General features: G+C 45.8%; 44 protein-coding genes. 17 read left to right on the plus strand and 27 right to left on the minus strand.

All coding sequences use genetic code 11. The features are described from left to right. A partial coding sequence (gene grpE / locus RMY16_RS23735) for a nucleotide exchange factor GrpE (protein ID WP_322738413.1) occupies positions 1-616 on the minus strand: 616 nt, incomplete at its 3' end. 628 nt (positions 617-1,244) lie between these two features. Between grpE and RMY16_RS23740 the strand changes: the two genes are divergently transcribed. The 12 genes from RMY16_RS23740 to RMY16_RS23795 all read left to right on the plus strand — a co-directional run bounded on the left by RMY16_RS23740 (position 1,245) and on the right by RMY16_RS23795 (position 15,450). After that, the gene (locus tag RMY16_RS23740) at positions 1,245-3,251 is read left to right on the plus strand and encodes a GspE/PulE family protein (RefSeq protein WP_322738414.1); all 2,007 of its coding nucleotides are present in this window, start codon (positions 1,245-1,247) and stop codon (positions 3,249-3,251) included. A gap of 110 nt (positions 3,252-3,361) precedes the next feature. Continuing rightward, on the plus strand, positions 3,362-4,489 hold the full coding sequence (locus RMY16_RS23745) for a type IV pilus twitching motility protein PilT (RefSeq protein WP_322669086.1): 1,128 nt from the start codon (positions 3,362-3,364) through the stop codon (positions 4,487-4,489). 75 nt (positions 4,490-4,564) lie between these two features. Further along, positions 4,565-5,788, plus strand: coding sequence for a type II secretion system F family protein (locus RMY16_RS23750; protein WP_322738415.1), 1,224 nt, complete (start codon positions 4,565-4,567; stop codon positions 5,786-5,788). Positions 5,789-5,909: 121 nt separating this feature from the next. Beyond that, positions 5,910-6,470, plus strand: coding sequence for a hypothetical protein (locus RMY16_RS23755; RefSeq protein ID WP_322738416.1), 561 nt, complete (start codon positions 5,910-5,912; stop codon positions 6,468-6,470). Positions 6,471-6,934: 464 nt separating this feature from the next. Further along, positions 6,935-8,029, plus strand: a complete 1,095-nt coding sequence (locus RMY16_RS23760) for a serine/threonine-protein kinase (protein ID WP_322738417.1) — start codon at positions 6,935-6,937, stop codon at positions 8,027-8,029. Between the two features lie 562 nt (positions 8,030-8,591). After that, on the plus strand, positions 8,592-10,640 hold the full coding sequence (locus tag RMY16_RS23765; protein ID WP_322738418.1) for a serine/threonine-protein kinase: 2,049 nt from the start codon (positions 8,592-8,594) through the stop codon (positions 10,638-10,640). A gap of 186 nt (positions 10,641-10,826) precedes the next feature. Next, complete coding sequence (locus RMY16_RS23770; RefSeq protein ID WP_322738419.1) at positions 10,827-12,431, plus strand: HAMP domain-containing sensor histidine kinase; 1,605 nt, start codon at positions 10,827-10,829, stop codon at positions 12,429-12,431. A gap of 112 nt (positions 12,432-12,543) precedes the next feature. Next, entirely contained in the window at positions 12,544-13,212 is a 669-nt protein-coding gene (locus tag RMY16_RS23775; RefSeq protein ID WP_322738420.1) for a response regulator transcription factor, read from the plus strand. Positions 13,213-13,246: 34 nt separating this feature from the next. Then, on the plus strand, positions 13,247-13,552 hold the full coding sequence (locus RMY16_RS23780; RefSeq protein WP_094347360.1) for a type II toxin-antitoxin system HicB family antitoxin: 306 nt from the start codon (positions 13,247-13,249) through the stop codon (positions 13,550-13,552). Beyond that, a complete protein-coding gene (locus RMY16_RS23785; RefSeq protein ID WP_322738421.1) occupies positions 13,552-13,968 on the plus strand; it encodes a type II toxin-antitoxin system VapC family toxin in 417 nt (138 codons plus the stop codon). The genes RMY16_RS23780 and RMY16_RS23785 overlap by 1 nt, the downstream gene beginning before the upstream one ends. Before the next feature lie 54 nt (positions 13,969-14,022). Next, positions 14,023-14,151, plus strand: a complete 129-nt coding sequence (locus RMY16_RS23790; RefSeq protein ID WP_322738422.1) for a response regulator — start codon at positions 14,023-14,025, stop codon at positions 14,149-14,151. 192 nt (positions 14,152-14,343) lie between these two features. Then, the gene (locus RMY16_RS23795; RefSeq protein ID WP_322738423.1) at positions 14,344-15,450 is read left to right on the plus strand and encodes a HAMP domain-containing protein; all 1,107 of its coding nucleotides are present in this window, start codon (positions 14,344-14,346) and stop codon (positions 15,448-15,450) included. Positions 15,451-15,708: 258 nt separating this feature from the next. Here RMY16_RS23795 and RMY16_RS23800 read toward each other — a convergent pair whose 3' ends face one another. Continuing rightward, positions 15,709-16,695, minus strand: coding sequence for a methyltransferase domain-containing protein (locus tag RMY16_RS23800; RefSeq protein WP_322738424.1), 987 nt, complete (start codon positions 16,693-16,695; stop codon positions 15,709-15,711). Between the two features lie 196 nt (positions 16,696-16,891). Here RMY16_RS23800 and RMY16_RS23805 point away from each other — a divergent pair, with 196 nt between their 5' ends. The 3 genes from RMY16_RS23805 (at position 16,892) to RMY16_RS23815 (ending at position 20,155) form a co-directional block, all read left to right on the plus strand. Beyond that, positions 16,892-18,085 carry an NAD(P)/FAD-dependent oxidoreductase gene (locus RMY16_RS23805; RefSeq protein WP_322738425.1) on the plus strand — a complete coding sequence of 398 codons (1,194 nt, stop codon included), beginning with the start codon at positions 16,892-16,894 and terminating at the stop codon, positions 18,083-18,085. A gap of 230 nt (positions 18,086-18,315) precedes the next feature. Continuing rightward, on the plus strand, positions 18,316-18,963 hold the full coding sequence (locus RMY16_RS23810; RefSeq protein WP_322738426.1) for an HAD family hydrolase: 648 nt from the start codon (positions 18,316-18,318) through the stop codon (positions 18,961-18,963). A 133-nt stretch (positions 18,964-19,096) separates the two neighbouring features. Then, positions 19,097-20,155 (plus strand): transaldolase family protein, encoded by a 1,059-nt coding sequence (locus RMY16_RS23815; RefSeq protein ID WP_322738427.1) that lies wholly within the window; start codon positions 19,097-19,099, stop codon positions 20,153-20,155. Here RMY16_RS23815 and RMY16_RS23820 read toward each other — a convergent pair. From RMY16_RS23820 to RMY16_RS23915, 22 genes are all read right to left on the minus strand, one after another. After that, positions 20,135-23,764: an NB-ARC domain-containing protein gene (locus RMY16_RS23820; RefSeq protein WP_322738428.1), complete on the minus strand. Its 3,630-nt coding sequence runs from the start codon at positions 23,762-23,764 to the stop codon at positions 20,135-20,137. The genes RMY16_RS23815 and RMY16_RS23820 overlap by 21 nt on opposite strands. A 255-nt stretch (positions 23,765-24,019) precedes the next feature. Further along, complete coding sequence (locus tag RMY16_RS23825; RefSeq protein WP_322738429.1) at positions 24,020-25,060, minus strand: DUF2157 domain-containing protein; 1,041 nt, start codon at positions 25,058-25,060, stop codon at positions 24,020-24,022. A gap of 38 nt (positions 25,061-25,098) precedes the next feature. Next, on the minus strand, positions 25,099-26,475 hold the full coding sequence (locus RMY16_RS23830; protein ID WP_322738430.1) for a dihydrolipoyl dehydrogenase family protein: 1,377 nt from the start codon (positions 26,473-26,475) through the stop codon (positions 25,099-25,101). A 48-nt stretch (positions 26,476-26,523) separates the two neighbouring features. After that, a complete protein-coding gene (locus RMY16_RS23835; protein ID WP_322738431.1) occupies positions 26,524-26,880 on the minus strand; it encodes a GMC family oxidoreductase N-terminal domain-containing protein in 357 nt (118 codons plus the stop codon). Positions 26,881-27,231: 351 nt separating this feature from the next. Next, complete coding sequence (locus RMY16_RS33115) at positions 27,232-27,432, minus strand: epoxide hydrolase N-terminal domain-containing protein (protein WP_416211694.1); 201 nt, start codon at positions 27,430-27,432, stop codon at positions 27,232-27,234. A gap of 279 nt (positions 27,433-27,711) precedes the next feature. Further along, positions 27,712-27,957: an alpha/beta fold hydrolase gene (locus RMY16_RS33120; RefSeq protein WP_416211693.1), complete on the minus strand. Its 246-nt coding sequence runs from the start codon at positions 27,955-27,957 to the stop codon at positions 27,712-27,714. 48 nt (positions 27,958-28,005) lie between these two features. Beyond that, complete coding sequence (locus tag RMY16_RS23840) at positions 28,006-28,146, minus strand: hypothetical protein (protein ID WP_322738432.1); 141 nt, start codon at positions 28,144-28,146, stop codon at positions 28,006-28,008. A gap of 102 nt (positions 28,147-28,248) precedes the next feature. Continuing rightward, positions 28,249-29,187 carry an NmrA family NAD(P)-binding protein gene (locus RMY16_RS23845; protein WP_322738433.1) on the minus strand — a complete coding sequence of 313 codons (939 nt, stop codon included), beginning with the start codon at positions 29,185-29,187 and terminating at the stop codon, positions 28,249-28,251. 60 nt (positions 29,188-29,247) lie between these two features. Then, positions 29,248-29,952, minus strand: coding sequence for a hypothetical protein (locus RMY16_RS23850; RefSeq protein WP_322738434.1), 705 nt, complete (start codon positions 29,950-29,952; stop codon positions 29,248-29,250). Continuing rightward, positions 29,942-30,667, minus strand: coding sequence for a nitrilase-related carbon-nitrogen hydrolase (locus tag RMY16_RS23855; protein WP_322738435.1), 726 nt, complete (start codon positions 30,665-30,667; stop codon positions 29,942-29,944). Before RMY16_RS23855 ends, RMY16_RS23850 begins: the two co-directional genes overlap by 11 nt. Before the next feature lie 190 nt (positions 30,668-30,857). Beyond that, positions 30,858-31,436, minus strand: coding sequence for a DUF6130 family protein (locus tag RMY16_RS23860; RefSeq protein ID WP_322738436.1), 579 nt, complete (start codon positions 31,434-31,436; stop codon positions 30,858-30,860). Positions 31,437-31,692: 256 nt separating this feature from the next. Beyond that, positions 31,693-32,373 carry a VOC family protein gene (locus tag RMY16_RS23865; RefSeq protein WP_322738437.1) on the minus strand — a complete coding sequence of 227 codons (681 nt, stop codon included), beginning with the start codon at positions 32,371-32,373 and terminating at the stop codon, positions 31,693-31,695. 140 nt (positions 32,374-32,513) lie between these two features. Further along, positions 32,514-33,329: a GMC family oxidoreductase gene (locus RMY16_RS23870; protein WP_322738438.1), complete on the minus strand. Its 816-nt coding sequence runs from the start codon at positions 33,327-33,329 to the stop codon at positions 32,514-32,516. A gap of 609 nt (positions 33,330-33,938) precedes the next feature. Next, a complete protein-coding gene (locus RMY16_RS23875) occupies positions 33,939-34,361 on the minus strand; it encodes a cupin domain-containing protein (RefSeq protein ID WP_322738439.1) in 423 nt (140 codons plus the stop codon). Positions 34,362-34,719: 358 nt separating this feature from the next. Continuing rightward, positions 34,720-35,442, minus strand: a complete 723-nt coding sequence (locus RMY16_RS23880; RefSeq protein WP_322738440.1) for an NAD(P)-dependent oxidoreductase — start codon at positions 35,440-35,442, stop codon at positions 34,720-34,722. A gap of 180 nt (positions 35,443-35,622) precedes the next feature. Next, complete coding sequence (locus RMY16_RS23885) at positions 35,623-36,090, minus strand: VOC family protein (RefSeq protein ID WP_322738441.1); 468 nt, start codon at positions 36,088-36,090, stop codon at positions 35,623-35,625. Positions 36,091-36,229: 139 nt separating this feature from the next. Further along, positions 36,230-36,484 (minus strand): hypothetical protein, encoded by a 255-nt coding sequence (locus RMY16_RS23890; protein WP_322738442.1) that lies wholly within the window; start codon positions 36,482-36,484, stop codon positions 36,230-36,232. Positions 36,485-36,496: 12 nt separating this feature from the next. After that, positions 36,497-36,778, minus strand: coding sequence for a hypothetical protein (locus RMY16_RS23895; protein WP_322738443.1), 282 nt, complete (start codon positions 36,776-36,778; stop codon positions 36,497-36,499). A gap of 206 nt (positions 36,779-36,984) precedes the next feature. Beyond that, on the minus strand, positions 36,985-37,614 hold the full coding sequence (locus RMY16_RS23900) for a response regulator transcription factor (RefSeq protein WP_322738444.1): 630 nt from the start codon (positions 37,612-37,614) through the stop codon (positions 36,985-36,987). Then, positions 37,611-37,904 (minus strand): ATP-binding protein, encoded by a 294-nt coding sequence (locus RMY16_RS23905; protein ID WP_322738445.1) that lies wholly within the window; start codon positions 37,902-37,904, stop codon positions 37,611-37,613. The genes RMY16_RS23900 and RMY16_RS23905 overlap by 4 nt, the downstream gene beginning before the upstream one ends. A 1-nt stretch (position 37,905) precedes the next feature. Next, positions 37,906-38,148, minus strand: coding sequence for a hypothetical protein (locus RMY16_RS23910; protein WP_322738446.1), 243 nt, complete (start codon positions 38,146-38,148; stop codon positions 37,906-37,908). Between the two features lie 169 nt (positions 38,149-38,317). Further along, complete coding sequence (locus tag RMY16_RS23915) at positions 38,318-39,595, minus strand: hypothetical protein (RefSeq protein ID WP_322738447.1); 1,278 nt, start codon at positions 39,593-39,595, stop codon at positions 38,318-38,320. Between the two features lie 67 nt (positions 39,596-39,662). Here RMY16_RS23915 and RMY16_RS23920 point away from each other — a divergent pair, with 67 nt between their 5' ends. After that, entirely contained in the window at positions 39,663-39,869 is a 207-nt protein-coding gene (locus RMY16_RS23920) for a hypothetical protein (protein ID WP_322738448.1), read from the plus strand. A 32-nt stretch (positions 39,870-39,901) separates the two neighbouring features. Here the strand turns inward: RMY16_RS23920 and RMY16_RS23925 are convergent, their stop codons facing one another. Beyond that, the gene (locus tag RMY16_RS23925) at positions 39,902-41,080 is read right to left on the minus strand and encodes a pyridoxal phosphate-dependent aminotransferase (protein ID WP_322738449.1); all 1,179 of its coding nucleotides are present in this window, start codon (positions 41,078-41,080) and stop codon (positions 39,902-39,904) included. A 181-nt stretch (positions 41,081-41,261) separates the two neighbouring features. On the opposite strand from RMY16_RS23925, the gene RMY16_RS23930 reads away from it, so the two are divergent. Continuing rightward, positions 41,262-41,861, plus strand: a complete 600-nt coding sequence (locus RMY16_RS23930) for an MBL fold metallo-hydrolase (RefSeq protein ID WP_322666863.1) — start codon at positions 41,262-41,264, stop codon at positions 41,859-41,861. Positions 41,862-42,411: 550 nt separating this feature from the next. On the opposite strand, the gene msrB is transcribed toward RMY16_RS23930, so the two are convergent. Then, a complete protein-coding gene (gene msrB, locus RMY16_RS23935) occupies positions 42,412-42,906 on the minus strand; it encodes a peptide-methionine (R)-S-oxide reductase MsrB (RefSeq protein ID WP_322666861.1) in 495 nt (164 codons plus the stop codon). 346 nt (positions 42,907-43,252) lie between these two features. Beyond that, positions 43,253-43,783: an MgtC/SapB family protein gene (locus RMY16_RS23940; RefSeq protein ID WP_322738450.1), complete on the minus strand. Its 531-nt coding sequence runs from the start codon at positions 43,781-43,783 to the stop codon at positions 43,253-43,255. Positions 43,784-44,137: the final 354 nt, after the last annotated feature.

Consider the following 44,137-nt stretch of genomic DNA (forward strand, 5'->3'; position numbering starts at 1 on the left):
CTGTTCCTTCAGGATGTTCATCCGTAGGTTCCCGCATTACTGCTTCGTGCAGGTTAGGATCGAATTCTTGACCTTCGGGACGCATTGGTGAGACACCCAAGCGCTTCAGGCTATCTACTAATTGTTTGTAAACGCCTTGGTAACTTTTGTGCATGGTCATTTCGCCCTCAGACTGCGGTTTGAGGTGCGATCGCGCCCGCTCAAAATTATCGACTACTGGTAACAATTCCAAAATCGTATTCCGCTTCACCTGCAACTCTAGGTCTTCTTTTTCTTTGCTAGTGCGTTTTCGGTAATTCTCAAAATCAGCGGCAATCCGCATATATTGAGTACTACGCTCTTCTAGTTGCGTTTTGACGGACTCGATTTGTTGAGTCAGTTCTACCAAAGCTGCCCTTTCTACTTCAGTTTTTTCAGTTGCAGCGACGCTATTTTCTGAATTGACAGCAGTATCGCCTGATATATTTGTTTGGGCTGCCACTTGCTCTGTCACCTCGCTGCCAGATTCATTGAAATTAGTTTGGGCTGGGAAGTCACTCTTCATTGCTTGCTTTACCTCTGTTGGTTCACCCAATTGCTGGCTTGTATTGTTTATTTGTTTATTTTCATCGATCATTGTCTATTCATTCCAGATCCTATTTATGGCAGTGTATCTCTATAGCTTGCAACCGTCGTCATCCACGACGTGCCGCTGAGGCTGATTTTATTGCCGACAAGTTCCTGGAAGTGATATAACCGTCTTCTTATTGTGACAAATGGTGAACACGTTAGCCCAGACACCACTAAGGCGGGAACCCGAACGAGTAATTTGCAATAGTAGTGCCAAATGCGACTCGCCCCTTATCTTATTTGAAAATATTTTTAATTTTGAATTTTGAATTCAAAGCAAAGCGACTTCAGGAGTGCTGAGTGCCGTTAGCGGGGCATTGAGCCAGTACAATTATTACTTTTTTGACTCAGCACTCGTTACTCAGCACGGGCTAAACGTCCCACTACCGCTAACAGCACTGTTTAGGTGACTTGCGATTATTACTTTTTTGACTCAGCACTCAGCACTCAGCACTCGTTACTCAGCACTCGTTACTCAGCACTCAGCACTCAGCACTCAGCACTCAGCACTCAGCACTCGTTACTCAGTACTCTGCACTCTTTAGGTGACTCAGGACTTTTTTGGCAAATGAGAATTCTGTCTCACAGGCTGGGAATACTTTAAGCAGAGGTTCCCCCTACTCATTCGCTCATTTATGACTTACTCGTCACCACAACGGCGCAGTACCGCTCTAACTACTAGAACAGAGTTTTCGCCCTTCGGCAACAAGCTAGTGCAATCTGGCTATGTCAATACCGAACAGATGAGGCAGGCATTAATTGAAAGCCGCAAATCTGGCAGACCCTTAACAGAAGTATTAGAGTCAATCACTGGGCAACAACTATCGCCTGAGTTACTCAGGCAATACAAAAAACAGCAGTTATTTGAACTGAAAATATTATACGGAGTTGAATTCCTCGATCCAGAAGTCAATTCCGTTGGCAACACGATGATGGGGAACCTAATTGAAACCCTCATCCCAGTGGATATCTGCCGTCGCCATCGTTTAGTACCGCTCTCGAAACACGAAGACCAAACCCCGCCCTCAGTTTTAGTGGCGATGGTTGCTCCAGATAATCTAGAGGCTTCTGATGACCTGAACCGCATCTTGCGCCCCCAAGGCTTGGCTTTACAGCGCATGGTGATTACCCAGGAAGATTACCAACAGCTAATCAACCAATATCTGGATGAAATGGCTGTTAAGCAAAAGCACCTGGAACGAGAAAACTCTACAGATATTAGTCAGGATTTAGAAAATCTCGGAAATCTCGATATTTCGGATGCTCCTGAAGAAATGGAGGCCGATCTAGGAGCAGCGATGAAGGGTGCGGAGGATGCCCCAGTCATCAACCTAGTCAACAGAATCCTGGCTAAAGCTTTGCATGAGGGCGTTTCTGATATTCATATCGAACCGCAAGAAGAAAACTTACGCATCCGCTTTCGGAAAGATGGCGTACTGCGTGAAGCTTTCCCCCCAATGCCGAAAAAAATCATCCCAGCGGTGACAGCCCGATTTAAAATCATCTCCAATCTAGACATTGCTGAACGCCGTCTACCCCAAGATGGACGCATCCGACGGCTGTTTGAGGGACGTAAGGTGGACTTCCGGGTAAATACCTTGCCCAGTCGCTACGGGGAAAAGGTGGTGCTGCGGATTTTGGATAACTCTTCCACCCAACTGGGATTGGATAAGTTAATTACCGATCCAGAGACTTTGAATATTGTCAAGGATATGGTCAGCCGTCCCTTTGGGCTAATTTTGGTAACTGGGCCAACTGGTTCCGGGAAAACAACTTCGCTGTATTCTGCACTCTCAGAAAAGAACGATCCCGGTATTAATATCAGTACTGTAGAAGACCCCATTGAGTACAGTCTTCCAGGGATTACTCAAGTACAAGTGATTCGAGAAAAAGGATTAGATTTTGCTACCGCTTTGCGGGCTTTCTTGCGACAAGATCCAGATGTGCTACTGGTGGGTGAAACGCGGGATAAGGAAACGGCAAAAACAGCGATTGAAGCTGCCTTGACTGGTCACTTAGTATTAACTACCTTACATACCAATGATGCCCCAGGAGCGATCGCTCGTTTGGGAGAAATGGGGATTGAGCCTTTCATGGTTTCTAGTTCCCTGATTGGCGTTTTAGCTCAACGTTTGGTGCGGCGTGTATGTTCTGAATGTCGTGTTCCCTACACTCCCACAACCGACGAACTAGCTCGTTATGGTCTATCAGCTTCCTCTGATGTGGGAGTCACCTTCTATAAAGCTAACACCTTGACATTAGATGCGATCGCAGATGCCAAAGCCAAAAATCACCTTTGCCCAAAATGTAATGGTGTCGGCTACAAAGGGCGTTGTGGTGTTTATGAAGTCATGCGAGTCACCGAAAACCTACAAACTCTGATCAACGAAGATGCACCCACCGAACGCATCAAAGAAGTGGCAATAGAAGAGGGCATGAAAACCTTGCTGGCTTACAGTTTGGACTTAGTGCGTGAAGGTTCCACCACTTTAGAAGAAGTAGAACGAGTGACGTTTACTGATACTGGTCTGGAAGCAGAGTTAAAAGCCAAACGCAAGACTGGTCTTACCTGCCGGAGTTGCGATGCCACATTGAAACAAGAATGGCTGGATTGTCCTTACTGTATGACACCTCGGTTTTAAGACTAATAGTCATTGGTCATTAGTCATTAGTTGATGCTTAGTAACTTTAAACAAAGGACAAATGACAACGGACAAAAGACAAATAACAAACATTAAAAGGAAGCAGAACTATGGAAATGATGATTGAAGACTTGATGGAGCAGTTGATTGAAATGGGTGGCTCGGATATGCATTTATCCGCAGGTTTGCCTCCCTACTTCCGCATCAGTGGCAAACTTACCCCTATAGGTGAGCATGTATTGACAGCCGATCAATGTCAAAGGCTGATTTTTAGTATGCTCAACAATACCCAGCGTAAAACTTTAGAGCAGACTTGGGAGTTGGATTGTTCTTATGGTGTCAAAGGTTTGGCTCGTTTCCGGGTCAATGTCTATAAAGAGCGTGGTGCTTATGCTGCTTGCTTACGAGCATTAAGTTCTAAGATTCCTAACTTTGAAAAATTAGGTCTGCCAGATATCGTGCGGGAAATGTGCGATAAGCCTAGAGGACTTATCCTGGTGACAGGCCCTACAGGTTCTGGCAAGACAACTACTCTAGCGGCAATGATTGACTTGATTAACCGCACCAAGGCAGAGCATATTTTAACGGTGGAAGACCCGATTGAATTTGTTTATGAACCAATTAAAAGCTTGGTTCACCAGCGGCAACTAGGAGAAGATACTAAAAGCTTTGCTAATGCTTTGAAAGCAGCCTTGCGGGAAGATCCAGATATTATTCTGGTGGGGGAAATGCGCGATTTGGAAACAATTTCTTTGGCGATTTCCGCAGCAGAAACAGGACACTTGGTATTTGGTACGCTACACACTAGTTCCGCCGCCCAAACAGTTGACCGGATTATTGACGTTTTCCCTCATGAAAGACAAACCCAAGTGCGAGTGCAATTGTCTAACTCATTGGTGGGGGTATTTAGCCAAACCTTGGTGTCCAAGAAAAACCCTAAACCCGGTGAATATGGTCGGGTGATGGCTCAAGAAATTCTGATTGTCACTCCTGCTATTTCCAACTTGATTCGAGAAGGCAAAACATCTCAAATTTACTCAGCGATTCAAACTGGCGGCAAATTGGGAATGCAAACTCTGGAGAAGGTTTTAGCCGATTTTTATAAAGCAGGGACGATTTCTTTTGAGGCGGCAATGTCTAAGACTTCTAAGCCAGATGAAATTCAACGTCTCATTGGTAATGCTACACCACAAGCTGCCGCAGGTGCTAAACCCGGTACAGCAGCCAAAGCACATTAAAAGAATTGGAGATAGGGGAAATGAAGAATATTTCATCCCCTTGAGTATTTTGAATTTTGAATTTTGAATTTATTTATGCCAAACTTTGTTGCCCGGGTTCGGGATTCACAAGGAAAATCTCGAACAGAAAAAATTGTTGCTGAATCCTTGGTACAAGCTCGTACTAATCTCAGAGATCAAGGTTTTGTAATCCAAGAACTCAAGCAATCTCAGGGATTTCAGCCAGATGTTGCCTTCAAAAATTTCCAGAATTCCTTAGTTAAGGTTTCTGTAAAAGACAAAGCCGTTTTTTCCCGTCAATTTGCCGTTTTGATGAATGCGGGAGTTGCGATCGTTAGAAGTCTGGGGGTGCTTTCCGAACAGTGTAGTAATACTAAACTGAAACAAGCCCTTATGGAAATTAGTACCGATGTTCAAAGCGGAATGAATCTTTCCGAAGCAATGCGGAAGCATCCTGACTGTTTTGATGGATTATATGTGAGTATGATTCAAGCTGGCGAAGTTGGTGGTGTTCTAGACGAAGTATTGAATCGTTTAGCTAAATTGTTAGAAGATGTTGCCCGTTTACAAAACCAAATTAAATCAGCATTGTCTTATCCAACGGTCGTGGGTTTTATAGCAGTTGCTATCTTTCTCGGTATGACCATTTTTCTTATTCCGATTTTTGCCACGATTTTTACACAACTTGGAATCACATTACCACCTCTAACGCAATTCTTGATGGATGCTAGTAAGTTTTTGAGAAGCCCGGGTGCTTTAGTTCTTCTTGCTGCTCTTATCGGACTGAAATTTGCCTTTACACAATACGGTAAAACTCCTGTTGGTCGCATCACAATCGATCGTTTTTCCCTGAAGATGCCATTGTTTGGTGACTTAATTCAAAAATCTTCAGTTGCCCGCTTTAGCCGGACTTTTGGTTCTTTGACTCGTTCGGGTGTACCAATTTTAACTTGCTTAGAAATTGTCCGAGATACATCAGGAAACCAAGTGATTGCCAATGCCATAGATGCAGCCCGTATGGAGATTCAACAAGGGGGCATGATTAGTATTGCTTTGCAAAAAGATGCCGTTTTTCCGGCTATGGCAATTCAGATGATTAGTATCGGAGAAGAAACTGGAGAATTAGATGCAATGTTGATGAAGGTTGCCGATTTCTATGAAGATGAAGTCGAGCAAGCAGTAAAAGCAATGACTAGTATTTTGGAACCACTGATGATTGTAGTTCTAGGGGGAATGGTGGGAACCATTTTGTTAGCGATGTATCTGCCTATGTTTGCGGTATTTGAAAAGCTGGGATAAAGGATTAATAGTTAAGAGTTAGAAGTTATGAGTTAGGAATAGAAACATTTTATTTCTAACTTTTAACTCCTAACTGATTAATTTTATTCTTAACTCCTAGCTCCTCACTATTTAGTAAACTATGACTGTGCAAAAATCTCAGTACGAAGCGAGTTTGGCAGAGTATAGCAATCATCTAGCTGCGATCGCCTTACTAAAGCAATATCGGCCATACTTGGAGATGATTCCCAGTCTGCGCCGTCCAGATGAAAGTGTTATCACTATACCCTTACCAATTGTCCGGCTTCGCAATACTGCTACAACAGCCCCACAAACGATTTGCTTACCCTGTGATGTGGCAATTTTGATGTGCGATCCAGAGTGGAAAATTAAAACTGGAGCAGAAATTTTAGTCTTCATTCATCGCGCTGACGAAGACTTTTCTGATTTGTTAGGACGTTGGCGACAAACCCAAGTTTATCTAGACAATGATTATGAGTGGTTGATGCCTCTCCGTCACAGTCATATTTTGAGTGAGGGAGCTAATGCTATATATCCTCTGTTTATCGTTTTTAGTGAGACTTTAGAACGCATCCAAAGAGGCCTGGTGGGAGCCGAACTCCCATTTATTATACAAGCTTCAGATTTGCTGGTTGAGGATAATTTCACAGATATTTTCTCTTCACAAACTCCACCAGCTTAGGTACTTACAGCAGAATCCAGAATTCAAAATTCAAGAGTAAAATACGCTTTATACCTGCGTAATAGACAAATCGTTGTGTACCTCACTAGCTTAAAATCTGCTGTATAGTCAAAAAAACATCCCATCTATGCGGGACGCTTTGCGAACGTAGAACGCAAAGACTTGCATCTCTATAAATGTACTAAGCGTGAAACTACATATTTTTCCCCCCTTTTGCTAAACTAGAGGGGTTTTATTATGTGCATCTTCATACAAAATTGTTATAAGTAGCCACACAACAGACTTTCACCTCTACCAAGCTACAAATTAGCTCGTTAGACATCCGTGAAAAGGCTAGTTCTACAAAAATTTATTTTTACTTTTTGAAGAGTAATGAGGATTTGGCAAAGATTCAGTAATCTTACTGTTGCCAATAAAGAATTGTCATAAAATTAGAGACATTTAAAAGCAGATATTCTATACTAATGAATCGTTTTCCTCAAAAAACAACGGATTCTCAAGAGAGCATTTCACAACAAACTCAGTTGAGTCAGATGTGTGGTTCCAAACGGCTATTTCGCGATCGCTATGAAATACTGCAAATTTTAGGTAGGGGTGGTTTTGGTGTGACATTTTTAGCCAAAAATGCCTTATTACCTGGGAATCCACTTTGTGTTATTAAACAGCTTTGTCCAAAAGTTACTAGTCCCCAAAGTTGGCAAAGGGCGTGTATGCGCTTTGAAAAAGAAGCAAGAACTTTAGGCCAACTCGGTAGTCATTCGCAAATTCCCATGCTGTTAGACTACTTTCAGGCGAATGGGGAATTCTTTTTAATTCAAGAATATGTGCCGGGTTTGACTTTGGCGCGAGAAGTACGGCAAACTGGGCCCAAAAGTGAAGCCTCGGTTAAGCAGTTCTTACAGGAATTATTACCTGTATTACAGTATCTTCATAAACATCATGTGATTCATCGGGATATTAAGCCCCAGAATTTATTGCGGTGTGAATATGATGGGCGCATAGTGCTGATTGATTTTGGTGCGGTGAAAGAGAAATTAGTTGATGCTTGTGAAAACTCAATCAATCAAGCTGTAAATACCAACTTTATCGGCACTAGAGGATTTGCACCACCAGAACAGTTTTCTCTACGTCCAGTTTATGCCAGTGATATTTATGCACTGGGTGTAACTTGTATTTATATGTTGACTGCGAAAAGTCCTTTAGAGTTGGACTACGACCCAAAAACTGGTGAAATATCTTGGCAAAAACAGGTAAATATCAGCAATAGTTTCGCCCAGATTTTAGGAAAAATGGTGAAAATCACTTTAGAAGAGCGGTTTAAAACTGCCGATGATGTGATGAAAGCTTTAAGTAGTGAAAGTTATTTGCCTACTTTGGCGAACTGTCTAACTACCCAAAAATTAAATAATAAAAGTATTACACAACACGAAATTACACAAAACAAAATTACACAACATGAAATTATACAACACGAAAATTATGATGTATATATGCCACCTGTAGCCAGAACTGCTAGTGCCATTAGGAAATGGAGAGCAAGATTCAAGGAAACAAGATAGCCCATACAGCAGAATTCAGAATTCAGAATTCAGAATGGGCTACGTCTCGCTGCACTAACAGGAGTAAAACACGCTTTCTACCTGGGTAACAGACTTAGCTTTTGTACCTCAAGAACTTGAAATATGCTCTATCTTGCAGCCTTTTTTAGCTAAAGTATCAAATGAATAATTAATTATGGACAATTTAAAATAGCCAAAACAAATTTAGTAAGAATTTTAACTATATTCAATAATCAGTAATGATTAATTAATCAGGGTTTATCTTCAGTACTTAGTCAATTTTTGCTTGCCAAGATACAAGCAAAATTACTAGGTTTAAAAGTTCAAAAAAATATTTTTATTCAGATTATTATATAATCGATAGAATAATTAATCTTATGGCTCTCGTAGTTTTCCACAGATGAGGAAGACTGAGTACTATTTACAAAAGCTAACTATATAAGTAATTCCCCAATCCCCAGAACAGGGTTTATCTACCACAAGTAAGCGAGAGTCAATTATCTTAAGGGAAAGTTCGGGGCAAACTTAGCCTAAGTTGTCATGCAGTCGCGCCTGTCAGATCATGATCTGCTGCTTAAATCCCGATTGCTCAAATCCCCTGAATCCCAATGGAAAGAAGTTTTGCCAAAGTTGTAGCACCCCGCTGGTGTCACTTTTAAGAAATCGCTTTCGTGTCATCCGAGTCCTTTCAGATGAGGGGGGATTTGGCAGAACCTATCTATCAGAAGACGTAGATAAACTCAGTGAACGTTGTGTTATCAAGCAATTAGCTCCAAAATTCCAAGGAACTTGGTCGCAAAAAAAGGCGATGGAGTTGTTTGCAGAAGAAGCGCAGCGACTACAAGACCTTGGGGAACATCCCCAAATTCCAACTTTGATAGCTTACTTTGAGCAAGACGGCTGTCTATATTTGGTGCAGCAGTTTATCAATGGAGATAATTTGTTAAAGGAGTTGCAACAACGCAAGGCTTATAACGCTAGAGACATTCAATCTATTTTGCTAGATTTACTGCCCATCCTAAAATTTATCCACGATCGCAAAGTTATTCATCGAGACATCAAACCAGAAAATATTATCCGCAATAAGAATGATGGGCGATTATGCCTGATTGATTTTGGCTCCTCAAAGCAATTTACCGCCAAAGTTCAGCAGAAATCTGGGACATCCATTGGTTCACATGGTTATTCTCCCCTAGAACAAATTAGAGATGGCAAAGCTTTTCCCGCCAGCGACTTGTTCGGTGTGGGGGCTACCTGCTTTCATCTGCTAACGGGAAATTCACCGTTTCAGTTGTGGATGGAATCTGGGTATGCCTGGGTAAGTAATTGGCGGGAATATTTGCAAAGTCCGTTAAATCCTGAGTTGGATTTTGTCATCGACAAGCTTTTAAAAAAAGATATCCAGGAACGTTACCAGTCAGCCGAAGAAGTCCTGAGAGACTTGACTCCCAAACAACTCCTCGCCCTGCCACCTGCGGGTAAGTCATCGGGGAAATTACCACCAACTAAAGCACCAGCTTTACGAAAAAGTTATCCCTTACTGAGAATTTTAATCTTGGTAAGTGCTTTCATCCTGTTGTTTGGATTCAGCGAGTCTTGGTATAAAAATTTTCGCCGTATTCCAACCAGTTTGGTCTCTAGGTTGATTCAACACAATAGTCCTGTTAAAAATGACGCGATTTTAAGTCAGATTAGCTTGGGTAAGGTTTCCTTAGCTAACACCCTCCAAGGACACGAAAACTCAGTTTTATCTGTCGCCATCACCCCCGATGGCAAAACCATAGCCAGCAGTGGCGACGATCGCACAATCAAACTTTGGAATCTCGCAACCGGAAAACTGATCTCTTCACTCACCGGGCATTTTCAGCAAGTGAATGTCGTAGTGATTAGTCCAGATGGCAAACTTCTGGTTAGTGCTAGTGATGACAACACCATTAAAATCTGGAATTTGGCAACGCGCAGACAAATTCGCACTCTTATAGGGCATTCTGACTCAATTCATGCCCTAGCCATCAGTGCTGATAGCGAGACTCTAGTTAGTGCTAGTGATGACAACACCATTAAAATCTGGAATCTGGCAACAGGAGAGCAAATTCGTACACTAGCAGGGCATACATTCTGGGTGCGGTCAGTGGCTATCAGTCCTAATGGTGTGGTTTTGGCCAGTGGCAGTTTTGACAAGACGATCAAAATTTGGAATTTAGCAAAAGGATACCCAATTCGCACACTAGAAGGAAATTTTCAAACGGTGACAACTGTGGCTATTAGCCCAAATGGTAAAATTTTAGCCAGTGCTAGCCGCGATGTCTACGACGGGCTACGCTTACGCACCATCAAACTTTGGAATTTAGCTACCGGAAGAGAAATTCGCACATTAGCAGGACATAAGAACACTGTCACATCCGTATCCTTCAGTGCCGATGGTAAAATTATTGCTAGTGGTAGCCGCGATCGCACTATTAAACTGTGGAATACAGCTACAGGAGAAGAAATTCTCACATTGGCGGGGCACACCAACACCGTAACATCTGTTACCTTTACTTCTGATGGCAAAACCCTTGTTAGCGGTAGTGAAGATAACACGATTAAGATTTGGCGGTTGTCTCAGTGAGTGGGGATTAGGGATGAGGGACAGTTAAGAATCTCGTTCATCCACCTTTGAACCCAATACTTTTCGGTTAAGGGGTAAAGGGGAAAGGGAAAGAGTTTGAACTTACCTTTACCCCTTGCCCTTTAACCTTTCCCCAGCCCATGATCCCCAATTGCGATAAACTGTCTCAAATGGGGAGGGGTAAAAATGAGCAGCATCACCAACCATCGCCGCGATCGCAGGTTTGGGATTAAAATAACAAAGCTGTTTTCAGGTTGGCAGCAAGTATTTGGAGAAGCACGCACCCGGATTTTGCTCTGGTACTTGCTGATTTTGGGGATAACATTTCTCATCGCCATTCCTGCCTTTCGCTATAACCTCTACCACCGCATTGATGAGCGAGTTCGTCAAGATATGGTAGAAGATATAGCGGCTTTTAATGCCTTAATTAAAGGTGAAACTTTTGCTACAGAGGATGCACTGACTGAGGACAATCCAGAAGAGATAGTGATTGGGCCAGAGCAATTGAAATGGTTGCTGGCCGGAAAAAAACAAATTGTTCCTCCCACTTCCAGAGAAGATTTGATTAAGCTTTTTAGAGCTTATCTGTTATATCGGCTACCAGAGGATGACTCTTATTTCATCACCTTTGTTGACGGTGAATTTTATCAGTCTAGCCCTAGAGCGCGTCCCAAACCACTTGCCAAGGACTCACCACTCATGCAACGGTGGGCAAAACAAATTAAGCCAGAACAGGGAGAAAAAGAATTTTCCGGCCCCGATCTTAGTAAAATCCTTTACAGGGTGGAACCGATTAAAATTAATGGAAAAACGCGAGGTGTATTTGTTGTTGCTCATAATACAGATGGTGAGCGAGCAGAGGCACTAGAAGCAGTTTCTGTAATTATTGAAGTTTCTAGTTTAGTGTTTGTGGTGTCGTTCATTCTGGCGTGGTTGGCGGCGGGACGGGTGCTAGCTCCCCTACGAACAATTACTACCACCGCCCATGCAATTAGTGAGTCAGATTTAACTCAGCGCTTACCTACGCAAGGTCAGGGAGAACTGGCAGAATTAGCAACGAAATTCAACGAAATGATGGACAGACTAGAGGCAGCTTTTGCCACCCAGCGAGAATTTGTCAACGATGCGGGGCATGAACTCAGGACTCCCATCACCATAATTCGCGGACATTTGGAACTGATGGGAGATGACCCTCAAGAGCAACAGGAAACCTTGGCACTGGTTATCGGAGAATTAGACCGGATGAGCCGTTTGGTGGATGATATGATTTTGCTGGCAAAGGCAGAACGCTTAGATTTTTTGCAGTTAGCGACGGTGAATGTAGCAGACTTAACCCAAGAGTTATTTGTCAAAGCCCAAACTCTGGCAGAGCGAGATTGGCAAATAGATGCGGTGGCAAAGGGTCAGATTATAGTCGATCGCCAGAGAATTACTGAGGCTGTAATAAATTTAGCCCAGAATGCGACTCAGCATACCGGAAAGAATGATACTATTTCCATAGGTTCTGCGATCGCTAAAGGAAAAGTGCATTTCTGGGTACGCGATACAGGTGAAGGCATTCCGCTTATCGATCAAAAACGGATTTTTGAACGTTTTGCTCGAACTTATAACAGTCGTCGTCGTTCCGAGGGTGCGGGATTAGGGCTGTCAATTGTCAGAGCGATCGCGCAGGCGCATGGTGGACAGGTATTGCTTCGGAGTCAACTAGGAAAAGGTTCGATGTTTACCATTGTTTTACCCCTCGATCCCCCGCAGGAAATGAGTGCTTATGCCGCAATACGGTTCGGTTAAAGGCGAAAGGGGAAAGGGAAAAGGTTTTAAATATATGCTTTACCGCTTACCCCTTAACCTTTTCCCAGAATACGAAGAAAGTAAAGAGTGCTTATCTAAACCATATTGCCTTATGCCCAACATTCTCATCGCTGAAGATGAACCCCGCATTGCCTCATTTATTGAGAAAGGATTGCGATCGCAAGGTTTTACAACGACAACAGTTGCCGACGGACTCCATCTGGTGGATGTTATACACAGTGGAGCTTTTGACTTACTAATTTTGGATTTGGGATTGCCTGGAAAAGATGGATTTCAGGTATTGGAAGAACTGCGGGGACAGGGAGAAGATTTACCTGTAATTATTCTCTCGGCTCGGAGTGACATTCACGATAAAGTCGCTGGATTAGAAGGAGGTGCGGATGATTATGTCACCAAACCTTTCCGATTTGAAGAACTTCTGGCGCGGGTAAAGTTGCGTTTGCGATCTGCTAGGCCAGTCAGAGATACCCAAGAGTTTATCCTCACAGCGGGTAATGTGGTACTCGATTTGCGGACTCGACGGGTAAAAGTAGGCGATCGCTTTGTAGAATTACCTGCTCGTGAATTTACAATGGCAGAAATGTTTTGTCGTCATCCCGGACAAGTTATTAGTCGAGAACAACTCCTAGATTTCGTTTGGGGTTACGACTATAATCCTGGTTCTAATATTGTTGATGTCTATGTTGGTTATCTTCGCAAGAAACTAGGCAGCAACATTATTGAAACCGTTAGAGGGATGGGTTATCGCTTGCGAATATAATACCATTTTGGATAAAACATACAGATAGACAATTATGCAGTACCAAATTTTTGTTCAAACTCAAAAAGATAATTTTGTGGCATCAGTAGTTGGGATGCCAAATGTAATGGTTGAGGCTAATACAGAAGAGGAAGCAATCTCAAAGGTTAAATCTGCGCTACAAGCGCAATTAGCGACAGGTAAGTTTGTGACGATTGAAGTTAATCCAAAAGAAATCCCTCATCAACAAATAACTCAGATGAAGTATGCAGGAATATTTGCTAACGACCCAACATTTGACGATTTCATGGAGAAACTATCTGTTATCCGCAAAGAATTAAATGCAACTAAAGATGAGTAATGACGATTTATATTTTAGATACAGACCACTTGAGTCTTTATGGACGAAATCACCCCATCCTAATTGCAAAGTTATTAGCAGCTAATATACAACTAACAACAACTGCGATTAATGTTGAAGAACAATTAAGAGGTCGTTTGGCTCAAGTTGCTGAAGCAAAAGAGGGAGTTTTACAATCAAATACTTATCAGCGACTGGTTGAAACAGTTATGCTACTGTCTGAATTTAATATTCTTCACTATGATGAAAAATCCCAAGAGATTTACCAAAAATTCAGAAATCAACGCATTCGCATCGGGACTCAAGATTTACGCATCGCGTCGATAGTCCTTGCTAATAAAGGAATCCTGTTAACGAAAAATATGCGAGATTTTGAGAAAGTTCCAGGACTTACTATCCAAGATTGGTCAACTTAAGCTTTTTATCTTGTAATTGCACTATTAACCGAAGTTGCTAGTACAATACCAGTTGTGGACGGTTGGACGGTATTAAAAGAAATTCGTAGACAGGGAGAGACACTACCCATTATTATCATCACAGTTTGTAAAGATGATCGCAAACGAGCGATCGCACTCAAAAATGGAGCAAATGACTATTAGACATCTTGCAAAAGTAACAAATACCAAGATATCGGGCTGCATGTTAAAGGTTAAGGGGTAAGGGAAAATTCCATACCTTTACCCTTTAACCCTTAACATGTAGCCCCTTCTGCAAGAAGTCTATATTACCAAGCCATTTCGCTTCAGTGACTTACTGGAACGAATTGAAATCCATCTAAGTCGTGGTTGAGTATGAAACAGCACAGTAAGTTTGATAAACTGACCTCTAAGCAATCAAATAGCCGCTTGCAACTATCAAATCACAGTATTTCTAGATACTGGTTTAGCTATTTGAAGGTTGGTCAAAAAATCAGTATTGGATATGCACTGCTTGTCAGTATCGCCGTACTGGGAACTACTATGGGTTTTCTGATTGCGGATCATTACAAAGAGAAGGCGCAAAAACGGGAAGAAGCAGCGTTTGAAGAGTTATATCAAGCTTCCCAGCTAAAAACGAGTGTGTTTTATGTCCGCACCACTCAACACCAAATGATTCTCTACATGGATAGACCAAACTTATGGAAAAAAAATTACACTGAATTACTAAAGTATGTTTCCGAAACCCGACAAGTTTGGTTTGAATTAACAGCAAATTATACTATTAATAAGCCAAATTATAGTTTTGTAAGTGGAAAAAAAACAGTTTATCCCCTGTTGCAGAATTATAAAGGTTTTAACGCTTACTTACAGCGCACAGAAGCTTTTTTTAAAGAGAATAATCCCAATAATTTATCACCAATCGAGATTAAGACAGCACAAGCTCAATTATTCAATTTTATGCATGGCTCGTCAGTTTTTTTGATGGATAACTTTCTCAATGACATCAGCAAGCTTGTGAAAGTTACAGCCGAGGAGTATCAGCAAGCAAAACAGGAACTACAAACGGCAGAAAAATTACGCTTATACATTATTGTCGGTAGCCTCTCACTATCAATTGCGATCGCCACATTACTAGCAATTTACACCAGCCGCGCCATTGCTAGTCCCATTCAAGCTGTTACCCATATTGCCCAACAGGTTACAGAAGAATCTAACTTCGATTTACAAGCACCCGTCACGACTAATGATGAAGTTGGCATCTTAGCTACTTCCCTCAATCGTCTTATTCAAGAAGTTCAGCAACTCATAAAAGCTCAAAAGGATAGTAATGAACAGCTAGAAGTATATAGCCAGGTTCTAGAAAAGAAAGTGCGCGAACGGACGCAGGAGTTAAATGAAAAAAATCAACGCTTAGAATTGGCGTTAGCGGAACTGCGTCACACCCAAGCACAAATCGTGGAAAATCAGCAAGGTAAATAGGGATTACCCACATTTTTGTAACATAGGACTAGCCCTAGCCCTGAATGGCACTAAGTTAAGCCGTATAGTAGGCAGCGTAAGGGTTGCAGAGGGGCAGAGGGGCAGAGGGGCAGAGGAGCAGAGGGGAAAGAGTTTGCAACAAAGCACTTTGCTCAAGAGTTCTCCATCATCTTGTTTGCTCCCCTGCTCTCTTGCTAACTCGACAATTTACCTTTTGTTAGTGCCATTCGGACTAGTCCTCTAAAACTAACGAGGCTGTCAGGAACTGCTAACCAAACTATACTGTTTAGTTGATTTCTGCAACGAGTTCGCTCTAATTGCGCGGAACATCCCAAATCGGCACAGACCCGCGCTGAATGCTAGTCGCATCAGTAGGAGGGTAGGTACTTCTCGTAGAGATTTAATGAAACCAGATAGACCAAAACGCACCAATCCCTCTGGTCGAGTCACTCCTTGCCAGATGGAATCTAGCCAAGAAGGAAGTGTTTGTTCCGTCCAGTCTGTCGTTATCACTTCCCCTTCGACTAATCCCGTTGCTGCCAAAAGCTCGGAAAAGCCTTCAATACTGGAAAAAGCGGGATGCGACCACTGATCTAATAGTTGTCGCATTACCCGTTTCTCCCAAAAATTGAGCGGTTTTTGGCGATCGTCTCTCTGATTCCAGTCGGCTAAAACCATCACTCCACCGGGTTTTAGCACCCGGATCAACTCTCTGGCAAAAATGGCTTTATCTGGCATGTGTGGCCCAGCTTCAATTGACCACACTACATCAAAACTGGCATCTGGGAAAGAAAGTGCCATAGCATCATCCACAAGAAACCGCACATCAAGTTCCTCTGGGGTTAACTGCTGGGCGCGTTGGACTTGTTGGGGACTAATGGTAATACCTGTGACAGCAAAACCGTAATCTCGTGCCAAGATGCGACTGCTACCTCCAATTCCACAGCCAACATCTAAGACAGTGGTGCCACGGGGTAATTTATCTAAACCACCCCAACGTACCATTTCATGCACAAAGTCAGATTTAGCAGCGAGAAAATTTTTTCGTTGTGGTGGCGAACCATAATGACCTAAGTGGATATGTTCACCCCAGTAGAATTCCAAAATACCGTCTTCAGTCCATTCATCATAGGAATTGGCAACGGAGTTAGATGATTGATAAGGCCTCGCAGTGATTAGATACAACGCTAGCAAGAGCGTCATTAGTGCCAAGAAAACTCCCAGCGTCGAAAAAAACCAACTCATGGAAATAAAACCTTAATCTTTTCTAACAAGTTTATCCAATTGTTAGAATGCAAGCTGTCCAATTTTTTCACCGAAGCAGTGTTGAGTTACCGATGTTAAAACCATTCATACAAATGGAGGGTTTTGAAACCTAAACTTTCAGTTACCCTGAAGTTAGTTGCCTAATTAATATTGATTGTTCCATAACATAGAATAAATGACTGAACAAACTTCTAGAATTTGTATCCTTGGTGGAGGCTTTGGTGGTCTCTACACGGCTCTGCGGTTAAGCCAATTACCTTGGGAATCTACGCAAAAACCCGAAATTGTTCTGGTAGATCAAAGCGATCGCTTCCTATTCTCTCCTTTACTTTACGAATTACTGACTGGTGAACTGCAAACCTGGGAAATTGCCCCACCCTTTGAAGAACTTTTACAAGGCACAGGGGTGCGTTTTTATCAAGGGGTTGTGTCTGGAATTGACATCGACCAGCAACGGGTAAATGTACATGAAGGCCCGGAAATCCCTTACGACCGATTAGTGCTGGCGCTAGGAGGTGAGACACCGCTAGATTTAGTCCCTGGTGCAGCAGCCTACGCCTACACATTCCGCACAATCTCTGATGCCTATCGTTTAGAAGAACGCCTGCGATTTTTAGAAGAATCGGATGCTGATAAAATTCGGGTAGCGATTATTGGGGCTGGCTACAGTGGTGTAGAGTTAGCTTGTAAGTTAGCTGACAGACTAGGCGAAAGAGGACGCTTTCGGATCGTTGAAATCGCTGACCAAATTTTGCGAACTTCTCCAGAGTTTAATCGGGAAGCAGCAAAGAAAGCAATAGATGCCCGTGGTATATTTCTTGACTTAGAAACCAAAGTAGAATCAATCGAGCAAAATAGCATTTCCCTAGAGTACAAAAACCAGTTAGACACGATTCCCGTGGATTTGGTAATTTGGACTGTAGGAACTAGGGTTGCGCCCGTAGTGAAATCTCTTCCTCTCAAGCAAAATCTGCGCGGTCAAATCACCACTACATCCAATCTGCAAGTCCTCGATCATCCAGAAATCTTTGCCTTGGGAGATTTAGCAGACTGTCATGATGCTGAAGGACAGCAAGTCCCCGCTACGGCACAAGCGGCTTTTCAACAAGCTGATTATACTGCTTGGAATATCTGGGCAACTCTGACTAATCGCCCGCTCCTTCCCTTCCACTACCAACAGTTAGGAGAAATGATGGCACTAGGAATAGACAACGCCACTCTCACTGGTTTGGGAATTAAACTAGATGGTCCCTTGGCATACGTCGCCCGCCGTGCTGCTTATTTATACAGATTGCCAACTTTAGACCATCAACTGAAAGTTGGTTTTAATTGGCTAGTCCGTCCGATCATAGAAACACTTTCAGGGTAACTTTCAAGGTTGGGCATGGGGCACTTGTACTGAGTTTCGACTGCGCTCAACTACCGCGTTCGCGTAGCGTCTCGAAGAGAAGTCGAAGTATGGGGTATTGGTAAAAACCAAGATGTTTGCGATGATTTGTTTTATTTCCGCCAATCTACTTAGCAGATGCTAGACTCTACCCACAGAAGCTCTTAACAAGCCAAAATCTAAAATTCAACATTCCAAATTTTCAAACTTTAATGGAACAACCGAAAGTTATTTTTTTAGATGCTGTGGGTACGCTCTTCGATGTCAAAGGTAGTGTGGGCAAAGTTTATAGTCAGATAGCCCAGGAATTTGACGTTACAGTTTCAGCCGAAACATTGAATACAGCTTTCACCAAAAGCTTTAAAGCAGCGCCGCCGCCGATATTTCCAGATGCAGAACTGCAAGATATTCCCCAGCGTGAGTTTGATTGGTGGCGGATAATTGCCCTGAACACTTTTGAAGGTGCAGGTGTTCTTAAGGAATTTTCTGACTTTTCGGCTTTTTTCAGCGAACTTTACATTCATTTTGGTACTGGCGAACCGTGGTTTGTCTATCCCGATGTCTTACCAGCTTTAATCAACTGGCGGCGGTTGGGAGTTAGCCTGGGGGTGCTGTCCAATTTTGATTCTCGGATTTACTCTGTATTGCAAAGTTTGGGATTGAGAGAGTTTTTTACCTCCGTCACCATTTCTACCCAGGTACGTGCAGCTAAACCCGATCCTCAAATTTTTGCCATTGCCTTAGATAAACATAAATGTTCCCCAGAGGCGGCGTGGCATATCGGCGATAGCATTGTGGAAGACTATCACGCAGCTAAAGCAGCTGGACTCAGAGGCGTTTGGATTAACCGTGGTCAATAAGGGGATACCGCTTTTTTTATCACCCCTACTTAAATTGGAGCTTAACTCAGGGATCTTGCGTGGTGTCATTTGAAGAAAGTTGCCAAACTGGTTTATTGAACGTTTGAATCTTTGAGCATAAAGTTTGTCAGCTATGAACCTGTTGCAGTCACTCCGTCGCTCTGGACAATCCATTTGGCTTGATGGGTTTGAGCGAAGCTGGGTGAGCAGTGGTCAATTGCAACAAGCCATTGAAGAGGATGGGTTAAGGGGTATACGCTCGAACTTTGAAGCGTTGAACCTTGCCATCCAGGGACATGAGTACGATCGCGACTTCAATACGCTGGCACAACAAGGGATGAGCCGGAGCGCTCGATCAGATTATGAATATTTGCTGGTGCGAGACCTGCAATTAGCGGCCGATCGCTTGAAACCAGTTCATGCTCATACACAAGGACGAGATGGCTATATTCAAGTCGATCTGCCGCCTGACACGCTATTTGAAGCTGAAACTGCGATCGCTGCCGCTCAAAAAATCTGGCGAAGTGTAGGGTGGAGTAATTTATTGCTGAGAATTCCAGCGACTCAATTAATGCTGCCAGTGATTGAACAACTGCTTCGCGAAGGCATGAATGTGAATGCTACGTTAGTGTTTTCTCTAAACGTATACAACCAGGTTTTTGACAGTTATCTTAGAGGATTAAAGAAGCAGATTCAGCTAGGAAAGTCCGTGAGTAACGGCATTTGCTTTGCCAGTTTTGCCATTGATCGGTGGGATGCGGCGATTAATCCATTCATTGCTGACTCAGAAACATCTTTTGGCATGATGCAATCCAGGCTACTCTATGAACACTATCAAAGTCAACGCCAGCGATCGCTGCCTAAAGGGGCAAAGCCACTGCGGTTGGTTTGGGATTGCACAGATATTCCACCTAAATTCGCATGGCATTATATTCAGGCTCTAAGGGTTCCTGAAACAGTTATGCTGCTATCGCCATCGACTTTAGAGATGTATCGTAAGGTTTCTCTGCTGCCTACAAGGCTGATTGACGGTGAAAGCGATGAACAGATTATAACAAGCGAAACAGAAATTCTCTCGGATGAGCAGATTGACCAACTCGTGAACGAGGAAATGGCGCGATCGCTCAACGCCTATCAACAGTTGCTAGACACCATTAAGCACAAGCGAGCTTCAATGGTCAATTGCCCCTAACGCTTTCAGGGTAGTTCTTTGAGCTACTGTCAACCCGGTTGCACCTTGAATATTCATACCTTCATACAGGCGATTGACCGTCAACGTGTTGATACAGCATCCTGTTTGCACATCCCAAAGCTTGATTGTGCGATCGTCACTACAACTAAATAGGATTTGACCGTTAGAGCTAAAGATAACTGACCGAACCCAACCGCTATGTTCATCCAGAATATGGAGGCAATGCCCCGTTTGCAGATTCCACACTCGAATGGTTTGATCAACACCGCCACTTGCCAGGGTATTACCTTGAGGACTGATGGCAACCGTCCACACAGCTCCTGTATGCCCCTGAAAGCCTTGCAAACACGCCCCTGTTTCTACGTCCCATAGCCGAATGGTTCGGTCATGACTGGCGCTTGCTAGTCGGTGGCCACCCGGATCAAATGCCAGTGCGAAAACTGCGCCCGTATGTCCATGCAATTCCCTCGAACATTCTCCAGTTTGCACATCCCATAGCCGAATGGTGAGATCAAAACTGCCACTTGCCAACCATTGACCATCCGGGTCAAACGCGATCGCCGGAATCCCGTTCTGGTGTCCGTGTAACACATGCAAACAGTGATGTGTTTGCACATCCCAAAGTCGCACGGTGCAATCATAACTACTGCTTGCTAAAATTTGTCCGCTTGGGTTAAACAAAACTGTCCATACAGACGCATTATGTGCTGACCATCGCTCAAGCTGCCCAGTTTGGATGTTCCATAAAGCGATTGATTCATCGTGTCGATTGATCGCAAGAGTTAGATTATCAGGACTAAAGCTAACGTTGCTTAATGATGAAATCCAACGGGTTGAGCTGGAAAAGGTTTTATAGGGTTGAAGTTGCGGCAGATTGCCATCAAGTTGCAAATGCCACAACTGAATCATTTCATTCTGACCACTACTAGCAAGTATTTGGTCATCCGAACTAAGGCTTAGGGAGTGAATCCCACCAGTATATCCACGCAACGTTTTCAGGTTTCGTCCACTCTGCAAATTCCATAGGCGCACGGTATGGTCTTTTCCTGCACTCACCAACAATTGATTGTCGGCACTGATAGCAAGCCCATAAACATCATGCTTATGACCTTCAAGTACATAAATGGATTGCCCGTCCTGCACATTCCAAAGGCGTAGAGTGCCATCGCGACCACCGCTTACTAAGAGACGACCATCCGGGCTAAAGGCGATATCCCAAACAAAATCGGTATGTCCATGCAGCAACTTGGCACTAGAATTGATGAAATGGGGTTTTGGATGTTGATCGTGTGAGAGATGAGCGCTCCACAATCGAATCGACCCATCCTGGCATCCACTGGCTAGCAGTTGACCATCCAGGCTGAATCGCACACACCGAACCCCACTGGTATGCCCCTGTAAAACACTCAGGCAGTTCCCATTGCTCACATCCCAGATCCGAATGGTTGTATCACTACTGCTACTGGCTAAGGTTTGCTGGTCAGGCGCGAAGTGGGCAGCATAAACACTCTGGGTGTGTCCTTTCAAGACACGCAGACACTTCCCTTGCAAATTCCATAGGCGCACCGTTTGGTCGTCACTGCCACTCACTAATTGCTGACCATCAGGACTAAAACTCACTGACCAAACACAACCTTTATGTTCTGTTAGCACCTGCAAGCATTGCCCACTTTGGACATCCCACAAGCGCACCGAACTATCAGTACTGCTGCTGGCTAACGTTCTGCCATCCGGACTAAAGGCAACCGACCAAACCCAGCCTTTGTGTCCTGAAAAGATGCCCAGAAGTTGGGTTGTGCTGATATTCCACAGATAGATGTTCCCATTAGAATCGCCCACTGCCATCATCTGACCGTCTGGACTCAAGCCAATCGACATGGCAACATTGAGTGTTTCTGAAAAGATGGACTTGGCGAAAGTGGCATTTTGAAAATTGACTCCTGTTAAATCGACCTGCCGCAAGTCGGCTTGTTGCACCACAAGACCAGAAAAATCCCAGCCGCGTAAGTCCACTTGAAGCTGCACCAGCAGGTTAATCAGGTTGCCTGCGGTGTATCCTGGTTTCTTGCCCTGTTGCCTTAATAGGTGCCTGGCTTGCGCTTCGATCGCTGCTACACTGCCAAAGCGAGACAGCAACCGTTCCATTACAGGTTGCACAATTAAGCGCGTCTGAATCTCTCGAATGTAATCTTTTGCTTGTACTCGCACTAAGGGATGCGTTTGCCAAACGTTAAGCTGCTGCGTCTCAAATTCGATGCAAATTTGCTGCACAAAGCGTTCTGTGACATATTCCATCACCACAGGTTGCAAGAAGAATAACCCATCGGTTTTTTCAATTAGAGATCGCCTCAGTAGTGAGTTGATCAAATTAGGTACACTTTGTTGAGCAGCAAGATCAACCACGTTCTCTCGCATATCTGCGATCGAGACTGGCTCCCGATGAATTGCAAACCAGAACAGTGTTTTCTGTTCGGCTTCGGATAGGCGAGCGAACTGACGGTCTAGCAAATCGCGGATGTCTTCAAAAACTGCCAACCCTTGACTGAGATAGGGCAACACCTCGGTAATGCTGCCGTTAAATAAATCCCCAATTGCGGCTGCCAACAGTTTCAATGCCAGAGGATTGCCACCGTAGTGGTGGATTAAAGTCTCCCATTCGGCTTCTGAACCTGTAAACGCTCCTTTTTGCCGAAAGATAGCGCGTCCATCAGCAGGGGTTAGCCCACTCAAGGTTAGCGATCGCACTAGCGCCTGTGCGCCTTCCATCAGTGCCATTTCGCGTGGCTTTTCTCGGCTAGTGAGCAACAAACAACTTTGGTGGGACGCTTCGCCAATGGCTCTGAGCAATTGTCCGTAACCTTCGTAGCTTGAGATCCATTGTCCCACTGCCTCACGTTGCAAAATGGTCTCAGCATTATCGAATAGCAATAAACACCGACGCGATCGCAGATATTGCATCAGTTTGGAAAGCTGTTGAGCAAGCGTGGTGGGAATGATCGGATCTTCCCCAAAAAGCGGCATGAGAAACTTCAGCAGGCTTGACAGAAGTTCATCCAGTGGTGGTGCATTAGCCAAAGAGCGCCATACAACAATCTCAAATTCTGCTTGCATTTGCAGCGCAGCTTTGACCGCGATCGTACTTTTGCCAATGCCCCCAATGCCCAATAGCCCGACTATGCGGCAGCGCTCAGACACAACCCACTGCCACAGTTGTGTCAGTTCTACCTCACGCCCATAAAACACTGAGGCATCGACTGCGGTATCCCAGTCCTGTTGGGGATTTGTCCATCGGCTCTCTGTCTCTTGGGATGAGGCAGGGGATGTCAGGTCTGCCTGCGTCAATTCCAGCCCAAACGCTCGGAAGAGATACTCTAATGACTGGCGATCAACCCCCAGTTCGCGCTTGAAAATGCGAGCGAGGGTATTTAGGGAGAGTCCGGTGCGATCGCTGAGATCTTCCTGGCTGAAGCGCTTACCCCAAGTTTCGTCGGATTCCGCCTGCTGTTTTGCCGTCTGAAACTTTTGCCACCCTTGAGGTGATAGGATGGCTCCTCGCACTCGAGAAGAAGTGGAGCGCCCTCGTCTAGTTTTTGATGAGTTGGAATCCATAGATCAGCCGATGGTGCAAAGGAATTAGCGAATCTTTTCTTAAGATATCGGGCGTTTCTTTAATCAATGACTCACGGGGAGTTTGAGCAACACAGATTGACAGGCAAATGATTCCATTTTGGTTAGAGTATACCAGGTTTAATTGCTCCTAGCTTATTTTCTGCGGTCTTCTTCAACCACAGAACAATTAAATCGCGTTTTAACTCAACTAACTTGAGTGGTTTGTATTGGGCGATCGCTCAATAAGGACTCTTATTACTCTCTGGGTAAGAAGCCCCTCACAGTGTCTGGTAATAGACGTTCTAAAAAAAGCTCAATATTCCTACTATTGCGTTGATATAAAGTTCCTAAATAGATAATAAATATTCCCAAAAATGTTAGCGCAAACGGAAATAAGATTGCATTTTGAAAGATGCTGTAGGCTAAGTGTCCTAAATAACCAAATACACCCAATGAGCCAAAAACAATAAAAACTTTTCTTTTTAACAATACCGACAGCAAGATTAACCCTAAATTAATCAAACAATAGAGAAATTTTTGAAATTCATTACTGTCTCCCATTAAAGTTAGACCAAACCAAAAGGCAAGTAACCCAAACAGATATAGCCAAAAAGCAAAATCACCATCGCGTCTACGGGTGCGGATATCAACTAGATAAGCGACCACAATGCAACCGAGACCAAACCACAAGGAAACTAATAATCGTAGCTGCCAATTGTAGGTTTTTTCTCCAAACAATGATGGTGTGATATCCATCGACATGAAATATAGCGAAAAGGCGATGGGAGCAGTTAAAAAGGGAAAACGCACAAACTTGAGGGCAACTAAACCTGCAATGATGGTTCCTAACTCCATCAAAAACCAACTGCCTTTAATCCAGATATAAAAATCTCGATATGTACCGGGGTTGCCTTGAGTCCAAAATCCTGTGGCGCGTTGCAGTCCGTAAATTGCTAAAGGAGTCAAGGAAACTGCAATGGTAAATAGCAAACCTCCGGGGATTTTCATTTCTTGTCGCCACCAGAGGTTGCTTCCTGTAAGTACAAAGCACAAGGCATAAATGCTGGTTAAGAAAAAAATCCCACTGCCACCAAATGATTCCCACGCTAATGTCATGAACCAAGTCATGGCTGAGATGACAATTAACGCTCCTAAGTAAAAAGTGACGTTCACAAAATTAAATTGCGGACGCTGGCTGTGACGCGTTGAAAGTGCATTCCATAACGTATTGGCTTGTTCGGCTGTAATTAAGCCTTGGGAAACCGCCCAATCTAAATCTTCCTGATAAATTTTCATATTTTTGGCTCAGTTTAAGCTTTCGATTCAGATATTTCTTACATATTGGGACAGGTTGGCATATCATCTCCAACAAGTAGCCTTGCGAGACTGGGCAAAGCCTCACCGTAAGTTGGGTGAATGTGAACCGATTGTTCGAGTAACTGCCACGTTGCTTTAGCTTCCATCAGCGACAAAAAGACATGCACGAGTTCAGCCGCTTCGTATCCAACCAGCGTTGCTCCTAAAATCAAATTCGTCTGGGTGTCGATGACCATGCGGTAGAAACCGAGATCATGTCCCCACTCAATGCTGCGAGCGATGTGAGCCATCGGCAGAGTGACTTCGCGCGCAGAGATACCCTGTTTCTGAGCCTGCTCTAGCGTCATGCCTACCCGGCCCACTTGCGGCTCAGTGTAAACGGCATAGCCTAACACCCGATCGTTGCGTGTCCGGTGTTCGCCACACAGAATGGCTTTCAAGCGACGGTAGTCTTCCCAAGAAACATGGGTAAAAGCAGGCTGTTTGGCAGCGTCCCCGATCGCATAAATTCCAGAATGAGTAGTCTGAAACCGATCGTCGATTTTAATAAAACCCTGGGCATCTAATTCAACGCCTGTCACCGCAGTATTTAATGCTCCAGTATTCGGTTTGCGCCCAGTTGCAATCAGCAATGCTTCCCCATCGAGTACTTCACCATTGTTCAGCGTTAGGGTAAACACACCGTTGGTATAAGCAACCTGCTGAACCGTCACATTGAAATGCAGTCCAATTCTGTCTTGCCCAAAGGCATCAGCAAGCACAGCACTGACATCGGATTCTTCTTGAGCGAGCAAGCGATCGCCCCGCACAATCAATTCAGTTTGGCTCCCTAAACGTGCCATTCCCTGCCCTAACTCCAGGGCAATATAGCCACCGCCGACCACGAGCAACCGAGGCGGAATCTGCTGCAAATCAAAGAAATTTCGGTTGGTGAGATAAGGCGTTCCAGCTAAACCGGGAAAGTCAGGAATGGTGGAGGATGTCCCTGTGTTGATCACAATGATCGGAGCCTGCACCGTCACACCGCCTCCGCTTACAGTTCGCTCTCCGGTGAAAGCGGCTTCAGCACAGACAACTCTAACCCCTGCACTCTCTAGTCGCCGTTTGGTACCCTGGTTAAACTGGCTGCGAATACTACGCACACGCTCCATCACCGTAGAAAAATCGACTTCAACCTGTGCGTGTATGCCTAGCTTTGCAGCTTGTCGAGCGCGGCCTGCGGCATGGGCTGCGGCTAAAAAGGCTTTAGAAGGTGTGCAGCCATAGTTTATGCAACTGCCGCCTAACGCATCGCGTTCAAATAAAACGACATTTCGACCTGCCTTAGCAAAGTCAGCCGCGAGTGGAACTCCGCCCTGACCACTTCCAATCACAATTACATCTGCTGTTTCCATTGTTACCTCTGTTGATAGCTGGTGATTACAGTTTGTCTACGACTGGCTTTAATTAAATCGGCTGCCTTCTCGCCAATCATGATGGTCTGTGCGTTGGTATTGCCTGTCGTCAGCGTTGGCATGATGAATCATGAAATTAATCGCACTGCTGCCCCTCAAGATTTTGCCACAAGGACAAAAGATTTTGTGATCGTTGAGGTAGGGTTGCGATTGGGAGAAATAGCTCCAATCCACCTCAGAGCCTAGTAAGCTCAGGTGTTCTGACGGAATTTGAATTTCTGGTTTCGTATCTGGATTACCCGCTTCGAGGAATAACACGGTTGTTTCACTGTCTTCTGTAGGGCGGTTGGCGATCGCGCAACCAGCCGACCCTGCACCAATTACGATGTAATCATATTGAGTCATCCTATTCTCCCTGTCTGATGTTTGTCGTGTGAATTGCTTAGTGTTGAACTAACGTAGTGACCTGAACGCCGCGCGGATCTCCTCAGAGAAGAGTTGCGGCTGTTCCCACCCGCGAAGTGGCCGCCCTTGTCAGCCTCATGGAAGTAGATCAGGTTGCGATAGGCGCGCCGTGCCCATGTTTTTGGAGCTCGATATACCTCCTCTGGAAATACCGTGATGGCCACCGGGAGCGAGATATCGGTGGTCTTCTGCGCGATCGCGTTCAAGATGTTGGTGTTGTTCTCCCAGTACAGCCGAGCTGACGAGACCGCGCTGTTCGTCAGCCAGTACAGCGTGATGTCATCCAGCACCTCATCTTTCGTCGGGGACTTTTAGGAAGCACCACCGTTGTATGTCCACTGCGCGAAGCCTGGATGTCCGAGCATCCACGCCGCGAGTCCGATCGGTGAGCCCGTCAGTCCGTACCCGTTCAAATACCGATCCGGGCCATCCGTGCGTGATAAGCAATGGCAAAGCGTTAGGATTTTTAGAGCGGACGTGGATAAAGTGAATGTCTAGTCCGTTTCACAACTTAGGCTAAACCCAATCAGTAACCGTCAACTTCGACGACGGACTTGGCAAACTCCCTCGGTGCTTCTTGCGGCAGGTTGTGACCGACACCGCCCTTGATGATCCGGTGTGCGTATTTGCCGGAGAATTTCCTTGCGTAAATACTGGCATCTGGATGTGGCGCGCCGTTAGCATCACCTTCAAGAGTGATAGTGGGTACGGCGATCGCGGGGGCTGCGGCGAGCCGCTTCTCAATCTCGTCATACTTCGACTCCCCTTCGGCTAGGCCGAGCCGCCAGCGATAATATCGACAGCGATCGCCGACTGCTGCCCATTGCGAAACGTCTCACTCGAAAGAAAGCGCGTCATGCCATAGCCGCGCAGATATGGAACGATCACCCGGTACCCAGTCGATGCTAACAAAGGAGCGACATCGACATAGCTATGAATGTTGTAGGGCCATCCATGCAGCAAGATTACTGGATGGCCATTCGCGCTACCAGTTTCAGCGTATCCGACATTCAGCACACCAGCATCGATCTGCTTTAGTGAGCCGAACGACGTGTTTGTCCACGACTAAGCCGGGGACAGAACTGCTGGTTTTGTTTGGCTTGATTGGGCGATCGCAGAACCGAATATACCTAGCTGTGTAGTAGCAATGGTCATAGCCGCAGTGGCTAAGAAGTGGCGGCGTTGATAATTGATTTTTTCGGACATTTATCTTTTTCCAATTGGATTCAACTCAACTTGCTTTAGCCGACGACAAAACTCTATGCAGGATATTCCACCAGAGAGTCCAGCCTAGACGAGTCCCAGGCACTACGAGCGGACTGCACCTAAAGCAGTGGCTTCACTTGGCATGAATTTAGCAGCGTGCAATTTCACGAAGTCGTACATGCTCGTTGGTGTCTTGTCGGTGAGATGGAACAAGTCAGTCGTCATGCGGTCATACCTCCCCTGCGCGTGAAGTTCAGCCATCACTGCGAGGTGGTTGACGAGGTGCGTCGGCACCCCAAACTTACGAAGCGTATCAACCCACTCGGAGAGCGGCACATTACGATAGCGGATTGTTCGACCGAGCGCCTCGGAAAAGACGCGCGCGTAGTGGTTCATATCGGCTGACTCAAATCCGGTGAGATTGTAAACATGACCAATGTGCGAGGTAGGCTCGTCGAGGATCACGGAAACAGCGTGCGCCACATCTACAGCCGAAATAGGCGAGGTCTTGCTGTTACCTAGCGGCAGTGCCAGTTCATCGCTGTCCCGGATGCCAGCAGCAGCCAGACGCAGGAAGAAGCCCTCAAGGAAGACTGTTGGCCGCACCGTGACGACCGGCAGCCCCGACCAAGCCAATGCCTGTTCTGCAAGCCAGTGCAGCTTGTGCTGCGGGCTTGGGGTGGTATCGGTGATGCTCATCTGCGTCACCGTCATCTGCGATATGTTTACGAAAGCCTCGACCCTGTGGTGGCGCGCCACCGCAGCAATGTTGACTGTGGCTTCAAGATAAGCCGGCGAGACCGACATTCCGAAATAGATGCGTGCGCAACCTTTGATCGCGCGGTGCATTGAGGCAAGATCGGTCAGGTCGCCCTGCACAACCTCGGCTCCAAGCTGGCGCAGACCTTCACGCCGAACCAAGGCGCGCACCTTATGCCCTTTGGCGAGCAGCATTGCGGTGAGGTTGCGGCTGATCGCACCGAGATCGCCAGCCGCTCCGGTTACGAGGATTGGGCTGTCATGTGTGGATTTCATCGTCATATCATTTACCTTGCGTTCACTTTCTTGTCGCTTATTGTGAAGGCGTATCTGTTTGCGTTATCAACCGAACGTGAACGCAAAAGCCTCCACCCCAGAATCCAGAAACTCTATCTCGAACTGTCGATCGCTGATGGGCTGTGGCTGTCGGATCAGTTGGTACAACCTCTGTTCGGTAGCCGTTTCTTCGCCTTGCACATCGACATCAAGTCCGCGAGTCGCAACTGCTGGCTGCCCGTCTACAAGCACGCGAAACCGCACGGATGTTCCTGGCGCGGCAGTCCCCATGACGAGATGAAGGTCGCGTGCGTGAAAGCGGTACGCGATCCGCCCGCCGGACTTGTTGAGTACAATGGCTTGTTTTCCGATTGTCCAATCGCCCGAAAGTGACCATTGATTAAGGTTCAATTGCGCGGGCGTGGTATATAAACGAGCCTTGTTTATTACCGCGCCGCCGGGAGACGCAAAATTCTCCGTTCTTTCGTAGCCGAGGTAGTTTTCAGGCGATTTCAGGCTGTTCCAATCGGCAGCAGCCTCAAAACCGCGAGCATCGACTTTGACCATTTCTTGACCGACACGGCCAGTTCCGGACTCAGACAGTAGCTGTTGAATTACTCTTTCCGATTGCTCGTACTCGCCCTCGCCGAATTGATGATGACGAATGCGTCCTTGCGTGTCTATAAAATAAAGGGCTGGCCAATAATGGTTCCCGAAAGCACGCCACACCGCATAATCGTTATCCACAGCGATCGCATAGTCAATTTTCATTTCTGTTGAGGCTCGGCCCTGTGTCATTCATGATCTGGAACTGCTGATCGGCATCCAACCACGCTGTCGCACAGACGACAAAGCAGGTGGATTCGAGGGCGTGCTGGCTGACGTTAATTTCCGCTTGCTCCGCGAACAGCGAACCGGCAAACGATCCGGGATACATCGCCGAGTGGATTTGCTCACCATCAGCGATCAGCGCATACCGTATCAAAGGATTGTTATGCTCCCAGCAAGCAAGTTGTCCGATGCGCCCAACGGCACTATCGACGGCGCGTAGCCCCGATCCATCGCCCTGGCCCCAGAGTATCCGCTCGTTATAAGTCGGCGTAAGCTTGCGGCGGCGCTGGATCAGCGTACCGTCTGCGTCGAAGAGAAGTTGCGTATTGTAGATCGAGCCGCCGTCGCGCTCATTGACGCCGATCGAAACGACCATGTTTGCTTCTCTCGCGGTCTCAGCGATCGCTCGGGTTTCAGCAGACGGCACCGTAACCGACTCTTCAAGCAACCGCAGATGTTCCTTTGCCAACGCGAACGGGGCTAGCACATAAGAGAAGTAGGGGTAATAAGGAACGATGGTCTCGGGGAAGGTTGCGAACTGAACGCCTTGTTGGCCCAGCTCACGAATCTTCTTCACAACTTTCTCGACAGTACCTTGCCGACTGTACAGCACAGGGCTAATCTGCACGGCGGCAGCTTTAACGATTGTACTCACTGCATCCTCCTTTCTTGCGCTGAGACTGGTTTTATTGGTATCGATACCTCTTGGCGGGCGACTCGATTTACGCTGACAGCGAAGGTCTCTCACTTCCAGTGCTTGGGTTCGATCGCCTGCTGTGCCGAAGCTCGAAGCGGGCTTGCGTGCTCTTCTACTCCGGCGAGGCGGGCCGGGCATGGAGGTTCCGTTAGTGCGTATGCGCGCTGTTGCGAGCGGGCACAGTGAACGTCTGCGTCACTACCTGTCCGGGAAAGACGTTGTGGTTAGTGCCAACCAGCTGGATCTTCACCTTATGCTGACCAGGTGGTAGCCCAGCTATGTCAACGGTGTTGTTGTCACTCGCATCTGCCCACCACCAGGGCAGATCGTCAACAATGATATGCAGGTGCCCAGCGCGTGGAGATACCTGAAGGGCACTCGTCCCAAACACGGGTACGATATGTAAGTTCTCTACCCGGTACTGCGCCCAGTAGACACCTTGAACCAGCCCTTCAGGAAGCGGGGGGTCTACAATCAGCTTGGGTGCAGGCTCGTTCTTAATCGCGACACACGGTGAAGCGCCACGAATATTCCTTGCGCTCGCCTTGGTCGCGTCCTGAGTTTGGGCGCTGGTTTGGATAGATTGATGCTGATGCGCCAGCACGCGATCGGGAGTTGTCAGCAACACTATTGCTGCAAAGAGCGCGATGAAGAGTCCCGAGAGCAGGACGAAGATACCCAATGTGCGGGCTTTGGTTTTGTAATATACTTTTTTTAGTTTAATCATGGTGTTTTCCCTTTGCTGCAAATTCTCCGTTTCATGACTCAGGCTAAACACGATCAGTAACCGCCAACTCGACGAGCACTGGAAATTGATCTTGGTTCAATTAGATTGAACTGAGGCTACGTATTGTCTGCCTACATGACTTAGCTGTGATGGTGAGATGAACGATGGGCGGGAGCTCCGTCGTTCACCCCATCGCTCAATTCAGTGAGGAGAAGGTTGAAGTGAACCCGACCTGGCGGATGCTATTCTGACCCCATCATCTGGAAAGAACAAGCAAAACCTCTTCCATGTAACGGTCAGCGGCGGCAGCAGCCTCTTCTGGACTGCTGCCATGCTGACGCGCACTCACATATGGCGCGTACCAGTCCCACCAGTTATGCTCGCCGTGGGTCTTCTCGTAATTGTCGTGGCGCTCTGCCGTCTCGTGAAGAAGAGTTGCAAGGGTTGCAACGTCTGTTTGTGGAGAGTCCCATAGGCGACCAGGAAACCGCGTTGTGATTTCCTGGAGCAGCCAAATGTTTCCGTCCGGGTCTTCAAACGAGGCAAATGAGAAGTAGGAACGACCTTCCGGATCGCGTCCACTAACGCGTGGGTTCTCCACGGCGTTGTTGAATGGTCCGCCAGCGTAGTGGAATATCTTGCTGACGTTGACACCACGAGCGATCAAGTCTTTGCGGGCAGCGTCGAGGTCGTCAACGGCAAGGACTAGGTTTTGCACCGAGCCAGAATTGGCTGGAGTGACTCCCTTGCCGAAGATGATCGAGGCGTCCGAGTTGGGTGGGGTCACATGTACGTTGCGGTAGCCGCCCTCCGCGATGTCGATATCGAGTCGCCAGCCGAGATTCTCATAGAATGCCTTCGTGCGATCAACGTCAGAAACGGTGAACACCACAACTTCGAGCTTCATGTTTGGACTGTTTACGTGATTGCTACTCATTTTGTTCTCCTTTGAATTGTGAGCTTGCTGCTCACCTCGATTAACTTCATTCTTCTGCGATCGCCCCATTTACACCACTCAAGTTCTTTGAGTTAACACGCGACTTAAATGTGCGTCCGCCAATGAAAAGTGCGGTGATTTTATGGCGCGCCTGAGACTGTTTTTACAGGGGTTTGCAGTTGGTGTTCGATCTGTAGAATTTCCGCTGCCCGCTCCCCAACGATCGCGCAGGGAGCCATCGTGTTGCCCGTGGTTACTCGCGGCAAAATCGATCCATCCGCAATCCGGAGATTGTCGATTCCATACACTTTCAGGTTGCTATCCACCACCGACATCGAATCTCGACCCATCTTCGCGGTGCAGGTTTCGTGCCAGAAACTTGTCGCCGCATCTCGAACAAAGCGTTCGAGTTCGGCCCCTTTCAAATTACCTGGCATTACTTCGCGCTTGACGAACGGACGAAGCGGAGCGGAATTACCGACTTCGCGGCAGAGTTCTACGCAGGCGATCGCGGTTTTGAGATCGTCCGGGTCAGACAGTGTGTTTGCATCAATCAGAATTGGGTCGGACGGATCGGCTCCGGTCAGGCGCAGACGACCTCGACTTTTGGGGTTCGCGATCGCCCCAAATAACGTCCAGCCTGCATCAGGTAGCCCAAACCGGATGGCATTCTCAGCAGTGGTTTTTGGCACCTCGGCCTGACAGACAAATAAGTCTGGACTGTCAAGCCCGGACTGGTGGCCCGTGAAAAAGATTGCCTCGGACAAGTTGTTTCTGGGTTCGAGAGCGGTTTCATATTCCCAGACACAATCAAATGCAACGTGGTCTTGAAAATTTTGCCCCACACCGGGAAGATGCTGCACGACAGGAATTCCAAATCGTCGCAACTCGGTCTCATCGCCAATACCGGATTGCATCAGCACTTTCGGCGTATGGATTGCACCGAGTGACAGCACGACTTCAACGTCCTGCCCACATACTGACAAAATCTGGACTTGATTTTTGAGCAGAAGTTTGATACAAAACCCGCCCTATAGACATCTGAGCCGGGAAGGACTACGCACCCCGGCGTAGACCTTTTTGGCCCCACGGTCAAGTGCCTCGTGCGCGAATGCCAAGCCTAAGCCGCGACTTGCGCCAGAAATAAAGACTACGGAATCTTCAGTTATCTCTAAATAATTGACCGCGACTTGCAAACGGCATGGATCGCGCCGATGCCGGGAGCAGCGCCCGAATGATGTTTTCAAACATCGCTTCGTCAGTGCTTCCTAAAGGTGTGACTACAGGAATAGCAGCGTTGGCAAATACGATATCCAGGCTGCCAAAACATGTTTCCCCCGGTAATCAGGACTTTCTTACCTTCCAGTTTCATAACAATCTCCTTTGGCAACCCAAAAATGCTAGGTGAGGTCTGGGGAAAGGGGAAAGGTTAAGGGATTTAAAACCTTTCCCCCTTCCCCCTTACCCTTTACCCCGCCAAGTTCACTTGGCAAACTACTAGAGTGTCTCCGGCTCCAACTTCGGTAGTGTCGATACATCAAAATTCTTGTATGCAATTTTACGTCTTACTCGTTGTCCGGTGTGGTCAGGTTCTCTTCATTGGTATCGACGACAAAGACGGCTAGCATACGCATGGGTTGAGTATCACTGGCATTTGCGCTGACACGATGATGATCGCCAGGTACTTCAAAAAAGTTCTCACCAGCGTGATACACCTGCTCCGGATTATCATTGATTTTGCTACGAATCGCACCTTCCAGCACTGTTGCATAGATAAAAGCCGAGGCTGCATGGGTATGTGCGGGTGTTGAGCCACTTGGCGCATATTCGACCAGCAAGCCTTTGATACTTTTTCCAGGCACATTGGGAAGGGCGCGCTCAAAGACCAGCGTTACCTTAGACGTATCAACAGATAAATCATTGGCTGAAGCTGCAAAAACAGGGAGAGTTGTGAATATGGAGAGTGCTATGAATATGGAGACAGTCATGAATGCAACTCGCGAGCAAAATCTAGTAAACACTTCCGTTCTCCTTGCGTGAATACAAACTGGTAGATATAAATCCGCCTGATTTGACCTCATACTGAATTAAGGCGATCGCGGATTAAACAGGTGTCGGTTGAGTTGAGCTTTGCAAAACTCAGTAGTTGCGGGATGTTGAACTTTGTGTCCTCAACTCAACCGATGTCAGCATTAAATTCTCATTGCTAATCTTTAAGCGATCAAGCGGTTGAGCCAATCCTCAAAACGGGTCGAGCCGATGAGCGAGTTGCCCTGCGGAACGAGCTGATCGTTCAACGCTGCACCAAAGTAACGGGCGTGGCTGTCTACAACTACCTGACGTGAGTCAATCGCACACCGCTAAAGGCTGATCATCGACAATCAGATAAACCCCAAGATTGCCCTGCTCTGCTGCTACAACAGTGGCGATCGCTGCATCCTCAATGTGTATCCACGACCAGACACCATCACCATTGCCCACAATTGGAAACTGTTGCTGGCGCACCTGTTGCCCTACATCACCATCCGGGTTGAACCAGGTGCCGGGCCCGTAAAAGAAACCATAGCGTAAGGCAATTCCTTCGAGATTGGATGTTTCCAATAAACGACGTTCAATCTCAGTCATAAGGCGAGACTCTGCGGCAACGACGGGGGAAGCATCAAGCACTAGAGGCGTTTCCTCATCTGCCAATCCAGCACCGGGGATTCCCCAGAAGGCGATCGACTGTCTCAGGTAACGGCGCACTCCTGCTGCCTGTGCTGCCGCCAGCACATTGGCTCCGCCTTCTAACCGAATGCGCGTATTCAGAGGCCCTGCTGCACTCATTGATTCGCGACTGTAAGTTTTGGGTAAGGCGGTGAGTTGTTCAATCACCACCTCCGGTTGAGTCTGACTAATAGCCGCTTTAACTGAATCTGCGTCGAATACATCTGCGATCGTAGGCTCTATTCCCTGTGCCGTTAATGACTCTGCTCTTTCTTGGGAGCGGGTCAGCGCGACAATCGTTGTGTCCTTTGGCAAGTAATTGGTCGAGTAGGGGGCGACCGATCGCTCCTGTTGCCCCGGCAACAAAAATCCTCATTTGTGACTCCTCTAAAACTTGTTGGCTAGTATGGCACTACATTGCGTTGATAGCGGAAGTGGTAGAGGGGATGATAAGTAACTCCTCCATTCCTCTACTTCTTTACCTATTTCCTTCATAACCTCTGTCGTGAACTTCGCTTCTGTCTTTAAGCGATCAATGTTCCATTACCGTCCGGGAAGCCGCACCCTGGCCTCTTGGAGTATCCAACCATTGCCGTCAGGATCACTGAATGAGGCATAGGAAGCATAATCGCCACGCTTTGGATCGGGACCTGATACTCGTCCCTCAGTTCCGGCGTGGTGGAAGATACCGCCGATGTCGTGGAACACCTCACTCACCTCCACACCCCGCTCAACAAGTTCGGCATGGGCTGCTTCGATGTCGTAAACGATGAGATACAAGCCTTGAACTGAGCCTGGCTCGGCTAACGACACTCCTTTCCCAAAGATGATTGATGCTTGCGATCCAGGCGGGGTAAATTGCACGACTCGGAAACCATTCTCGCCAGGAAAGTCAACATCGAGTCGCCATCCCAACGTTTTGTAAAAGTCTTTGGAGCGATCAACATCGGCAACGGGTATCACCACAACTTCGAGTTTCATGTCTTGACTGGTTACAGAATTGCTACTCATCTTGTTCTCCTTTAAATTGGTGGATTTGCTGTTCAGATTCGTTACTTTTCATTCTTGGGCGATCGCTCAATTTAGACCACTCAAGTTCTTTGAGTTAAAACGTGATTTAATTGTTCGGCATTGGAGGAAATCAAAAACGTTAGTGAATTGCCGCCACAATAGCTACTATCAATTGCTCAATAGTCCAACGCTCGCGATAACGAATCTCATTAACAAACAAAGCTGGTGCAGCTTCTACCCCACTTCGATATCCACCTTGAATGTCTGCAATGATGCGATCAACATAAACTCCTTTGGATAAGTCTTGCAAAAATCGAGGAATGTCAAGTCCCAGACGATTCGCATATTCCACAAGGTATCCGTTCTCTAACGCTTGTTGATAGATAAAGAGCATCTCATGCATCTGTCAAAATTGACCTTGCATTGCTGCTGCTTCCGCTGCCCGTTGAGCATGAGGATGAATCTGTTTCTGGGGAAAATGACGAAAGATAAAACATACATCCTTCTTTGCGAAAGAAGGACTTAACTGCTGTTGAGCGGCTTTAATCAACCGATAGGCGTTTGCACTTTGAAAACATTCATAATCTCCATACATGATAAGTACAACATTGGCACTTAGCACACCTTGAATGTGATCTTGAATTAAAGGCGGGACAAACAAGGAATGATGCTCGCGATCGTCAGCCATCTTTCAGACCTGTCAAGCAAACTTAAACCCTGCAACTAAATTGCTGTTAGCGTTTGCATGAACTTAATATAGGTAATTAACTCCTACTATGTCATCCACTGAAAGTCCATAATTTTGCACAACATAAGGATGGACGAAGTAATCCATCAAAAGCAGTAGCTTGACTCCAACTTTAGTCGGAATCTAAGCCTCAACTAACGTGAAACCTATAAATTAACAAGCCCGCGTTTAACAGCAACAATGACGGCTTGCGTGCGATCGCTAACTCCCAGCTTGCTCAAAATACGAGTCACATGCGATTTAACAGTGCTTTCACCAATATTTAGAGCAGTTCCAATGTCTTGATTACTCAATCCCTGCGCCATTGAACGCAGCACTTCTAGCTCTCGCTCACTAAGTACTGGGTTGTTCATCCGTTCTACCAATTTTCTTCCCACGGTCGGAGAAACATACTGCTGACCATTATGAACGATGCGGATCGCATTCAAAAGTTCATTTGGTTTTGCATCTTTAAGCAGATAGCCCTGAGCACCTGCTCGCAATCCTCGATAAATATCTTCATCGCCATCATAAGTTGTTAGCACAATAATTCGCGCTGACTTAAATTCAGCACAAATCGCAGTAATGGTTTCAACCCCTGCCATTCGCGGCATTCGTAAATCCATGAGGGTGACATTAGGCTGATGTTCACGATAACGCTTGATCGCCTGTTGTCCATCCTCCGCTTGAGCCACCACTGTCATTTCTGGAGCATAGTTAATGATATTTGTCAATCCTTCTGTAACGAGGGAGTGATCGTCAACAATCAGAACCCGAATTTTAGTGGATTGACTCATGGTGATTCTCGCTCCCGATTGACAGTGACAATAATTTCTGTTCCTTGCCCAGGTTGACTTTGAATTGCCAGGTGTGCGCCAATCCGTTCTGCTCGCTCGCTCATTCCCAACAAACCAAAGCCAACAAGTGATGAAAGGTTCCCAACCCCAAAGCCCTGTCCATCATCTTTAATGTGCAGAAGACATTGAGTATCGTCATACACTAGCTCAACCAGAATTCTACTAGCATTTGCGTACTTGATGACGTTTGTTAAAGCTTCCTGTCCAATCCGTAGTAAGTGATTTTCCACTTCAGTTGGAAGAGAGTAAACTATGCCCTTGCTTTCGTAAATTGTCGTTCCAATCTACTGTGTTCTCAATAATATTCCAGTTCCAACTGCCAATGTGGGTGAAGTCCATTGTCAACCTGCGTTGTTCTTCACTCTGTCGTAGGGCAGTCTCAATTCGCTGGCGCTCCTGAATTTCCTCAGAGAGCAGCACAGTTCGTTCAGCAACCTGTTGCTCTAATACCAATTCTGCATGAAGATGCGCCAAACTATGTCAAACTGATAGGTGGGTGCATTGAGTAATTTTGTGATGAGTCGTCCATTGCGAATCAAGATATCAGAAAGCCAAGGAGAATTAGAGAAAGCTCTCAAACATGCGACAACGGCAAGCAGCAAAGAAAGATTGCAGATGCTTTATTGGTTCAAGAGTGGTCAAGTCAGCAGCAGGCGATCGCCTGTGATAATGCTTCCTCTTCGTTATAGAGACAACCCACTAAGCGACTTGGATTTTCAGATTGACCCCGCAGGTTAAGGATCGTTTGCTGCAACATTGCGAGCCAAGTGGAAACAGTCTCTCGTCTAATTTGACTGGTGGCTTTACGATAAATCGCTGTTTGTTGTTCCAGTTCTGTCAGTTCTTGTCCTGCAAAAAAGGGGCAATAACATAGGCTAAATGCACAATAACCTGCAAATTCAAACTCTCCACTTTCTATTCCGCTTTGATAAGCATCCGCTAAAGCGGGGAACGTCTCTTTCAGGTGGGCTTTCCAGTGAATGATATGGAAATTCACCATCAGCAATGCTTTGCAGTTACCTCTCTTGTTATTTAATCTTTTCGCTAAATTTAAGGATAGTTTGCCAAATCGATAGCCCAGTTCAAGGTCTTGTACAACTCCACATAGCATCATGCCGTATGCAGCATAACCGAGAAGCGACCAGATAGCGTTTCCATTGGTGATCGATAAATTCACCATCTTGCACGCAATCAGTACCATCAAAGCGGGCCTCACCACAAAAGCAGTGCCAACTATACTTGCTAGAATGCGGATTACTGCCAGTGGCACAGGTTCAGTCATCTCTGGCAGATCAATCAAATCTTCAATTTCCCGCCCAGCGAATTGTGAAGCTGTTTCCTCTAATCCTGCTTGAACGTCTAACTGACTTGGAGCTTCTACTAAACTAATTCCCAAAAGTTGCAGCACTTCCAAGCCAGCTTTTAGTGCTTCTTTAGGGTTTCCCCGCGCCAGCCATGCTTGAATTCTGCTATCGTAAGCTTTCACTGTGTCTAGCACTGTCTTCGCACGGTTGAGTACTTCTTCTACAAGCCGCTCCATTTCGTCAAAGTGACCACTGAGGTATGCTGCTTCTGCTGCCTCTGAATGCAACACCAAAGTTAGGTCATACTCACGCTGCCAACTTTCCACATTAAGGAGTTTAAGACCTGTATTGAAATACTTGAAAGCTGCTTCATAAGCCGTCGCTGCTAGTGCTTTCTGACCTGCTTGCAAATTCAGTTTGGCAATCTCATTCCGTTGGGATTGCTCAGTGATTAACTCGGTTCCATAATTCAGTTGATCAACGATTTCAAACAACCGCTCTGCTCGCTGCTCTGGCGAAGTCTTTTCAAATAAATTGCGACCGATTTGCAGATGTACTCCAAGTTTTTGCGACTCATCGATTAAGGCGTATGCAGCTTGCTGTACGCGATCGTGCAAAAACTTATATTCTTGAACTAATAGGTTTTCATCTAATTCAGATATAGGTTGAATTAATCCAACTTGTATGGCTGCTAGTAAATCTAGAGAAATTGCTTTAGGAGATTGTTCGCAAACGATCGCTAATGTATTTAAATTAAATTCAGCACCGATACAAGCTGCTAACTGGAGAATTTGCTGTGTGTTTTCTGGTAATTTATTTAACTGGATCAGTTTAGGAGCGATTGCCTTTGCCAGTTACGTCAGCTATGTAGTACTAAAGTACCAGTTATGAGTGATCGCCTGTGCCAGTTGCGTAAGTCCTGGTTATAAAGAAGATTGCAATTTGAGTAAGCGATCGCTAGCTGTTTTTAATGTCTCAGGTCTTTTGCTAAAGCAAAATCTGATTAACGAATGTCCCTTTTCTGGTTGACTGAAAAAACTAGAACCGGGAACTACAGCAACACCAATATCTTTAATCAGATGGTAAGTGAATTCAACATCTGTTTTATAGCCAAATTTGGAAATATCTGCAAGAACGTAATAGGCTCCTTTGGGAACGAAATAGGGAATTCCAACTAGGTCTAGAATTTGTAAGATGCTGTCTCGCTTTTGGTGATAAAGTTTGGCTAGTTCTTCATAATAGGATGGTGGTAGTTGCATGGCGGCAACTCCGGCTCGTTGCAATGGTGCAGGTGCGCCAACGGTGAGAAAATCATGGACTTTGCGAATCGCTCCTGTCAATTCGGGGTTTGCTAAAATGTAGCCGACTCGCCATCCAGTGACGCTATAAGTTTTAGATAAACCGTTAATAGTAACGGTGCGTTCTTCCATACCGGGAAGAGTCGCTAGGGCAATATGTTGAGTGCCGTCATAGAGAATATGTTCATAGATTTCATCAGTGAACGCTAACACATCCCATTTTTGACAAAGTTCAGCAATTAGAGTGAGTTCTTCACGGGTGAAGACTTTACCTGTGGGATTATGGGGTGTGTTGATAATAATCGCTTTGGTATTGGCATTGAAAGCTTGACGCAACTGTGATTCATCAAATGTCCAATCAGGAGGATGCAGTGTGACGTAGCGGGGTATAGCACCAGCTAAAATCGCATCGGGGCCATAGTTTTCGTAATATGGCTCAAATACAATTACTTCGTCACCTGGATCGACTGTTGCTAGCATTACAGAAGCCATGGCTTCTGTGGAACCACAAGTAACGGTGATTTGGGTTTCGGGATTGATATCTAAGCCGAGATACCAACGGACTTTGTTAGCGATCGCATGACGAAATGGGCGATCGCCCCAAGTAATGGCATACTGATTAACATCTGCCTCTATCGCCTGATATGCTGCCTGTTTCAATTCCAAGGGACAAGAAAAATCAGGGAACCCCTGCGCTAGATTTACTGCATCATGTTGCAATGCCACCCTGGTCATTTCTCGAATCACTGACTCTGTAAACTGTTCTGCCTTCGCTGATATTTTTTGCCGTCCAATCTTACTCACTCCTAATACCTCCGTATTGCCGTTAACCGAGAATTTCTGCAAACTCGATAAAATCCATAATGCTGGTAGATTTATCGTAGTATACTCAAATTTCCGATCCAGAGGGAATATAACCTCATAATCTATATACTTAATTATTGAGATTAATAGTCAATTATTGAAGTAACGATCCAGAATCATCATGAAATCTTTGCACCGTCCCGATCTGTATAGCTGGTCTAATTTTAATCCGGCAAGAAATATTGATTTCAATGGGATTGCCTGGATTCGCCCAGATGGCAACATCTTGATTGACCCAGTGGCCCTATCAAACCATGATTGGAATCATCTAAAATCCCTCGGCGGTGTGGTTTGGATTGTGCTGACGAATTCTGAGCATATCAGGGCAAGTAAAGAAATTGCCGATCAAACCTATGCTAAGATTGCTGGCCCGATTGCAGAAAAAGACACTTTTCCTATAGCTTGCGATCGCTGGCTATCTGATGGTGAAGAATTTGTGCCAGGACTGGAGGTGATTGAACTCAATGGTTCTAAAACTCCCGGTGAGTTGGCTTTGTTACTAGAGGAGACAACTTTAATTACAGGCGATTTAGTACGGGCACGCAAAGCAGGTAGCTTAACGATTTTACCAGATGACAAGCTGCTGAATCGAGAGGAGGCTGTTGCTTCTATTCGCAGGTTGGCTCAACTAAGTCGCGTAGAAGCAGTGTTGGTAGGGGATGGATGGCCTGTTTTTCGCGATGGACGCGATCGCTTAAAGGAACTTGTAGCGACACTGTAAATGATTAGGGTAGCACAGCTAGCTATGCTACCCTACAGACGATTGTGGTTCAAATAGATCAAAAAGGCTCTCAGACGAAAATCAAACAACGCCGTATCATGGTAGTTAGTAGCATTTCTGTCTGATACTTTCTTTTTTACCATAAAAGAATATCAGGTAAGTAATATCCTGATTTCCTGACGACAGAATGCGAAAACTTTTACTGATTCACTTAGTTGGAGAACGCTGATGTCGAAGGAAAGAAAAAGTAATAAAGAAGCTAAAAAACCTAAAAAAGATCCCAAAGACAAAAAGGAGAAAAAAGACTCAGGTAAATAGTTCTAGCAAAGACCAAGAGTTGCATTTCCTTACATTGACAATACTTCGTCCAGTAGGACTGAATAGGAAAAGTTATTGTCAAAAATTTATTCACCCTTGGTCAAGTATCAAAATCTGATGATTTAAGTTCTGTGTGCGATGTTAGGACGGGCTGTGACGCCCGATAGTGCAGCATTAGCGACGTAGGAAGGTCTTGACTCGCTAATGCTACGCTATCGGTGACGTAACTTAATCAAGCAGGCTCAAATTTCAGTGAAACACCGTTCATGCAGTAGCGCTTCCCAGTGGGTGCAGGCCCATCATCAAAAACATGACCCAGATGACCACCACAGCGACTACAATGCACTTCAGTTCTGGTCATAAACAACGACTTGTCTACAGTAGTGGCGATCGCACCTTCAATTGGATTAAAGAAGCTAGGCCAGCCAGTACCACTATTAAATTTGGTATCAGATGTAAACAGTGGTAGTTCACAGGCGGCACAATAATAAGTACCTTGGTTGTATTCCTTATCCAATGGGCTGGTGTAAGGGCGTTCAGTTCCATGTTTACGTAATACATTAAATTGTTCTGGCGTTAAAATCGTGCGCCACTCTGACTCTGGTTTGGTAACTTCAAATCCACTCTGAGAAGTTGTCATTGCTTGTGACCCCCAATTGATATACCTTGATAACAATGCTGTGCCGACTATAACTGCACCAGCCTGTAAAAAATAGCGTTTGTCCATATATCTATTATTTTCTATTTTCCGGTTCACTGGTCAATCAATTCCAGTACGGGATTCCCTACATGAATGACTATAATCAGCGATCGCTCTGAATTAGCCCTGATAAACCGATTAAAATTGGCTAAGAAACAACAAATTATTTTTCAATAAAATACTAGGTGGACACAATTATTTAGAAGACGCATTTCGACTTCGCTCAATGCTCAGTAGCCTGATTAAAAGAGGGTTGAGCGCAGTCGAAACCCAGCAATCTTAAGTTAGATTTAATTTAGTCCTTCTACTTACGATCAATTTGACTTAATTTTGGATAATACAAGTATAGTTTTCAATTAGAGGATAACGATAGTCAATCATCTTCATCAGAGATGGTTGTGAGATCCTGAGTAGTCCCTTGTTTACCCTGACTCGTCAGTAATACAAATGTGCGATTGAGCCGCTTCACGCCACTTAGGGTAATCAGAGTCAGTAAGCCTCCCAATAATCCCATTTGCCATAGACCACAACCAATTGCAGCCCCCAACCCAGCCGCCGTCCAGACACAGGCGGCTGTAGTTAAACCTTTTACTTTTGGCGTTGCAGATTTTCTCGGAGACTCTTGTAAAATCAATCCAGCTCCGAGAAATCCAACCCCGGTAGCTACACCTTGAATTGTGCGACTCAGTGCATTGGTAGCAGCATAGGGACTTTCGCCCTCAGCCTGCAAAGGAATCATCACAAATAATGCTGCCCCCATACTCACAAGCATGAATGTTCTCATCCCTGCTGGTCTACCCCCTTGCTGACGGTTGAATCCAATCAAGCAACCAACCAGGAGCGCCAAAGACAATCTAAACGCTATATGTGGCCAATCGTTGGCAGCAATAAACATCGGCCCCATTGCCTTATTTCTCCTAGAGACAGAACAGAATTTTGCACTTATTAGCAGCGGGCTAGATGGCTGCCCACGTTCATACCTGAAAACCAAAGCACAGCAAATCAATAGGTTTTTAGTATATTAAGGTTAATTTAACAAAAGGTTATAGATAAGTAAATAAGTATACACAAAGCTACCATTGCTGGATTCTTCCTAGAGACAGAAAGAAGGCGACAGGGAGCAGAGGAGCAGGGGAGCAGGGGAGCAGGGGAGCAGGGGAGCAGAGGAGCAGGGGAGCAGGGGAGCAGAGGAGCAGAGGAGCAGGGGAGCAGGGGAGCAGGGTAGCAGGGGAGCAGGGGAGAAGTTGCAGTAAGTTTT

It is taken from the genome of Nostoc sp. DedQUE12b (assembly GCF_034530835.1).
Classification (GTDB): Bacteria; Cyanobacteriota; Cyanobacteriia; order Cyanobacteriales; family Nostocaceae; genus Nostoc.

Bases quoted from the DNA above. Each gene is read 5' to 3' on its own strand.
- RMY16_RS23740 (WP_322738414.1), top strand. From the start codon at position 1,245: ATGACTTACTCGTCACCACAACGGCGCAGTACCGCTCTAACTACTAGA.
- RMY16_RS23760 (WP_322738417.1), top strand. From the start codon at position 6,935: ATGAATCGTTTTCCTCAAAAAACAACGGATTCTCAAGAGAGCATTTCA.
- RMY16_RS23795 (WP_322738423.1), top strand. From the start codon at position 14,344: ATGAAACAGCACAGTAAGTTTGATAAACTGACCTCTAAGCAATCAAAT.
- msrB (WP_322666861.1), bottom strand. From the start codon at position 42,906: ATGGACAAACGCTATTTTTTACAGGCTGGTGCAGTTATAGTCGGCACA.
- RMY16_RS23840 (WP_322738432.1), bottom strand. From the start codon at position 28,146: ATGTCCGAAAAAATCAATTATCAACGCCGCCACTTCTTAGCCACTGCG.
- RMY16_RS23825 (WP_322738429.1), bottom strand. From the start codon at position 25,060: ATGAAAATTTATCAGGAAGATTTAGATTGGGCGGTTTCCCAAGGCTTA.
- RMY16_RS23755 (WP_322738416.1), top strand. From the start codon at position 5,910: ATGACTGTGCAAAAATCTCAGTACGAAGCGAGTTTGGCAGAGTATAGC.
- RMY16_RS23805 (WP_322738425.1), top strand. From the start codon at position 16,892: ATGACTGAACAAACTTCTAGAATTTGTATCCTTGGTGGAGGCTTTGGT.
- RMY16_RS23860 (WP_322738436.1), bottom strand. From the start codon at position 31,436: ATGATTAAACTAAAAAAAGTATATTACAAAACCAAAGCCCGCACATTG.
- RMY16_RS23830 (WP_322738430.1), bottom strand. From the start codon at position 26,475: ATGGAAACAGCAGATGTAATTGTGATTGGAAGTGGTCAGGGCGGAGTT.
- RMY16_RS23780 (WP_094347360.1), top strand. From the start codon at position 13,247: ATGCAGTACCAAATTTTTGTTCAAACTCAAAAAGATAATTTTGTGGCA.
- RMY16_RS23890 (WP_322738442.1), bottom strand. From the start codon at position 36,484: ATGCTCTTTATCTATCAACAAGCGTTAGAGAACGGATACCTTGTGGAA.
- RMY16_RS23815 (WP_322738427.1), top strand. From the start codon at position 19,097: ATGAACCTGTTGCAGTCACTCCGTCGCTCTGGACAATCCATTTGGCTT.
- RMY16_RS23865 (WP_322738437.1), bottom strand. From the start codon at position 32,373: ATGAGTAGCAATCACGTAAACAGTCCAAACATGAAGCTCGAAGTTGTG.
- RMY16_RS23835 (WP_322738431.1), bottom strand. From the start codon at position 26,880: ATGACTCAATATGATTACATCGTAATTGGTGCAGGGTCGGCTGGTTGC.
- RMY16_RS23885 (WP_322738441.1), bottom strand. From the start codon at position 36,090: ATGAGTAGCAATTCTGTAACCAGTCAAGACATGAAACTCGAAGTTGTG.
- RMY16_RS23930 (WP_322666863.1), top strand. From the start codon at position 41,262: ATGAAATCTTTGCACCGTCCCGATCTGTATAGCTGGTCTAATTTTAAT.
- RMY16_RS23920 (WP_322738448.1), top strand. From the start codon at position 39,663: ATGGCTGCTAGTAAATCTAGAGAAATTGCTTTAGGAGATTGTTCGCAA.
- RMY16_RS23940 (WP_322738450.1), bottom strand. From the start codon at position 43,783: ATGGGGCCGATGTTTATTGCTGCCAACGATTGGCCACATATAGCGTTT.
- RMY16_RS23785 (WP_322738421.1), top strand. From the start codon at position 13,552: ATGACGATTTATATTTTAGATACAGACCACTTGAGTCTTTATGGACGA.
- RMY16_RS23800 (WP_322738424.1), bottom strand. From the start codon at position 16,695: ATGAGTTGGTTTTTTTCGACGCTGGGAGTTTTCTTGGCACTAATGACG.
- RMY16_RS23820 (WP_322738428.1), bottom strand. From the start codon at position 23,764: ATGGATTCCAACTCATCAAAAACTAGACGAGGGCGCTCCACTTCTTCT.
- RMY16_RS23900 (WP_322738444.1), bottom strand. From the start codon at position 37,614: ATGAGTCAATCCACTAAAATTCGGGTTCTGATTGTTGACGATCACTCC.
- RMY16_RS23775 (WP_322738420.1), top strand. From the start codon at position 12,544: ATGCCCAACATTCTCATCGCTGAAGATGAACCCCGCATTGCCTCATTT.
- RMY16_RS23810 (WP_322738426.1), top strand. From the start codon at position 18,316: ATGGAACAACCGAAAGTTATTTTTTTAGATGCTGTGGGTACGCTCTTC.
- RMY16_RS23875 (WP_322738439.1), bottom strand. From the start codon at position 34,361: ATGACTGTCTCCATATTCATAGCACTCTCCATATTCACAACTCTCCCT.
- RMY16_RS23850 (WP_322738434.1), bottom strand. From the start codon at position 29,952: ATGAAAATTGACTATGCGATCGCTGTGGATAACGATTATGCGGTGTGG.
- RMY16_RS23750 (WP_322738415.1), top strand. From the start codon at position 4,565: ATGCCAAACTTTGTTGCCCGGGTTCGGGATTCACAAGGAAAATCTCGA.
- RMY16_RS23745 (WP_322669086.1), top strand. From the start codon at position 3,362: ATGGAAATGATGATTGAAGACTTGATGGAGCAGTTGATTGAAATGGGT.
- RMY16_RS23845 (WP_322738433.1), bottom strand. From the start codon at position 29,187: ATGACGATGAAATCCACACATGACAGCCCAATCCTCGTAACCGGAGCG.
- RMY16_RS23770 (WP_322738419.1), top strand. From the start codon at position 10,827: ATGAGCAGCATCACCAACCATCGCCGCGATCGCAGGTTTGGGATTAAA.
- RMY16_RS23765 (WP_322738418.1), top strand. From the start codon at position 8,592: ATGATCTGCTGCTTAAATCCCGATTGCTCAAATCCCCTGAATCCCAAT.
- RMY16_RS23895 (WP_322738443.1), bottom strand. From the start codon at position 36,778: ATGGCTGACGATCGCGAGCATCATTCCTTGTTTGTCCCGCCTTTAATT.